This window comes from Crenobacter oryzisoli (assembly GCF_030385785.1).
GTDB lineage: Bacteria > Pseudomonadota > Gammaproteobacteria > Burkholderiales > Chromobacteriaceae > Crenobacter_A > Crenobacter_A oryzisoli.
Genome location: NZ_JAUEDK010000024.1, coordinates 1 through 57,671 on the forward strand (window position 1 = coordinate 1; position 57,671 = coordinate 57,671).

A 57,671-nucleotide genomic window follows, 5' to 3' on the forward strand; every position below is an offset into this window, starting at 1 on the left:
TTGATGGTCATCACGACGGGGGAGATGATGAAAGCGACTGAGTTTGAACGGTGGCTGAGCCATGTGTCCCGTCTGACGAGGCGTCAGCGAGAGCGGCTTGCTGATGCATTGCGGGAACACGATGACACCGAACGCTGCAGAGCCCTCATTGAGTCACGGCTAGCCGATAAGGCTTGCCCACATTGCGGGACCACCGCGGCCTACCGGCATGGAACGGCTCATGGTTTGCAGCGGTATCGCTGCCGGCGCTGCCAGAGAACTTTCAACGCGCTGACGAACACCCCACTAGCCCGGCTCCGCCGGAGGGAGAAGTGGCTCGGCTACAGCCAGGCGATGCTGGATTCGCTGACGGTGCGCCGCTCAGCCGGGATGCTGGGCCTGCATCGGAACACGACATTTCGCTGGCGTCACCGTTTCCTGGCCTGGCTGAAAGACGACCGTCCGGCCCGCCTGTTCGGCATTACCGAGGCCGACGAAACCTATCTGCTCGAATCGGAAAAAGGCGCCCACCACCTGCAGCGCTCCTCGCGTCGGCGCGGGGGCGTCGCGAGTTTGCGTGGCTTGTCCAAACAGCAAGTCTGTGTGCTGGTCGCCCGCGACCGCAGTGGGCAAACCCTCGACTTTGTGACGGGGAAAGGGCAAGTGACCAAGGCACAACTCAAAGCGGTCTTGCCGGCTGTTCTCGACAAAGACGTGCTGTTGGTGAGCGATGGGAATGCCACCTACCGGTACTTCGCCCGCGAGGCTAACATCTCGCATGAGGCGGTCAATCTCAAGGCAGGTCGCCGTGTTCGGGGGGCTTACCACGTTCAGAACGTCAATGCCTACCACAGTCGCCTACGCGCGTGGCTCAACCGCTTCCACGGCGTGGCGACTAAGTACTTACCCAACTACTTGGGCTGGCGCCGACACCTTGACGCCCACCGTATCAGCACGCCGGCAGCCCTCCTGGATGGTGCTCTTGGCAAGTTTCCACACCTAACGGTGACATAGCCTAAAAAAAAGCGGCTCTCGCCCTGGCGGTTTTCTGTTCGACTTGTCCAACTAGCCTCACCCGCTGTGAGGGCGCTTCCAGAAGTGGCGCATCACGAAGCCAGGGAACGCAAACACCAGAAACAGCGCAAACGTCGTCACGTAGAACTGCCAGTGCTGCTCATGCACCGGACCGAGCCTAGCCTCCATCAGCCGGGCCAGTCCGCCGACCAACAGGAACAGCACGACCAGCTCGAGCAGCTGCCAGCCGAAATGCTTGCGCCCTATCGTCTTGATACAGGCCAACCGGTTGCTGACGAACGGCAGATTCGCGGCCAGCACGGCCACGATCAACAGGGTAATGACGCTGACTTCCACGTTGCTTCCTCTTCCTATAGGTTTGCAGCCACCCTCATGACAGCGGCGGCTGTACCGGGAAAACCCGGTCACAGCCGCCGTCGTGAACCCACCGTCGAAACGGTTTACAGGGCGTTAAGCGACTGCTTCATCGCTTCGACACACAGCACCAGCAGGCGTTCAGGCAGCGCACCGAGCACCAGCAGGGCGATCGCGTTGACCGACAGCACCAGCTTCATGTCGCCGCGCACCACGATCGGGCTGTTGTCCTGCTTGTCGTCGAAGTACATGTACTTCACCACGCGCAGGTAATAGAACGCGCCGATCAGCGACATTACCACCGCCACGACCGCCAGCCAGATCAGGCCGATGTCGACCACCGCCTTGATCACCGCCAGCTTCGCGTAGAAGCCGACCAGCGGCGGGATACCGGCCATCGAGAACATCGCCAGCAGCATCAGGAAGGCGTACCAGCTGTTGCGCTGGTTCAGGCCCTTCAGGTCCTCCAGCGTCTCGCACTCGAAGCCGGCGCGCGACAGCGCGAGCAGGATGCCGAAGCCGACCAGCGACATCAGCACGTAGATCACGGTGTAGAACAGCGCCGCGCTATAGCCCTCCGGCGTGCCGGCGATCAAGCCCAGCAGCAGGAAGCCCATGTGCGAAACAGTCGAGTACGCCAGAAGACGCTTGACGTTGGTCTGGGCAATTGCGGTGATGTTGCCGATGGCCATCGACAGTACGGCGATGATCACCAGCATGCCCTGCCAGTCGGCGACCAGCGGCCCCAGGCCTTGCACCAGAATGCGCAGCACGAACACGAACGCGGCCAGCTTCGGCGCGGCACCGATCATCATCGCCAGCGCGGTCGAAGAGCCCTGGTACACGTCCGGCACCCACATGTGGAACGGCACGGCGCCCAGTTTGAATGCCAGGCCAGCCACGATGAATACCAGGCCGAACACCAGCAGCACATGGTTGGCCGAACCGCCGGTGATGGCTTTGGCAACATCCTGCAGGAACAGCGAACCGGTCGCGCCGTAAACCATCGACATGCCGTACAGCAAGAGGCCCGAAGCCAGCGCGCCGAGCACGAAGTACTTCATCGCCGCTTCGGTCGCCGGGATCGAGTCGCGCTGCATCGCGATCAGCGCGTAGAGCGACAGCGACAGCAGTTCCAGGCCGATATACAGCGACACGAAGTGCGTGGCGCTGACCATAAAGTTCATGCCAGACAGGGCGAACAGCGACAGAGTGAAATACTCGCCCTTGAAGATGTCACGCTCGACCACGTACTGGCGGGTATACACCAGCACCAGGAAGGTGGTGCCGTACATGGCCAGCTTGACGATGTCGCCCATCGGGTCGGCCACGAACATGTTCGAGAAGGTGTACACCGGGTACGGCGTGTAGGTATACAGCTGCACCGCGGCAGTGCCGACCAGCGTCAGCAGCGACAGCCCATAAGTGATGCCGCGTTGTTCGTCGGACAGGCACATGTCGACGAGCAGGATCAGCAGGATCGCCGAGAGCATGAACAGCTCCGGCGCCGCCGGTATCATGTTGAGATCAGCCCAATTCATTGACTATTCCTTAGAGCTTGCTTTGAGCGACGTGGGCGATCAGATCGTTGACCGCCAGGTGCATCTTGGACACGAATGCCTGCGGGAACAGACCCATGCCGAGCACGGTGATCGCCAGAATGGCCAGGATCAGGAATTCGCGCTTGTTCACGTCCTTCATCTCGGCCACATGATCGTTGCCGACGTCGCCGAAGATCACGCGCTTGTACATCCACAGCGTGTAGGCCGCACCGAAGATCAGCGTGGAGGCCGCAGCAAACGCAAACCAGAAGTTCACCTGTACCGCACCCATGATCACCATGAATTCACCGACGAAGCCAGAAGTAGCCGGCAGGCCGGAGTTGGCCATCGCGAACAGCATCATGAACGCCGCGAAGATCGGCATCTTGTTCACCACACCGCCGTAGTCGGCAATGTTGCGGCTGTGCACGCGGTCGTACATCACCCCGATGCAGAAGAACATCGCGGCCGACACGAAGCCGTGCGACACCATCTGCACCAGCGCACCTTCCACGGCCCACTGGTTCAGGTGGCTGCCGGTGAACATAAAGAGACCCAGCGTCACAAAACCCATGTGCGAGATCGACGAGTACGCCACCAGCTTCTTCATGTCGGTCTGTACCAGCGCCACCAAGCCGATGTACACCACCGCGATCAGCGACAGCGCCACAATGAACGGCGCAAGCTCGCGCGACGCATCCGGCAGAATCGGCAGCGCGAACCGCAGGAAACCGTACGCACCGATCTTCAGCGTGATCGCAGCCAGCACCATCGAACCGCCAGTCGGCGCTTCCACGTGGGCATCCGGCAGCCAGGTGTGTACCGGCCACATCGGCACCTTCACCGCGAACGACAGGAAGAAGGCGATGAACAGCAGCACCTGAGTCGACAACGCGATCTTCAGATCGTGGAAGGCCATGATGTCGAAGCTCTTGCCTGCCTGGAAGTACAGGTAGATGAACGCCACCAGCATCAGCAGCGAACCGAGCAGCGTGTACAGGAAGAACTTGATCGACGCGTACACCCGACGCGGACCACCCCACACCCCGATGATCAGATACATCGGGATCAGCATGCCCTCGAAGAACACGTAGAACAGGATCGCGTCCAGCGCGGCGAACGCGCCGTTGATCAGGCCCGACATGATCAGGAAGGCCGCCATGTACTGCGCGACGCGCTTCTCGATCACCTGCCAGCCAGCCGCCACCACCATCAGCGTGGTGAAGCTGTTGAGGATGATGAACAGCATCGAGATGCCGTCCACGCCCAGATGGTAGTGGATGTTCAGTGCGTCGATCCAAGGCTTCATCTCGACGAACTGCATGCCACCGTTCAGATTGTCAAAGCCGGTGTAAAGCGGCAGCGAAACGGCCAGACCGGCCAGCGCCCCGGCCAGCGCGATCCAGCGCGCCAGCGGCGCACGCTGGTCGCCACCGGTAGCGAGCACCAGGATGCCCGCCACGATCGGTGTCCAGACCGTCAGACTGAGTAGATTCTCGAACATGGTTTGTTGAGCCTATTGTGTTTTTCTAATCCCTTGCGCCCGCATCAACGCAGGATGAGCTGGGCGAACCAGATCGTCACCAGGGCCAGGACCCCGACGATCATGGTAGTGGCGTAGCTGTAGATGAAGCCGGTCTGCATCCGACGTACCACCTTGGAGAACGCGCCGACCAGCTTGGCCGTGCCGTTCACGATCAGGCCGTCGATCAGCAGCATGTCACCGACTTTCCAGAACAGCGTACCCAGCGCACGCGAGCCCTTGGCAAACACCGCGAAATAGATCTCGTCGAAGAAGTACTTCTTCTCGAGCAGGGTGTTGACCGGAGCGAAGGTCGATTTGATCTTCGCCGGGATCTGCGGGGCCTTCATATAGAACACCCAGGCCGTCGCCACGCCGGCGATCGCCAGCCACAGCGGCAGGCTGGTCAGCGAGTGCAGAGCCATCGCCATCGGGCCGTGGAACTCTTCGGCCAACTCGCTCATGCCCGGATGACGGGCAGCGTCGATATGGATCACGCCCTTGAAGAAGTCGCCGTATACCAGCGGCTTGATCGCGAACCAGCCCACCAGCACCGAAGGGATCGCCAACAGCGCCAGCGGCAGCGTCACCACCCACGGCGACTCGTGCGGCGTTTGATCCGGAGCCAGACCGTGATGGTGGTCGGCGGTCACTTCTTCGTCTTCGTGGTCCTCATCGTGCGCGTGATGGGAATCATGGTTCTCCATCCAGCGCTCCTTGCCATGGAACACCAGGAAGTACATCCGGAACGAGTAGAACGCAGTCACGAACACGCCGATAACCAGCGCAATGTACGCATATTGCGCTGCCGGCAGATGCGACGCATGTACCGCCTCGATGATCGAGTCCTTCGAGTAGAAACCCGAGAAGAACGGAGTACCGATCAGCGCCAGCGAGCCGATCAGCGAGGTGATCCAGGTAATCGGCATGTATTTGCGCAGACCGCCCATATTGCGCATGTCCTGATCATGGTGCATGCCAATGATCACCGAACCGGCGCCGAGGAACAGCAGTGCCTTGAAGAAGGCGTGCGTCATCACGTGGAACATGGCGACCGAGTAGGCCGAAGCGCCCAGCGCCACGGTCATGTAACCGAGCTGCGACAGCGTCGAGTACGCAACCACACGCTTGATGTCGTTCTGCACCACGCCCAGGAAGCCCATGAACAGCGCGGTGATCGAACCGGCCACCAGAATCACGTTCAGCGCGGTATCCGACATCTCGAACAGCGGGCTCATGCGCGACACCATGAAGATGCCGGCGGTCACCATGGTCGCGGCGTGGATCAGTGCCGAGATCGGAGTCGGGCCTTCCATCGAGTCCGGCAGCCACACGTGCAGCGGGAACTGGGCCGACTTACCCATCGCGCCGACGAACAGCAGGATGCAGGTCACGGTCAACAGCGACCAGTCCACACCCGGGAAGATCTGGATGGTCTTGCTAGCCAGCGCCGGCGCTGCAGCGAACACGTCGCTGTAGTTCAGCGAGCCGCCGAAGTAGGCCAGCACCAGGCCGATACCCAGCAGGAAGCCAAAGTCACCGACACGGTTGACCAGGAAGGCCTTCAGGTTGGCGAAGATCGCAGTCGGCCGCTTGAACCAGAAGCCGATCAGCAGGTACGACACCAGACCCACTGCTTCCCACCCGAAGAACAGCTGGACGAAGTTGTTGCTCATCACCAGCATCAACATCGAGAAGGTAAACAGCGAAATGTAGCTGAAGAAACGCTGGTAACCCGGGTCATCCTGCATGTAGCCGATGGTGTAGATATGCACCATCAACGACACGCTGGTCACCACTACCAGCATGATCGCGGTCAGCGAGTCGACCAGGAAGCCGACCGAGAACTCGTAGCCCCCGACCGTCAGCCAGGTGTACACCGGCGCGTTGAACACTTCCGCCTGCCCGGTCAGGAAGGCATGAAGCACCTTGAGCGAGAAGACCGCCGAAACGGCCACACCGAGGATCGTCACGACGTGTGCCGCGCGACGACCGATCGCCCATCCAAACAAGCCTGCAATGATCGACCCCACCAATGGTGAGAGCGCAATCAGCAGGTATAAGCTCATCATATCCATGCTTCTCGTGCTTTGTAGTTTGGTATCCGGTTTGCCTTAACCCTTCAGGCGGCCCAAGTCTTCCACATTGATGGTGTTCAGATTGCGGAACAGCACCACCAGGATCGCAAGGCCGATCGCCGATTCGGCGGCGGCCACGGTCAGGATGAAGAAGACGAAGATTTGGCCTGCCGTGTCGGACAGGTAGTGCGAGAACGCGATGAAGTTGAAGTTCACGGCGAGCAGCATCAGCTCGATCGCCATCAACAACACGATCACGTTCTTACGGTTCAAAAAGATGCCCAGCACGCTAATGGCAAACAGGATCGCGCCCAGCACCAGGAAGTGAGTCAACGTCAGCACGGTTACTCCCCAATCGTTATGGCCATCAGGCCTGTTGCTCGGCTGCGTCAGCGGTTTCCGGCTGGGCAGGCTTCTTCTCGGCATCCATCTTGACGAGGCGCACGCGGTCGTCGCGACGCACCTTCACCTGGAGGCCCGGATTGACGGTCTTGTTGTCCTTGCGCTTGCGCATGGTCAGCGCGATCGCGGCGACCATACCGACCAGCAGCACCACCGACGCCAGTTCAAACGGCAACAGGTAGGTGGTGTAGAGCTGGCGACCCAGTTCTTTGACGTTGCTCGCGTCGGCGGCCAGCGGAGCAGCTGCCTGGTAGTGGCTGAGCTGAGCTTCCGGGCTCATCAGGATCAGCGCCATTTCGCCGACCATGATCAGCGCCACCGTGCCGGCCAGCGGCAGGTTTCGCCAGAAGCCCTCGCGAAGCTGCTCGAAATTGACATCGAGCATCATCACCACGAACAGGAACAGCACCATCACCGCGCCGACGTACACCAGCACCAGGGTGATCGCCAGGAACTCGGCCTGCATCAGCAGCCAGTGGCCGGCGCTCGTGAAGAACGCCAGCACCAGGAACAGCGCGGCATGCACCGGGTTCTTGGCGGTGATCACGCGAAGGCTCGCGAAAATCAGGATCGCCGACAGCACGTAAAACACTACAGTTTGAAAGTTCATGGCTTCCCCTTAGCGGTACTTGGCGTCGGCCGCCTTGTTGGCAGCGATTTCCGCCTCGTACTTATCACCAATGGCCAGCAGCATCGGCTTGGTGTAGTAGAGGTCGCCACGCTTTTCGCCGTGGTATTCGAAAATATGCGTTTCGACGATGGCGTCGACCGGGCAGGCCTCTTCGCAGAAACCGCAGAAGATGCACTTGGTCAGGTCGATGTCGTACCGGGTGGTGCGGCGGGTGTTGTCCTCCCGCTGCTCCGACTCGATGGTGATCGCCAGTGCCGGGCACACCGCTTCGCACAACTTACAGGCGATGCAACGCTCTTCACCGTTGGCGTAGCGGCGCTGCGCATGCAGGCCCCGGAAACGCGGCGAAATCGGCGTCTTCTCTTCCGGGAACTGCACGGTGATCTTGCGGGCGAACATGTGCTTGCCGGTCAGTACCAGGCCCTTCACCAGTTCCACCAACAGGAAGGTTTTGAAAAAATTTCGGATCATATCGATGCTCTTCTCTCAGGCCCGGTTTAGTGCCACAGCGTCAGCGGGCTCATCATCCACGCGCCAACCACGAGCAGCCACACCAGCGTCACCGGAATGAACACTTTCCAACCCAGACGCATGATCTGGTCGTAGCGGTAACGCGGGAAGGTCGCACGGAACCACAGGAAGCAGTACAGCACGAAGGCCATCTTCACGGCCAACCAGCCAAAGCCGGACGCGCCGAGGAAGCCCCACGAAGCCGGGAACGGCGACAGCCAGCCACCCAGGAACATGATGGCGGTCATTGCGGCAACCAGAATCATGTTGGCGTATTCGGCCAGGAAGAACACCGCGAACGCCATGCCCGAGTATTCCACGTGGAAACCGGCGACGATTTCCGACTCGCCCTCGGCCACGTCGAACGGGGCACGGTTGGTTTCGGCCACGCCCGAGATCAGGTAGACGAGGAACATCGGGAACAGCGGCAGCCAGTTCCACGAGAACAGCGAGCCGCCGGCCATGCCGTGCGCCTGCTGCTGCACGATAGCAACGAGGTTCAGGCTGCCCGACACCATCAGCACGCCGACCAGCGCGCAACCCATCGCGATCTCGTACGAGACGATCTGGGCCGCAGAACGCATCGCGCCGAGGAAGGCGTACTTCGAGTTTGAGGCCCAGCCGGCCACGATCACGCCATACACGCCCATCGAGGTAATCGCCATCACGAACAGCAGCGAGGCGTCGATGTTGGAGAGCACCAGGTGGTCGGTGAACGGCACCACTGCCCAGGCCACCAGCGCCGGCATGATCGACAGCACCGGACCGATCAGGAACAAGCTCTTGTTCGACGCGGTCGGCAGAATGATCTCCTTCATCAGGAGCTTCACACCGTCGGCCAGCGGCTGCAGCAGGCCACGCGGACCGACCCGGTTCGGGCCGATACGCAGCTGGATCCAGCCGATCACTTTACGCTCGGCCAGGGTCAGATAGGCCACCGTGATCATCATCGGGGCGACGATGGCGACGATCTTCAGCACGGTCCAGACGGTCAGACCGGCCTCGAGGCCGAGAAGGTTTTGCAGCAACTCCATCGCTTACCCTCGCTTGATTTCAATCGGGTCGAACAGACCGCCGAGCGCCACGGTGGCCGGATGGGCCGCCACCAGACGCACGACACCTTGCGGCAATGCCGCGTCGGCACGGGCAATCACGCGCGCTTCGCCACTGCCCTGCTTCACCACCACGCTGTCGCCATCGGCGATGCCGGCTTCAGCCAGCGTCGCCGGATGAGCCGAAGCCTCCGGAGTCACGGCGTGACGGGTTGCCTGCAGCGATTCGGCACGACGGGTGATCGGGTCGACATGGAACATCGGCACATCGGCGACACGGGTCAGGCCGGCATCGGCGGCGATCACGTTGGCCGTAACGCTGGCCAGCTGGTTGTTCAGCGTCTCGGCGATGTCGCCGGCGGCGGTCAGCTCGCCCCGGATCTCTTCCACCGAGGTGTACTCGAAACCGGCGAGGCCGAGCAGGTTGCCCAGCACGCGCAGCACCTTCCAGCCCGGGCGGGTCTCGCCCAGCGGACGCACCACGCCATTGAACGACTGCAGCTTGCCTTCCATGTTGACGAAGGAGCCGGCGGTCTCGGTGAACGGCGCGATCGGCAGCAGCACGTCGGCGTACTCCAGCAACCCGTCGCCCTTGAACGCGGTGAACGCGATCACGGTGGCGGCCTGCTTCATCGCGGCCACGGCAGCCTGGCCGTCGTAGCTGTCGGCTTCCACCTCGGTGTTGAACAACACGTAGGCCTTGCGCGGGGCGGCGATCATCTCGGCCGCGTTGGCGCCAGCGGTCACGCTGGCACCAAAGGCGCCGCGCTTCGGCAGCACACCGACCAGCTCGGCACCGACGCTGTTGCCGGCCACGCTCAGCACGCCGAAGCTCGCGCCGGTCAGACGGGCGATCTCTTGGCTCAGCGCCACGAGGTCGGCGTAGGCCGGGTTGTGCTGGGCAGCGGCACCCAGTGCCAACGCCGCGGTTTCGCCGTTGGCGAGGCTCTGCGCGATGGCGCGTGCAGCATCGGAAACGGTCACGGCGGCCAGATCGATGGCGGTGTCGCCCCCCTTGATCTCGACCACGGCCTTCAGCACCTGGGCGACGGCGTTGGCCAGCGCGCCCGGGGCGACGATCAGCTTACCTTTGACATCGATCAGCAGATTGTCGTCGGCGCTGTGGATAATGTTGAGCTCGGCGCCCTTCTTCACCGCCTGACGCAGACGCGCGGTCAAGAGCGGCTGCTCGCTGCGCAGCGTCGATCCGATCACCAGCAGCGACTTGGCCGCGGCGAAGTCGACGATGCTGCTGCCCAGCCACTCGACGCCCTGCTTGGCGGCATCGGCGCGGAAGTCGCTGCGACGCAGGCGGTGGTCGATGTTGTGTACACCGAACTCGCGCGCCAGCTTCTGCAGCAGGAACAGTTCTTCGGTGGTCGAGTGCGCCCCGGCCAGCACGCCAACGGCGTCCTTGCCGTGGTCGGTCGACACGCCCTTCAGGCCCTTGACCACATACTCGAGCGCAGTCTGCCAGTCGGTGTCGTGCCACTTGCCGTCGAACTTGATCATCGGATTCTTCAGGCGGGCCGACGAGTTCAGCGCTTCGTACGAGAAGCGGTCACGGTCGGAGATCCAGCACTCGTTGATCGCCTCGTTCTCCAGTGGCAGCACGCGCTTGACCTCGTGGTCCTTCACCTGAACGATCAGGTTGGAGCCGAGGCCGTCGTGCGGGGCCACCGACTTGCGGCGCGACAGCTCCCACGGACGGGCGCTGTAGCGGAACGGCTTGGAGGTCAGCGCGCCGACCGGGCACAGGTCGATCACGTTGCCGGAGATTTCCGAATCCACGGTCTTGCCGAGGAACGGCATGATCTCCGAGAACTCGCCACGGTTGCCCATGCCGATTTCTTGGAAACCGCCGATCTCTTCGGTGAAGCGCACGCAGCGGGTGCAGTGGATGCAGCGGGACATTTCTTCGGCCGACACCAGCGGGCCCATGTCCTTGCCGACCACCACGCGCTTCTCTTCCTGGTAGCGCGATTCGCCGCCACCGTAGCCGACCGCGATGTCCTGCAGCTGGCATTCGCCGCCCTGGTCGCAGATCGGGCAGTCGAGCGGGTGGTTGATCAGCAGGAACTCCATCACCCCCTGCTGCGCCTTCACGGCCATGTCGGAATGGGTGTGAACCTTCATGCCGTCGGTGACCGGAGTGGCACAGGCCGGCAGCGGCTTCGGCGCCTTTTCCACTTCTACCAGGCACATGCGGCAGTTGGCCGCGATCGACAGCTTCTTGTGGTAGCAGAAGTGCGGGATGTAGGTCCCGACGGAGTGGGCGGCTTCCATCACGGTGCTGCCTTGCGGCACCGTCAGTTTCTTACCGTCAATTTCGATTTCAAGCATCGCTCAACACCATTTGTGATTCACCAGCGGCTTCTTGTGTTCGATCAGGTATTCGAACTCATTGCGGAAGTGCTTGGTGAAACTACGAACCGGGAAGACGGCGGCGTCGGCCAGCGCGCAGATCGTGCGGCCCGCCATGTTGTTGCCGACCGAGTCCAGCAATTCGAGATCGCCCGGACGGCCTTCGCCGTTGAGAATCCGGTGGATCACGCGGTACAGCCAGCCGGTACCCTCACGGCACGGCGTGCACTGGCCACACGATTCCTCGTGGTAGAAGTAGGCCAGACGCTCCAGCGCCTTGACCATGCAGACGTGCTCGTTCATCACGATCACCGCACCGGAACCTAGCATCGAGCCCGCCTTGGAGATCGAGTCATAGTCCATCGTGCATTGCATCATGATATCGGCCGGCAGCACCGGAGCGGAAGAACCGCCCGGGATCACCGCCTTGAGCTTGCCGCCCTTCATCCCGCCGGCCATTTCCAGCAGCTCGGAGAACGGGGTGCCCAGCGGAATCTCGTAGTTGCCCGGACGATTCACGTGACCGGAGATCGAGAACAGCTTAGTGCCGCCGTTGTTCGGCTTGCCCAGTTCGAGGAACTTCTGCGCGCCATCCTTGATGATGAACGGTACCGACGCGAACGATTCGGTGTTGTTGATCGTGGTCGGTTTGCCGTACAGGCCGAACGAGGCCGGGAACGGCGGCTTGAAGCGCGGCTGGCCCTTTTTGCCTTCCAGCGACTCGAGCAGCGCGGTTTCCTCGCCGCAGATGTAGGCGCCGTAGCCATGGTGAGCGAACAGGTCAAAATTGAAGCCCGAGCCGAGGATGTTCTCGCCGAGGAAGCCAGCCTTGCGGGCCTCGTCCAGCGCGGCTTCGAACAGCTCGTAAGCTTCGAAAATCTCGCCGTGGATGTAGTTGTAACCGGCCTTCGCGCCCATCGCGTACCCGGCGATGATCATGCCTTCGATCAGCGCGTGCGGGTTGAAGACGATAATGTCGCGGTCCTTGAAAGTACCCGGTTCGCCCTCATCAGTATTGCAGACGACGTATTTGTCACCCGGGAAGGAGCGCGGCATGAACGACCACTTCAGGCCGGTCGGGAAGCCTGCGCCGCCACGGCCGCGCAGGCCGGAGCCCTTCACTTCGGCGATCACGTCCTCCTGCGGCATCTTGGCCGACAGGATGGACTTGAGCGCCTGGTAGCCGCCGCGCGCCATGTAGGCGTCGAGACGCCAGCAGTTGGGATCGGACGTGTCGACCCCTTCGAAAATCACGCCATTGACGAAGATTGCCATTTATTCCAACTCCGCCAGCTTCTTGTCGATTGCTTCGGGCGTCATGAAGCTGCACATCTTATGGTTGTTCACCAGGAGCACCGGCGCGTCGCCGCAGGCACCCATGCACTCCCCTTCCAGCAGGGTGTACTTGCCGTCGGCGGTGGTCTCGCCCAGGCCGATGCCGAGTTTCTTCGACAGGTATTCGGCCGCGTTCACGCCGCCGGACAGGGCACAGGGCAGATTGGTGCAGACGGTCAGCTTGTACTTGCCGACCGGCTTCAGGTTGTACATGTTGTAGAACGAAGCCACTTCGTAGGCCGCCACCGGCGCAATGCCGATGTAGTTGGCGACGAACTCGATGGTTTCGGTGGCGAGCCACCCCTTCTCCTGCTGCGCGATGCGCAGCGCGCCCATCACGGCGGAACGGCGCTGGTCGGCAGGGTATTTGGCGAGCTCGCGGTCAATCAGCGCGAGCGATTCTGCGGACAACATCAGCGGTCAATCTCCCCAAACACGATATCCTGCGTACCGATGATCGCGACCACGTCAGCAATCATGTGACCGCGGCACATTTCGTCGAGGCCGGCCAAGTGGGCATAGCCAGGCGCGCGGATCTTCAGGCGGTACGGTTTGTTGGCGCCATCGGACACGAGATAGATGCCGAATTCGCCCTTCGGGTGTTCCACCGCTGCGTAAGCCTCGCCTTCCGGCACGTGCATGCCTTCGGTGAACAGCTTGAAGTGGTGGATCAGCTCTTCCATGTTCGACTTCATCGATTCGCGCGACGGCGGCGCCACCTTGTGGTTCTCGGAGATCACCGGACCCGGGTTGGCACGCAGCCACTGAACGCACTGCTTGATGATGCGGTTGGACTGGCGCATTTCTTCAACGCGCACCAGATAGCGGTCGTAGCAATCGCCGTTCACGCCGACCGGGATGTCGAAGTCGAGGCGGTCGTAGACGTCGTACGGCTGCTTCTTGCGCAGGTCCCACTCGATGCCCGAACCACGCAGCATCGGGCCGCTGAAGCCCAGCTGCAGCGCACGCTCCGGCGTCACCACGCCGATGCCCACGGTACGCTGCTTCCAGATCCGGTTGTCGGTCAAAAGCGTCTCGTAGTCGTCGACGCACTTCGGGAAGCGGTCAGCGAAGTCTTCGATGAAGTCGAGCATCGAACCCTGGCGGTTGGCATTGAGCTCGGCAATCGCCTTGGCATTGCGGATTTTCGATGCTTTGTATTGCGGCATCGTGTCAGGCAGGTCGCGATACACGCCACCCGGACGGAAATAAGCCGCGTGCATACGCGCGCCCGACACTGCCTCATAGCAGTCCATCAGATCTTCGCGCTCGCGGAACGCGTACAGGAACACGGTCATCGCGCCGATGTCGATCGCGTGTGCACCGATCCACAGCAGGTGGTTCAGGACACGGGTGATCTCGGCGAACATCACGCGGATGTACTGGGCGCGCAGCGGCACGTCCACGCCGGTCAGCTTTTCGATCGCCAGGCAGTAGGCATGCTCGTTGCACATCATCGACACGTAGTCGAGACGGTCCATGTACGGCAGCGACTGGATGAAGGTACGGGTTTCGGCCAACTTCTCGGTGCCGCGGTGCAGGAGGCCGATGTGCGGGTCGGCACGTTCGATCACTTCACCGTCGAGCTCCAGCACCAGGCGCAACACGCCGTGTGCGGCCGGGTGCTGCGGACCGAAGTTCAGCGTGTAGTTACGGATGTTAGCCACCGTAGTTCTCCTCGCGAATGATGCGCGGCGTGATTTCGCGCGGCTCGATGGTTACCGGCTGGTAGACCACGCGGCCCTCGGCCGGGTCGTAGCGCATCTCGACATAGCCGGAAATCGGGAAGTCCTTGCGGAACGGGTGGCCTACGAAGCCATAATCGGTCAACAAACGACGCAGGTCGGGGTGACCGTCGAACACGATGCCGTACAGATCGAACGCCTCGCGCTCAAACCAGTTGATGCCGTTCCAGACATTCACCAGCGACGGCACCACCGGGAAGTCGTCTTCCTCGGCGAAGGCGCGCAGACGCAGGCGCCAGTTGTGCTTGATCGACAGCAAGTGCAGGACGACAGCAAAGCGCGGGCCGTCCCACGGCTCATCGCGATAGCTGCTGTAGTCCATACCGCACAGGTCGGTGCATTGTTCAAAAGACAGGCCGGCATGATCGCGCAACGTGGTGGCCACGTCGGTCAGATCCGCCGCCTTGCAGACGATAGTCAGCTCATCAAGCGCAAGCGTGGCCGAAACCAGCTTGCCGCCCAGGACCTGCTCGACTACCGACTTGAGCGCTTCCAGTTTGGAGGCCATAGACGTAGTACCTTAACGGGCGATGGTATAGGTGCGTTTGATCTTGTTTTGCAGCTGGATGATGCCGTAGAGCAGCGCCTCGGCCGTCGGCGGGCAGCCCGGCACGTAGACATCCACTGGCACGATGCGATCGCAGCCTCGCACTACCGAGTAGGAATAATGGTAGTAACCACCGCCGTTGGCACAGGAGCCCATGGAGATTACCCAGCGCGGTTCGGCCATCTGGTCGTATACCTTGCGCAGGGCGGGCGCCATCTTGTTGCACAGCGTGCCTGCCACGATCATCAGGTCAGACTGACGCGGACTCGGGCGGAATACGATGCCGAAGCGGTCGAGGTCATAGCGCGATGCACCGGCATGCATCATTTCCACCGCGCAGCAGGCCAGACCGAAAGTCATCGGCCACAGCGAACCGGTACGAGTCCAGTTGATGAGCTTGTCAGCCGTCGTGGTGACGAAGCCCTTCTCGAGAATCCCTTCTACTCCCATTCCAGCGCTCCCTTTTTCCACAGATAGACAAAGCCGATCGTCAGGACGGCGATGAATTCAATCATCACGCCAAAACCGAACATGCCCAGTTCTTTGAACACAACGGCCCACGGAAACAGGAAGGCAATTTCCAGATCGAACAGGATGAAGAGAATAGCGACGAGATAATATCTCACGTCGAATTTCATGCGGGCATCTTCGAAGGCTTCGAAACCGCACTCATAAGGCGAGAGTTTCTCAGGGTCGGGTTTATTGGGAGCTAGAATCCTACCCAAAAGGATAGGACCGACGCCGACCAAGAGCCCGACGATGACAAACAACAAGATGGGAAAGTAATTTTGCAGCATTTCCCGAACACCCCTAAAAAAAGGAGGTTGTTGACCCCCTTGGCTCCAAGTAAAAAACGCCACCGGGAAGGCTCCCGGTGGCGTTTTTTGAATGATGGTGCCGACAGTGAGACTCGAACTCACACAGCCTACGGCCACTACCCCCTCAAGATAGCGTGTCTACCAATTTCACCATGTCGGCACGTACATAAACAGTTTTTACTCCGGTATTTTGCTACCGGTAGGTTTGTTGTTCGCAGCACCGCTCGGGACTTGCGGAGCTGCTTGATGTTCCACCTTGCCAGCCATTACGCCCAGATCGCTTTTTCCGCCCCCAGACAGATAAACGAGACCCAACGACGTGGCAAAAAACACAACGGCCGCAATAGCAGTCGTACGACTCAAGAAGTTGGCCGAACCCGTTGCGCCAAACAGGCTACCGGAAGAACCACCGGAACCAAATGCCGCACCCGCATCAGCGCCCTTGCCATGCTGCATCAAAACAAGGACGATGATGGTGATCGCAGAGATCAGATTAACAACCCAAATTAACGTCTTGAGAATTTCCATACTGTATCAACTTTTCGGCGGCTTCGCAAATCTTTCGGAACGCACTGGCATTAAGTGAGGCACCTCCTACCAGCGCACCGTCTACGTTCGGCGTTGACAGAACCGCGTCCGCGTTCTCTGCCTTGACGCTACCGCCGTAGAGGACGCGAATACTATCAGCCCCCTTGGCGTTTTGCAATACCCATTGTTTGATATGGGCATGCATTGCAGCGATCTGTTCGATCGTTGCGACTTTACCGGTCCCAATTGCCCACACAGGCTCGTAGGCGATCACCAGATGGCCGCTCGCACGGCCGAGCAATACCTCAAGCTGGGTTGCAATGACCGACTCTGCCTGCCCTGCCTCGCGCTCGGCCAGCGTTTCGCCGACACATAGCACCGGCACCAAGCCAGCGTTGCTCGCCGCATCGAACTTGGCGCCGAGCAGCCGGTTGTCCTCGCCAAAATACTGGCGCCGCTCCGAGTGCCCGAGCAATACATATTCGATCCCGAACTCGGCCAACATCGCGGCGGATACTTCGCCAGTGTAGGCACCGTCGTCGGCGAACTGGCTGACGTCCTGGGCTGAAAGCGTCAGGGACTGGCCGGCCAGCTGGGCCGCGACATCGGCGAGGTAAACGGCAGGCACCGCGACACTGACCCCGCGGCGGTTGCACGCGGTCTCTCCCAGCAAGGCTGCGAGCAGCGCGCCATTGGCCGAGCGGCGGCCATTCATCTTCCAGTTTCCGATGACCAGTTTGTCCATTGAATGCTTCTATAGAGAGGGAAAAATTGGCGGCATTGTATAGAAGGGGAGCCCGGAGCGTCCAACCCTCGGCCAGACGGCAATCGACTACGTGTAATATTACTGAAAAGAACAGCGACTAGGATGCGGCCATCACAACACACGCCGCTAACTTGGAGTTTGCATGAAAACCACCATTCGTTTGGCCGCATCATTTGTCCTGTCGACCGCTTTCGTCGGTTCGGCCTTCGCCGCCGACATCACCGGCGCTGGTGCCACTTTCCCGTACCCGCTGTACGCCAAGTGGGCTGAGGCCTACAAGGGCAAGACCGGCAACAACATGAACTACCAGTCGATCGGCTCGGGCGGTGGCATCAAGCAGATTCAGTCGAAGACCGTCGATTTTGGCGCGTCCGACATGCCGCTGAAGCCGGAAGACCTGGAAAAGTCCGGTCTGCTGCAGTTCCCGACCGTGATGGGCGGCGTGGTGCCGGTGGTCAACGTACCGGGCGTGGCAGCGGGCCAACTGAAAATGACCGGCCCGGTGCTGGCCGACATCTATCTGGGCAAGGTCTCTAAGTGGAACGACCCGGCCCTGGCCAAGCTGAACCCGAACGTCAAGCTGCCGGATCAGAAGATTACCGTGGTACGTCGCTCGGACGGCTCGGGCACCACCTTCCTGTTCACCAACTACCTGTCGAAGGTATCGCCGGAATGGAGCAGCAGCGTTGGCTCGAACACCGCGGTTAGCTGGAAAACCGGTGTCGGTGGCAAGGGTAACGAGGGCGTCGCCAACTACGTGACCCGCATCAAGGGTTCGATCGGCTACGTTGAGTACGCTTACGCCAAGCAGAACAAGATCGCCCACGTTTCGCTGCAGAACGCCGCCGGCAACTTCGTCCAGCCGGTCGACACCACCTTCAAGGCCGCTGCCGCCAACGCCGACTGGAAGAAGGCTCCGGGCTTCTACCTGATCCTGACCAACCAGCCTGGCAAGGACAGCTGGCCGATCACCGGCGCGACCTTTATCCTGATGCACAAGAAACAGGACAAGCCGGCGCAGGGCGAAGAGGCGCTGAAGTTCTTCGACTGGGCCTACAGCAATGGTGACGGCCTGGCTCAGCATCTCGACTATGTGCCGATGCCGGCCGCGACCAAGAGCCTGATCCGCGCCAGCTGGAAGCAGATCAGCGACGACAGCGGCAAGGCGCTTTGGAAGTAATTCGCCCCTGAGCGGGCCGCCTGCCGGCGGCTGGGCGAGAAGGCCGGGGAAGCTCTCCCCGGCTTTTTGTCTTAACTCTAAGAGCTTTGCATGGACAAGTACCCAAACGAGCAATACCTGCTGCGCCAAGAGCTGAATATGGGCAAATACCAGGACGAACAGCATCTGCGCCGGCAACTGATGCTCGACAAGCTGTTCCGGCTGGTGACCCGTGGCTTTGCCTTCCTGGTGCTGGCGCTGCTGGTCGGCATCATGCTGTCACTGCTGGTCGGTGCAATGCCCAGCATCCAGACGTATGGCTGGCACTTCCTCGCCAGCAGCGACTGGGATCCGGTGGGCGGCAAGTTCGGTGCGCTGGTTCCGATCTATGGCACGCTGGTGACCTCTTTCATCGCGCTCCTGATCGGCGTGCCGGCGAGCTTCGGCATCGCGCTGTTCCTGACCGAGCTGTGTCCAGTGTGGCTGAAACGACCACTAGGTATCGCGGTGGAACTCTTGGCCGGCATTCCGTCGATCATCTACGGCATGTGGGGCCTGTTCGTGTTCGCGCCGTTCTTCGGCGAGCATATCCAGCCATGGCTGATTGATCATGTCGGCGAGTGGCCGCTGATCGGCTTCCTGTTTCAGGGGGCGCCGATGGGCATCGGCATGTTCACCGCCGGCCTGATCCTGGCGATCATGATCATCCCGTTCATCGCCTCGGTGATGCGCGACGTGTTCGAGGTCGTGCCGACGATGCTGAAGGAGTCGGCCTACGGACTGGGCTCGACCACCTGGGAAGTCGTGCGTTACGTGGTCCTGCCTTATACCAAGACCGGCGTGGTCGGCGGCGTGATGCTCGGCCTCGGCCGCGCGCTTGGCGAGACGATGGCCGTGACCTTCGTGATCGGCAACTCGAGCAACTTCGCCACCGGTCTATTCGAACCGGGCAACTCGATCGCCTCCTCGCTGGCCAACGAGTTTGCGGAAGCAAACGGCAAGCTCTACCTGGCGTCGCTAATCGAACTGGGCCTGATCCTGTTCTTCATTACCTTTATCGTCCTTGCCTGCTCCAAGCTGCTGCTGCTGCGTCTGAAGAAGCAGGAAGGCAAACCGACCTGACGCGAGACCCCTAGAGAATGAATCCCGCCATCTATCGGCGTCGCCGACTCGTCAACGCGCTCAATATGGGTGCGTCGATGTTCGCCATGGTGTTCGGCCTGTTCTGGCTGGCCTGGATCCTGTGGACGCTGTTTGCGCACGGTTTTTCCGGCCTGCACGCCAATGTCTTTCTGAAGAGCACGCCGCCACCGGGCAGTGCCGGCGGCCTTGCCAACGCGATCTACGGCAGCTTGCTGATGACCTTGTTCGGCACGCTGATCGGCACCCCGATCGGCACCCTAGCCGGCATTTATCTGGCCGAATTCGGCCAACGCGGCTGGCTCGCTCCAGTGACCCGCTTCATCAATGACATCCTGCTGTCGGCGCCGTCGATCGTGATCGGCCTGTTTGTCTATGAAGTGTACGTGGTCTCGGTCGGCCACTTCTCCGGCTGGGCCGGCTCGTTTGCGCTGGCGCTGCTGGTGATCCCGGTGGTGGTGCGCACCACCGAGAACATGCTGCGTTTAGTGCCGAACAGCCTGCGCGAAGCGGCTGCTGCGCTGGGCGCGCCACAGTGGAAGGTGATCATGCATGTGACGCTGCGCTCGGCGAAGGCCGGCGTGATTACCGGCATTCTGCTGGCCGTGGCGCGCATCTCTGGCGAGACGGCCCCGCTGCTGTTCACCGCGCTGAACAACCAGTTCTGGAACAGCAATATGAACCAGCCGATGGCCAACCTGCCGATGGTGATCTTCCAGTTCGCGATGAGCCCGTACGAGGACTGGCACACGCTGGCCTGGGCCGGCGCCTTGCTGATCACGCTGTCGGTACTCTCCCTGAACATTCTTGCTCGCTGGCTCGGCAGCCAGAAAACCGCTTCGCATTAAGGCTTGATGGATATGACTACCCACACTCCCAAGCTCCAGGTCAACAACCTGAACTTCTATTACGGCAACTTCCACGCGCTCAAGGGCATCAATCTGCAGATCCCGGCCAAGAAGGTGACCGCCTTCATCGGCCCGTCCGGCTGCGGCAAATCGACGCTGCTGCGCACCTTCAACCGCATGTTCGAGCTGTACCCGGGGATGCGCGCCGAAGGCGAGATTATGCTCGAGGGCGACAATATCCTCAGCCATGGCGTCGACGTTAACCTGCTGCGCGCCAAGGTAGGCATGGTGTTCCAGAAGCCGACGCCGTTCCCGATGTCGATCTACGACAATGTCACCTTCGGTGTGAAGCTGTATGAGAAGCTGTCGCGCTCAGAGATGGACGACCGGGTTGAATGGGCGCTGAAGAAGGCCGCGCTATGGGAAGAGGTGAAGAACAAGCTCAAGCAGTCGGGCAACTCGCTGTCCGGCGGCCAGCAGCAGCGCTTGTGCATCGCCCGCGCCGTCGCATCGAAACCGGAAGTGCTACTGCTCGACGAACCGACTTCGGCACTCGACCCGATCTCGACCGCGCACATCGAGGAGCTGATCAACGAGCTCAAAGAGGACTACACGATCGCCATCGTGACCCACAATATGCAGCAGGCGGCCCGCGTGTCCGACTACACCGCCTACATGTACCTGGGCGAGCTGGTCGAGGTGGGCGAGACCGACCGGATTTTCACCGCGCCTAAGCAAAAGGCGACCGAAGATTACATCACCGGTAAATTCGGCTAAAAAAACCCGGCAAATGTATTGACAACCCCCGCCCGACGCGGGGGTTTTTCTTTATTTATTAGCCGCTTAGCCGACCATCCAAACGTAATATCCAGCGATCCGTCAAGAATTGCACCTAGCGGCTGTGCGATTCGCACCAACGCGGCAGCAAAGTTGACTTATCCACTTGACGCAAGCGGCCCGGCCGCCAACAATCGCGCCTTCGTTAAAACATATGTGTAACAGTCATGCTGGACCTCTTTTCAGGGTTGGACATGTATGTGGCCGTGACCCTGGTCCTGTCGCTTGGATTCGTCCTCGCCTTTGAGTTCATTAATGGCTTTCACGACACCGCCAACGCGGTTGCGACAGTCATCTACACCCAGTCGATGAAGCCCCAGTGGGCCGTGATCGGCTCCGGCATCTTCAACTTTTTCGGCGTGCTCACCGGCGGCCTGGCTGTTGCTTACGCCATCGTGCACCTGCTCCCTGTCGACCTCCTGGTGACGGTAAACACCGGCAAGGGCTTGGCGATGGTGTTCTCGCTGCTCGCGGCGGCGATCGTCTGGAACCTGGGCACCTGGTATTTCGGGCTGCCGGCGTCGAGCAGCCACACGCTGATCGGCTCCATTCTCGGCGTCGGCATTACCAACGCCGTGCTCACCCACGGCTCGGTATCCGATGGCATCAACTGGGCCAAGGCCGTTGAAGTGGGCATGTCGTTGCTGGTTTCGCCGCTGGTCGGTTTCATGATGTCTGGCATCCTGCTGGTGCTGCTGCGCCGTTTCATGCCAAGTTCGAACATGCATAAGTCGCCGTTCCAGCGCCAGCAGATCGAGGGGCGCAAGCACCCGCCATTCTGGACCCGCTTCATGCTGATCCTGTCGGCGATGGGCGTGAGCTTCGCCCACGGCTCGAACGACGGCCAGAAAGGCGTCGGCCTGATTATGCTGGTGCTGATCGGCATCGTACCGGCCAAGTTCGTCGTGAACCTGGACAGCACCCCGTACCAGATCGAACGCACCCGCGACGCGGCAGTGCATCTGCAGAACTTCTACGCCCACAATCAGGCGTTGATCGCTTCAACCTTTCCGGCCAAGCCGGTAAGCAGCACCGACGACCATGCCGATCACTGCCGTCCGGACGATACTAACGCACGAGCCAACGCCGTTCGCTCGCTGATCGGCGACGCGCCGACGAGCTACCGGAATCTGACTCCGGCGCAGCGCTGGCAAGTGCGCACCGACCTGCTGTGCCTGGACGAGTCGGCCAAGCTCGCCGCTAAGCTGCCGGGGCTGACGGCTGCGGACAAGCAGCATCTCGCCGAGCTGCGCAAGGACTTGTCGGTCACCACCGAGTATGCGCCGCTGTGGGTGATCCTGGCGGTGGCAGCAGCGCTCGGCGTCGGTACGATGATCGGCTGGAAGCGCGTGGTACTGACGGTCGGCGAGAAGATCGGCAAGAAGGACATGACTTATGCGCAAGGGGTTTGTGCGCAGCTGACCGCGGCGGTGTCAATCGGCCTAGCCAATCTGTTCGGCATGCCGGTATCGACCACGCACGTCCTGTCGAGCGGCGTAGCCGGCACGATGGTGGCCGAACGCGCCGGCCTGCAATGGTCGACGATTCGCAACATCCTGCTCGCGTGGCTGTTTACGCTGCCGGCCGCGATGGCGTTGGCTGCCGCCCTGTACTACGGTTCTACGCTGATCATCCACTGAAAACCGATCATCGTGTGACCAGAAAAAAGCCACCGCGGTGGCTTTTTTCATGGGCCGGCCTAATTTGATGCAGGTCAAATAGCGCTTTGCGAACGATTGATCGTCATTTTCTGAAAAACTATCATCTTTATGCTTCTCATCGTGGCTTCTCCTTGTTATTTGCCGCACCCCTTTTCGCCCCGCCTCCCCTGACGGGGCTATTTTTTTTCAGCCGGGACGGAACAGCTGTCGACACTTATCTTTTCATTGAAATTCTTCTTAAATTAATTCTTGAAGTAAAGATAAATTACTTCTACCATGAAACCTCATTCATCATGGTTTCTCCTTTTTGTTGCTTACCACAACAAAGCCGCCCCGTCTGATTCGTACCAGACCGGGGCTTTTTTTTTGGGCTCCAGGGAAGGCTCAGGCCTTGAGGAATTGCTCGCGGCCGGCCAGCCAGCGCGCCAGGTGCGACTCGGCTTCGCTCGGCCAACGCTTAAGCATTTCCGGCGCCAGCTGGCGAGCCGCCTCCAAGAGCTCCAGGTCTTCTTCCAGATTGGCGAAGCGCAACATCGGCAGACCGCTCTGCCGCGCCCCCAGGAACTCTCCTGGGCCACGGATCTGCAGGTCCTGACGGGCAATCTCGAAACCGTCGGTGTTTTCGTAGATCACCTTCAGCCGCGCCTTCGCGAGCTCGGACAGCGGTGTCTCGAACAGCAACACGCAGACACTCTTGGCGCTGCCTCGTCCGACCCGGCCGCGCAACTGGTGCAACTGCGCCAACCCCATCCGCTCGGCGTGCTCGATCACCATCAGGCTGGCATTGGGCACATCGACCCCGACCTCGATCACTGTCGTCGCCACCAGCACCTGCAACTCGTTACCCGAGAACTGCCCCATCACCTCGGCCTTCTCACTCGACTTCATTCGGCCGTGCACCAAGCCCACCGATAGTGGCGCCAAATCCTCAGTCAACTGCTGGTGGGTGTCGACAGCAGTTTGTAGTTGCAGCGCCTCCGACTCCTCGATCAAGGGGCAGACCCAGTACGCTTGGCCGCCGCCGGCGCAGGTGCGGCGCACGTAGTCGACCACCTCGTCTCGGCGCGCCGAACCGACCAGCTTGGTGACGATAGGGGTACGGCCGGGTGGCAGCTCGTCGATCACCGATACGTCGAGGTCGGCGTAGAAGCTCATCGCCAGCGTGCGCGGGATCGGTGTCGCCGACATCATCAGCTGGTGCGGCTCGCCACCCTTGTCCTTCAGCGCCAGGCGCTGGCCGACACCGAAGCGGTGCTGCTCGTCGACGATGGACAGACCGAGGTTCTGGAACACCACGTCTCCCTGGAACAGTGCATGGGTGCCGACCGCCAGCCGGGCGCGGCCGTCGGCCACGGCGGCAAGCGACTCGGTCTTCTGCTTCTTCTTCAGACTGCCGGACAGCCAGGCCACTTCGATGCCGAGCGGCGCGAGCCAGGCGGACAACTTTATGTAGTGCTGTTCGGCAAGGATCTCGGTCGGCGCCATCAGCGCGACCTGGAAGCCGGCCTCGATCGCCGCCAGCGCCGCCATCGCCGAGACGATGGTCTTGCCGCTGCCGACGTCACCCTGCAACAGCCGGTGCATCGGGTGCGGCTTATCGAGGTCCTGGAGGATTTCGCCGACCACACGCTGCTGCGCGCCGGTCAGCGCGAACGGCAGGCTGGCCGAGAGTCGGCCGCGCAGCTCGCCCTGGTCGACGATCTGCGGCGCGCGCCCCTGGCGTCTGGCGCGGTAGGCGAGGCGCATCGATAGCTGCTGGGCGAGCAGCTCGTCAAACTTCAGCCGCTGCCAGGCCGGCAGCTTGGGATCGGTCAGCGTCTTGGCCGAGTAGTCCGGGGTCGGCGAATGCAGCAGCCGCACCGCATCGGCGAACGGCACCAGGTCCAGATCCTGACGCACCATCTCGGGCAGCGTATCGGCCAGCGACTGCGCCTTTAGCTCGCTCTGCACCATGCGGCGCAACACCGGTTGGGTCAGGCCGTTGACGGTCGGATAGATCGGCGTCAGCCGCTCGGCGAGTGGCGCGCCCTCCTCCACTTCGCGCAGCTTGGGGTGGACCATCTCGTCGCCGTGGAAGCCGCGGCGGATCTCGCCAAGCGCGCGGACGCGCTTGCCCTTGGCGAGCTGCCGCTGCTGCGACGGGTAGAAATGGATGAAGCGCAGCACCAGCGTGCCGCTTGTGTCCTCGATCTGTACCACCAGCTGACGGCGCGGCTTGAACTGCACCTCGGCAGCAATCACCTCGCCCTCGACTAGCACTGACGAACCGTACGGTGCGTCGGCGATGCGGAACAGGTGAGTCTCATCCTCGTAGCGCAGCGGCAGGTGCAGCACGAGGTCGAAGCGAGTGCGCAGGCCGAGCTTCTCGAGCTTCTTGGCGGTGGCCGGGGCGGCCAGCACCGGCTGGCGGGCTAGGTCGATGGCGTTCATGAGAGAGATTGTAAGGGATTCGCGCCCGGGCAGCGCCCGCCACAGCCGTCAAAACAAAAACGGACGCATCCCGCGTCCGTTTTTGCGCAGTGCGGCGGGCTGGCCGCCCGCGCTTACTGGCGTTCCCACACCTGGGTGCGACCCAGCAGCGACACGCCGAGGAAGCCGCGCACTTCCAGCTTCTTGCCGCCGTCGATCAGCTTCATCTTGGCGCTGTAGACCTTGCCCGATTTCGGATCGAGGATCTTGCCACCTTCCCAGCCCTCGCCGTCCTTCTTCAGCCCCCACAGGATATTCATGCCGTTGACCGGCTTGTCCTTTCGCTCTCCGTCGCACTTGCTACACAGCACGTCCGGATTGACGAACAGCTTGACGATCCTGCCCGTCAGCTCGCCGCTGCCATTTTCGCTGATCTGCACCAGCGCCTTGGGCTGATGGGTCTCGTCGTCGATGGTCTTCCAAGTGCCGGCGGCGGCGGTGTCGGCGAAGGCGTGGGCGGCAAAACCGGCCAGCAAGGTGGCGGCAGCGAGCATCTTCAGCTTCATGGACAAACTCCTCGTATGTGGAACGTATGTTTTAAGTAGCAGCTCTAGACAGCTCACGCAAGCATGCAAGCAAGCGTCGACAGCGTCAATAGCGCGAAGGCGCTCAGGCGAAGCCGCTGGCCAGCCAGCTCGCCCAGTCGGCGCTGTCGTTGGCGAGCGCACACTTGGCCGCGGCGTGCCAGTCGTACGCGACCCGGTGCAAGGCCACGTTCCAGCCGTGCGTGCCGCGCTCGCACACCGCATAGCTGGCATGGGGGCAGCCCGTCTCCGAGCGGTGAAAGCCGCCGTTCTCATCGTCATACGCGGGAAGCCCGACGCTGCCTGGGTTGACAATCAGCAGCCCGTCGTCGAGCACCAGTGCGCGCGGCTGATGACTGTGACCACAGAGCAACAGCGTGGCGTGCGGGTCGCGACCGCCGAGCCGGGTCTCCACTCTGTCGGGGTGGGTCAGCACCAGCCGCTCGGCGACGATCTCGTCGAGCAGATACGTCATGTCGTCGCCGGGAATGCCGTGGCTCAGCTGCACGTCGCCGAGCATCAGCCCGACCGGCAGCCCCGCAAGCCAGGCCCGCTGCTCCGGCGTGATGGCCTCGTAGGCGAACTGATCAGCCGCACCGCCCGGCTCGTCGGCGCAGGCGAGCAGCTGGCGCTCATGGTTGCCGCGTATTGTCGGCAGCTGGAGCGGCATCAGCCGTTCGGCGGTTTCGCGCGGCTTCAACGGCCCGGACAGGATGTCGCCCAGATTGACGATGTCGGTGATGCCCTGCGCCGCCACGTCGGCCAGCACCGCGTCGAGCGCCCACAGATTGCCGTGGATGTCGGACAGCACGGCAAAACGATCCAGCACCATCATTACCTCCTCATGCTTAGCCGGGCAGATGGAACTGCCCGTCGGCGACGTCGATCACCCGGCCGCCGACACCGATACGCCCCTCCGCATCGACGGTGAGATACAGCACGTTCGGCCGGTCTATCGCCTCGCCCTGTTCGATGCGCCATGCGAGCGGCGCCAGGCCAGCCAGCACGCACCAGCCGCCCAGGTTGGCGCAGGCCGAGCCGGTGCCCGGGTCTTCGATCACTTCACCGTGCCGCTCGGTGAACATCCGTACCGTGGCGACGTCGTTTTCCACGTACCAGATATAGGCCACGCTGCGCCCTGGGCGTAGCAGCGCGTCTCGTTTGAAGCACACCGGCTCCGGCTGTGCGGCCAGCACCGCGGTGCGGCTGGCCAGGCGGATCAGCAATTGCTCGGAGCCGGTGTCGATCCATGCCGGGTCGTCAGCAATATCGGTCTCGGCCAAGCCCAGCATCGCGTCGGCGTCGGCTCGGCTCAGGTCTGCCGCGTGGCGCTTGGGCGGGTTGGCCGACAGAGTGTAGACGCCGTCGGCCTGCGTGACCGGGATCACGCCGGCACGGATCTCCAGTGCGAAACGGTCAGCGAGGCCTCGTTCGTCGCGCAGCGCCGCGGCACTGCCAAGCGTGGGGTGGCCGGCGAACGGCAGCACGAACACGGTCTCGGACAGGTTGAACTGGCGCGCGATCAGCTGCATCGTCGCGTCGTCGAGGCCACGTGCGTCGGGAAACACCGCGAGCGGGTTGCCGCCGAACGGCTGCTCGGCGAATACATTGACGATGCGGTAACGCTAGGAAGGCAAGCAGACTCCGGAAACAGTCGCGGCACGCCGTTCGCGTGCCGCCGATATGTATGGGAGAGGACTCAGCCGGGAAGGTGGAATTCGCCGTCCGCGACATCTATCACCCGGCCGCCGACACGGATCTGGCCGGCCTTATCGACCGACAGATATAGCACGTTCGGCCGGTCGATCACCTCTCCCTGTTCGACACGCCACACGAGTGGTGCCAGGCCGTTCAACACGCACCAGCCGCCCAGGTTGGCGCAGGCCGAACCGGTGCCCGGGTCTTCGATCACCGCGCCGAGCTGTTCGAAGAACAGCCGCACGGTGGCGACGTTGCCCTCCACATGCCAGACGTAGGCGACGCTGCGACCCGGACGCAGCGTGGCGCGCTGCTTGAACAGCACTGGGTCGGGGCGTGCCGCCAGCACGGCGGCACGGTTGCTCAAGCGGATCAGCAACTGTTCCGAACCGGCGTTCACCCATTCCGGATCGTGCGCGATGTCGGACGCCTCCAGGCCCAGCATCTCGGCGGCGGCAGCGCGACTGAGGTCGGCCGAACGGCTGGTCGCGACATTGGCGGACAGGGTGTAGACACCGTCGACGTGTTCGAGCGGGATCACCCCGGCATGGGTCTCCAGCGCGAAACGATCGTCGAGGCGCCGTTCCTGGTGCAGCACATAGGCACTGCCGAGCGTCGGGTGGCCGGCGAACGGCAGCTCATAGCTCGGCGTAAAGATGCGCAGCGCCGCGTCGGCGTGTTCGCTCGGGAACACGAACACGGTCTCGGACAGGTTGAACTGGCGCGCGATCAGTTGCATCGTCGCGTCGTCGAGGCCGTGCGCATTGGGAAACACCGCGAGCGGGTTGCCGCCGAACGGCTGTTCGGCGAACACGTTAACGAGGCGGTAGCGGTAGGTGGTCATCGGGTTTCCTTGTGAGAGTAGCCGAGCCGCCGACAGAGTTTTGTCGGTGGCGATTAGGCGCAGCCGGCATCGGCCAGCTGCTGCTGCATTCTGCGCTGGGCGGTGTCGAGTCGGCGGCGTTTCGTCGCCCTCACCGCCACCCCCTGTTGTACCGTCAGGTCGGCGAGCCTGCGCTGCAGGCGGCGGCAATGCGTCGCCTGCTTGCTCGCATCGTCGGCGGCCTGGCGCTCGCGCGCGGCACGCTGCCGGGCTTGCTGTTTCTGCGCGGTGGCCGCGTCGCGGCGGTAGTCGGCCAGCGCTGCATCGCGCCCCGCGCCGGGATCGACCACGCTGAACGCGCCGGAAGAGCGTGTCTCGGCACGGCTACCGGCCGGGCAGTAGTCGGCGACGTAGCTGACCGCGCCGTGCGCGTCGACGCAGCGTTGCACCTCGGCGTCGGCTACCCCGTTTGCCAACAGCAACGTCAGCCCCAGCAGTACCGTCCTTGTCATAGCCCGCTCCCTTGGCTCAATCGGTTCGTTATGAAATTACCATAAAAAATACCCAGACCGAGACGTTGCGGGAGCGGCCGGATCACGGCGTGGCGCGGAAACCGGTGTCCTGATAGATCTGCTGCAGGAGGTCGCGGCCGATGCGATCTGCCATCCGGGCATGCACCGGCAGCAGTGCCTGCTTGAAGGCGGCGCGCTCGGCCGGGGTCGGCTGGTAGACGGTGGTGGTGCCGGCGGCGCGCACCGCGGCCAGCGCGGCGTCGTTCTGCTGGCGGGCGATGTGGTTCTCGTAGACGGTGGCGTCGCGCAGCGCGCCTTCCAGGATGCTGCGCACGTCGGAGGGCAGATCGTCCCAGAACGCCTTGTTAACGATCACCGCATAACCCAGATACTCGTGACCGGTCAGCGTCAGGTTCTTCTGCACCCGGTAGGCCTGCCCGGTATAGAAGTTAGACGGATCAAGCTCGGTGCCGTCGATCACACCCGCCTGCAGCGCCGGATAGACGTCGGCGAAGGCCAGCACCTGCGGCACAGCGCCGAGTGCGTACATTTCTTCGGCGGCCACGCGAGACGATTGGATGCGAATGCGCAGCCCTTGCAGGTCGGCCGGGACGTGGATCGGCCGGTTGGCCGAAAAGTGCTTGAAGCCGTTGTCCCAGTAAGCCAGCCCCTTGATACCCTTAGCTTCCAGCCGGCTGAACAACAGCTTGCCGACCCGCCCCTGGGTGACGCGATGCACCGCGTCGTAGTCGTCGAACAGATAGGGCAAGGCAAACGCCTCGAACTCCTTCACCCCCAGCGGCGAAAGCTTGGCGAGGCTGGGCGCCAGCATCTGCACCGAACCGAGCTGCAGCGCCTCCAGCTCCTCCTTGTCCTTGTAGAGCTGGCTGTTCGGGTACACCAGCACCCGCACCCGGCCGTGGCTGCGTTGTTCAGCCAACTGTTTGAAATACTCGACCGCCCGGCCCTTCGGCGTGTCCGGCGCCACCACGTGGCTGAACTTGATCACGATGGGCGAGCGCTCGGCGTGCGCGGACAGCCAGGCCCAGCCGCCGGCCACTAACAACAGGACGGTCACGAGGCTCGCCCACAGGATATGCTTGCGCGGCATGGCCGCCTCTCCTTCAATTCAGTAACGGGCCGCGAAGGGTCCCGGGCCCGACCCAGAGGGATCGTAACCATCCAATCACGCCGGCCTGCGCGCCGTCATTCGGGTTTTCCCTAATGCAGACCGCCGGTCGGCCATGCATGATACCGGCCATTCCTCTATTCCATGTCCGAGATGCCGCCACCGACCTCTTCCAGCACCAGCACGCCACGCCAGAGCCGGCTGTGGTGGCTGGCCGCGCTCGCGCTGGCCGGCCTGCTGGCCGCGCTGATGCAGCTGGCCAGCCTGGTCTGGCAGGACTCCAAGAACAGCCAGCGCGACACGCTGGTGCAGGACGTGCTGTGGTCCGAGCAGGCGCTGCGCCTGCATTTCTCCTCGCTGCAGGAATGGGGCACCCAGCTGCTGAGCGAGATCCAGCAGCACCGCCTCGACGCCGAATCGTTCCGCCGCCGCGCCGCCTTCCTGATGCGCGAGAACCGCGACGTGATGCAGGTGGAGTGGCTCGGCGCCGACGATCAGCGGCTGTGGCAGGTGGGCGAGCGCCTGGATCCCAATCCCGCCCTGCTCGACACCGCCCGGCGCCTGGGCACGCCGCGCTACGGCACCGTGTACCGCCACGGCCACGAGCGCTTCGTCGACCTGGCGCTGCCGGCGATCGCCGCCGACGGCACCCCGCGCGGCACCCTCTTGCTGTCCATCGAGCTGCACGCGCTGCTACAGAGCCAGATCCCGTGGTGGATCGCCGAGAAATACCAGTTGAGCCTGGTCGACCTGGGCGACAACGTGATCGCCAGCCGCTCGGCCCTGGCCGAACCGGTCGGCACGCTCAGCCACGAGATCGAGCTGACTCCGCCCGGCGGCGGCATGCGGCTGCGCGCCACCTCCTACATCACCAGCCTGGGCGTGGCGCTGCCGCTGCTGGCGGTGCTCAGCACCCTGCTGACCGTGCTGCTGTTGGTCAGTCTGTGGAAGATCCGCCAGCACATGCGCCACCGCCACCAGAGCGAGGACGCGCTGCGCGCCGAGGTGACCTTCCGCGCCCAGATCGAGGATTCGATGCGCAACGGCCTGTTCGTGCTGGCGCCGGACGGCACCATCGAACGCGCCAACCGCGCCTTCTGCACCATGACCGGTCTGAGCGAAACTGACCTGCTCGGCCAGGTGCCGCCCTACCGCTTCTGGCCGGACGGCCAGCCCGAGCAGTTGGCCGCGCTGCGCGACGGCGCGCTGCCGGCCGACGGCTTCGAACTGACCTGGCGCCACGCCGACGGCACACCGTTCGACGTACGGCTGTTCGTCGCCCCGCTGGCCGGCAGCACCGGCGGCTGGCTCGCCACCTGCTACGACCGCACCGAGATGAACCGGCGCCGCCAGGCCATCATCGACACCGAGCTGCGCTTCCGCACCGTGCTGGACGGCCTGGACGCCCCGGTGGGCGTGGCCGCCGCCGACGGCCAGGCGCTGGTGTTCGCCAACCGCGCGCTGCTGGAGCTGCTGCCCGACCTGCACCCGGACGTGTCCGAGCCGTTCTGCCTGGTGATCCCCGGCCTCGACCGGCTGTGCGACACCCCGGCCAGCGAACACGACATCCAGTTCCACGGTAGCCCCCGCCTCTACCACCTGCACCGCCGCCGCATCGCCTGGGTGGACGGCGAACCGGCCTGGCTGAGCATCTTCACCGACGTCACCGAGAGCCGCCGCTTGGCCGAACGCGAGCGCGAGCACAGCGAGCGGGTGCAAGCTACCTCGCGACTGCTGACGATGGGCGAGCTCGCGTCGACGCTGGCGCACGAGATCAACCAGCCCCTGGCGGCGATCTCCAGCTTCGCGTCCGGCTCGGTGCGCAAGCTGGAAAACGACGAGCTGAGCCTCGCGCAAGCCGGCCAGGTCATGGGCCGCATCGCCGACCAGGCGCGCCGCGCCGGCAAGGTGATCCAGGGCATCCGCAGCTTTGTTCGCCAGCGCGAACCGGCACTGGCGCCGACCTTGCCACAGACGCTGCTCGACTCGGTGCTGACGCTGGTCGGGCCGCGGCTGCGCCAGCAACAGATCGCGGTGACGCGGCGCGTGTCGGCCAATCTGCCGCTCGACATCGACGCGGTGCTGATCGAGCAGGTACTCCTGAACCTGCTCAACAACGCCGCCGACGCGCTGCAAGAGACCTCCGGGCGCGGCTGGATCGAGATCCGCGTCGATGCCGAGAACGACGGCCAGCGACTACGCTTCGAGGTAATCGACAACGGCCCGGGCCTGCCCGACGGCCTGCTCGGCCAGCTGTCCACCCCGTTCTACACCACCAAGATCGACGGCATGGGCATCGGCCTGAACATCTGCCGCTCGATCGTCGAATACCACCGCGGCGCCTTCGGCTACCGCCCGGCCGACAGCGGCGGCAGCTGCTTCTGGTTCGTGCTGCCCTTGAGCGCCGCCCACGACAAGGAACCCATCGATGACTGAGCGACTGCCGGTGATCATCGTCGACGACGACGATGCGGTACGCGAGGCGCTGCTATGGCTGTGCGAAGCTCAGGGTCTCGTCGCCGAGGGCTTCGCCTCGGGCGAGGCACTGCTATCTTCCGGTCGCGCCGCCGGCGCGGCCTGCCTGGTGCTCGACATGCGCCTGTCCGGCATCAGCGGGCTGATGCTGTTCGAGCAACTGAAAGCGGCCGGCCGCTACTGTCCGCCAGTGATTTTCCTGACCGGCCACGCCGACGTGCCACTGGCAGTGGCGGCGCTGAAGCTCGGCGCGGTCGATTTCCTGGAGAAGCCGTTCGACGACGAGGCGCTACTGGCGCGGATCGAGCAGTGTCTCGCCAACGACGCGACGCAGCGCCAGCAGTATCAGCAGCAGCAGCGGGTACGCCAGTCGCTTGCACAACTGACCGAGCGTGAGCGCCAGGTAATGGAGCTGGTGCTGAAGGGGCAGCTGAACAAGCAGATCGCCGATCAACTGGCGATCAGCATGAAGACGGTGGAGGTGCACCGGGCGCGGGCACTGGAGAAGATGGGGGTGAAGTCGGCGGTGGAGTTGGCTAGTTTGTTGCGGGATGCGTGAGGGGTACTGGGTTAGCTTGTTTGGCCAACGTTAGCGAGACCTGCAGCCTTGTCGGTCTCGCCCGACCGGCGAGGTACTTTCTTTGCTTCGTCAAAGAAAGTACCCAAAGAAAGACGACCCCACCGCGCTGGCCTACGGCTTCCCTCGCGCCTGCCAAGCGGCCAGGCGCCGCCAAACTCGCGGGCGGCTAACGTCCGCCCACTCGAACATGCGGCGGCTTAAAACCTGGCCGCTTGACAATCGCTCGGCAGCGCAGAAGGGGATGGGCTGGTCGACTGCGGCGATAGCGACTGAGAGCCAATCACCGTTCCGGCACCTGGCGTGGGCCGAACAACAGTAGGATTCCTTAATCCAGTTCAGGGTCGGGAGTGAAATCGTACTCTTTCGATCAACCTTGCTTATCCACAACAAAGCCTCCGACTCGGATTTTATCCACAGCCACACGACACCAACCTGCCGACGAGGCAAAAGCTTTCAAACCAAGCCATTTCACGTCGGCCACAGACCATCACCCACCCCCTTCGACGCCGCCGAGGACGGCGCGGTCAACGGGTGTCGTCGGCGAGCACTGTCCGAGTGCCGACGTAGTCGGCACGAGTTGCGCAGCCGCCCGTTGGCCGTGACGCCCACAGGGTAGCCCGCGCAGCGGGCCGGCGTCGCGGGGTCGCCTTTTCTTTGGTTCCTTTCTTTTGGCGAGGCAAAAGAAAGGAACTCGCCTGTCGGGCGAGACCGACAAAGCGTCAATACACACTTACGCGGGCCGGAGAGCCGCAGGACACTCCCCTCACCTCCCCAACATCGGATAACTGAACAGCCCGAAATGCACCAGGTTCAGCCCGAAGTGCGCCAACACCGCCGCCGGCAAGCCCCCTTCCCGATACGCCAGCCCATAGCCCACCCCCGCCAGCGTCGCCAACGCCAACCACGTCGCCCCGCCGGGCAGGTGTGCCAACCCGAACAGCAGCGCGCTCACGCCTAGCGCCGCCGCGCCACCGAAACGTCGCCCGTCCCAGGCCCGTTCCAACGCGGCCTGCAGATAGCCACGGAACAGCGTTTCTTCAGCGACACACACCAGCAGCAGATTGTTAAGTGCCCACAGCCAGCCCTGCGCCGGCCATTTCGGCTCCCAGCCGACCACTCCAAGCAACAACGCAAGGCCCAGGCAGGCGAGGGTCGCCACCCCGCCGTAACCAAGCGCCGCCACCAGCGTCCGCTCCGGTGTCTCGCGCCGCTGCGCTCCGCGCCACACCAGCAGCAGCCAGACACCGATCAACGGCTTGTCGAGGTTCAGATACATCGAGAACGGCACAGCGCCGGGGCTGAAGCGGACTGCGTCGTAAACCGGCGGGTTGTGAAAGCCCGGCCACCCGTGCAGCGCTAGACCAAACGCGACGGCGACAAATAGCGCATGCCCGGAGGCGCACTGCCAGCGTGGCCGGCGCTCCCCCACCAGCCAGGTGGCCGCACCGAGCACCATTAAGCTTGCCAGCGCCCGCAAGTCGAGCAGACCGACCACCAATGCCGCCGCATAGCCGAGGCCGAGCAGACTCAGCGCGACACGACGCCAGTCGGGGCGCATCAGCAGCAGCGCGACGGCGGGAAAGATGGCCAACCAGGGCCAGGCGGTGACGGGCACGGCGTCTCCTGTGTTCGTTGCAGACAAAAAAAGCGCCCTACTGGGCGCGTCGGATCAGGGTTCGGCCAACGCTGGCCGCACGGCTCAGGCGCGGGCCGGCTGATGCACGCCGAACGGCTTGGCCAGCATATGGTAGAGCACGAAGGCGGCCACGAGCGACGGCAGCGAGGCACCGAGGGTCGGTGCGCTGTGGCTGACCCACTGGTAGAGGCCGATGCCGGCGAACCAGGCCAGCGCCCCCGGCCAGGAAATCGCCGGCAGCTTGCCGAAATCGACCTTCGGGGTCTTGCCGTGGTAGGCGATCACCACGCCGAACAGCGGCACGAACACCGAGCCGAGCAGGTAGAGGAAGTCCTGGTAATGCTGGATCGGCACCGACAGCGCGATCACGGTAGCCAACACTGCCAACAGCGGGCCGAGCACGCGCACACTCAGGCGCGGTACCAGGCTATGACCGGACACCGAGGCGGAATACAGGTCGCTGTAACCGTTGTCGACCTCGTCGACCAGCACCAGGCCCAGCGCCAGCGCGCCGCCGCCGGCCAGCAGCAGCGTGCCCATCAGCTCGCCGCCCGGGTGCAGGGCGATGATCAGCGTGCCGAGCGCGAAGCACCAGGCGTTGGCGATGCCGTAGCCGAGCAGCGTGCCGCCGAAGGCCTGCTTGGCGCTGCGGCTGTAGCGGGTGTAGTCGGCGATCAGTGGCAGCCAGGAGATCGGCATCACGATGGCGAGGTCGATGGCGGCACCGAAGCCCATGCCACCCGTACCCGGACGCGCCCACAGCTTGTCCCAGCCGGCCGCGGCCGCCTCGCCTGTGTAGCGCCAAGTGAGGAAGCCGAGCGCGCCGAGCATCAGCCACAGGCCGACGCGGCGGATCAGCTTACGCACGATGCCGACCATCGACAGGCTGAGCAGACCGACCAGCAGCAGGCCAACCAGCACGGTCAGCAGCACCGGCGACACAGGGCCGTACAGGTGCTTGGCGATGGCGCCCAGGCCGTCGCGCAGCACCACGATCTCGAACACCGACCAGCCGATCAGCTGCAGCACGTTCAGGCCGATCGGCAGCATGGCGAAACGGCGGCCGAGCGCCGACCAGATCAGGCCCGCGCTGGCGACGCCGCTCTCGGCGCCGAGCCGGCCGACCCAGGCGAGCAGCAAGGTACCGATCAGCGTGCCGATGGCGATGGCGCCGAGCGCGTGGCCGAGGCTCAATGCCGGCACCAGGAAGGAGCCGGCCTGGATCACCAGGAGGCCGACGCCGAGGCTGCCCCACAGCGCGATGTGGTCGGACAGGCCGAGCGCGCGCTCGCCGGGCGGGATAGGTCGTAAGGAGGTATTCAGAGGATTGCTGGACATGGCCGCTTCCTGGACGAAATGAAAAAACGCGGACCACGGCAAGCGACAAGACAACGGCGCTTCCCTACGCTGGTATGGCCCAGATCAGGTTCAACGGGTCGGCTGTGACAGCCTCTCAGCGCCTAAGCGCTCCCCGAGCGCGGGCAAGCATGCGACGAGGTTTGCTGCACGTCAAGCGATGTCGGCATCGCTATGGGTGAAAAATTGCGTTCAACCAAGTCTTTTCCGCCCGGCACGCCACAATTCACCCGCAAACCCATTTGACATTTCAAATCGCCATGAAAAAACGCGCCCATCAGAGGCGCGTCGTGTGGAGGGCGGGAGCGATTACTCGCCGAGCACCAGCACCGCTTCGGCTTCCACCTGCACACCCTTCGGCAGGCTGGCCACGCCGACGGCAGCACGCGCCGGGTACGGCTGGGTGAAGTACTGGCCCATGATCTCGTTGAAGGTGGCGAAGTTGCCGAGATCGGTCAGGTAAGCGTTGAGCTTGACGATCTGGTCCAGCGTGCCGCCGGCGGCTTCCACCACCGCCTTCAGGTTCTTGAACACCTGGTGGGTTTCGGCGGCGAAACCGCCTTCGACCACGGTCATGGTAGCCGGGTCGAGCGGGATCTGGCCCGACAGGTAGACGGTGTTGCCGGCCTTCACGGCCTGCGAGTAGGCGCCGATGGCGGCCGGGGCATTGTCAGTATGGATGATGGTCTTAGCCATTTTGTGGGTCACTCCTTGAGGAACAAGGTCAGTAAATCGTTGAGGAAGCGCTGGCCCTGCAGCGTGGGCCGGATACAGGTCAGATCGCGCTCGATCAGCCCCTGCGCCTCGGCCTCGCGCAGCGCCGGTTCGATCAACACTAGCGGTAAACCGGTGCGCTCGGCAAACAGCCGCGCCTCGAACCCGCCGGTCAGGCGCAGCAGGTTCATCATGAATTCGAACGGCAGGCCGGCGCGGGCGACCTTGCTGCGGCTCTGCGCTGGCGCCCCTTCGGCCACCGCCTTCAGGTAAGCGGTCGGCTGCTTGAAGCGCATGGTGCGCTCGATACGGTCCGGATAGCTGATCTTGCCGTGCGCACCGGCACCGATGCCGAGATAGTCACCGAACTGCCAGTAGTTGAGGTTGTGGCGGCTCTGCTTGCCCGGCATGCAGAACGCCGAGGTTTCGTAGTGCTCGAAGCCCGCTTCGGTCAGGCGCTGCTCGATCGCCTCCTGCATGTCCGCCGACAGCTCGTCGTCCGGTAGGTTGGCCGGCGGCTGCACCGCGAACAGCGTGTTCGGCTCCAGTGTCAGGTGGTAGGCCGACAGGTGGGTGATGCCGTAGGACAAGGCGGTATCGAGGTCCGCCAGCGCCTGCACCAACGTCTGGTGCGGCAGTGCGTACATCAGGTCGAGGTTGACGTTGTCGAAGTGCGTCAGCGCGATCTCCACCGCGCGGCGCGCCTCGTCGCCGTTATGGATGCGGCCCAGGCTGGCCAGCTTGGCCGGCTCGAAGCTCTGGATGCCGATTGACAGCCGGTTCACCCCGGCATCGCGGAAACCCTTGAACTTGTCCGACTCGAAGGTGCCCGGATTCGCCTCCAGCGTGATCTCGGCATCCGGGTCGATGCGTAAGCGAGCGCGCAACCCCTGGATCAGCGTCTCCATCGCGCCGGCCGACATCAGGCTCGGCGTGCCGCCGCCGATAAACACGGTGCGCACCGGCCGGCCCCACACATTCGGCAGCTCGGTCTCCAGATCCGCGAACAGCGCCTGCACATAGCCGTCCTCGTCGAAGCCACCTTTCACCTCATGCGAATTGAAGTCGCAATACGGACACTTGCGCACGCACCACGGCACGTGCACGTACAGCGACAGCGGCGGCAGCTCCCGCAATCCCCCCAGCATCGGGGTCAGCGCGATGGTGCTCATGCGAACGCTTCGAGCTTCTTCAGCAGCGCCGCGAGCGCCTGGCCGCGGTGGCTGATGCGGTTCTTGAGCTGCGGGTCGAGCTGGGCGACGGTGGTGCCGTGTTCGGCCAGCCAGAAGTACGGGTCGTAGCCGAAGCCGTGCTCGCCCTGCGGGGTGTCGACCACCTCGCCCATCCAGATGCCGTCGGCGATGATCGGCTGCGGGTCGTCGGCATGGCGCACCAGCACCAGCACGCAGGTGTACCAGGCGCGGCGGTTGGACTCATTGGCCAGCTTCTCGACCAAGAGCGCATTGTTGGCCGCGTCCGATTTCGGCTCGCCGGCGAAACGCGCCGACAGCACGCCCGGCGCGCCGCCGAGCGCCTCGACGCAGATGCCCGAATCGTCGGCCAGCGCCGGCAGGCCAGTCAGGCGGCTGGCGTGGCGGGCCTTCTCGAGCGCATTCTCGACAAAGGTGAAGTACGGCTCCTCGGCCTCCGGCACGTTCAGCTCGCCCTGCGGCACCAGCGTGATGCCAAGCGGTGCGAACAGCGCGGAGAATTCCTTCAGTTTGCCGGGGTTGTTGCTGGCGAGGACCAGACGATCGAACATGACGGGCTCCAGATATACAGGGGCCAACGGCGATTCACGCCGCAGGCCGGATAAACGAGATTCTACCAGAGCGGCCGGCTCAACCGCCGACCTTCACCTCGACCCACTGCTGGGTGAGCGGGCGACGCTCCTCCGGCGTCAGCTCGCGCAGCACCGCTCACTTGCCGGTGACCGCAGGGCTCGAATCGATCTCCGCGTTGGCTTTCGGATCGGTATGGACGAACGGCTTGGCCGCCACCACAGGTTGCAGGATGTCGAGATGGAAGAAATGGAAAGGCGAAGCCCGTGGGCCTCGCTTCGACAATCAGGTCAGATGACTAGCTGATCTCGTCAGATCAACGCTTTTCGCCGTGAACCGCCGCCCGGGCCGCCAGCAGCAACTCCGGCCCGGCATCCTTCAGCAGGCTGGCGTCGGACAGCATCCGCCGCCACTGGCGCGCCCCCGGCACCCCCTGGTACAGGCCGAGGATATGGCGGGCGATGTGGCGCAGCTGGGTGCCGCGCCCTGCCGACAGCTCGCGCTCCACATAGGGCAGCAATGCCTCGACCACCTCGTCGCGGCTCGGCACCGGATGCTCGTCGCCGTAGTAGCGCGCATCGAAATCGGCCATCAGGTAGGGGTTGTGGTAAGCCTCGCGGCCGATCATTACCCCGTCGATCTCGTCGAGGTGCTCATCAGTCTCGGCCAAGGTCTTGATGCCACCGTTGATCAGGATCTCCAGCTCAGGGCGCTCCTGCTTCAGCCGGTACACATAGTGGTAGCGCAGTGGAGGTATCTCGCGGTTCTCCTTCGGCGACAGGCCCTTCAGGATCGCGTTGCGGGCGTGCACGATGAAGGTGGTGCAGCCGGCCGCCGCCACCGTGTCGACGAACCCCTGAACGAAGTCATAGTCCTCGACGCTGTCGATGCCGATGCGGTGCTTCACCGTCACGTCGATGCCGCAGGCGTCACGCATCGCCTTCACGCAATCGGCGACCAACTGCGGCTCGGCCATCAGGCAGGCGCCGAACGCCCCCTTCTGCACCCGTTCGGACGGACAACCCACGTTCAGGTTCACCTCGTCGTAACCCCACTGTTCGGCCAGCTTGGCGCAGCGCGCCAGGTCCTCCGGTTCCGAACCGCCCAGCTGCAGTGCAAGCGGATGCTCGGCCTCGTCAAAGCGCAAGAAGCGGTCCGCATCGCCGTGCAAGATCGCCCCGGTGGTGACCATCTCGGAATAGAGCCAAGTGTGACGGCTGATCAGGCGGGCAAAGTAACGGTAGTGGCGGTCGGTCCAGTCCAGCATCGGAGCAACCGAAAGCCGCCTGGCGGGGCGTGTAGCTTGACTCATGAGACGGCTGGAGCGATCTGCCCCGTTAGCAGGTGTTTCGTTTCTGTTCATTCAGGCCGATTCTTGACCATTTGTGCCTTGCCGGTGCTACGCGACGAATCACCATCATGGAGCAACCTGCAAGCTGGCCAAGCAATTGAAAATCTTCGAATTATCCCGTGACAAACAAGCCAGGGTCAAGGCATGGGTCGTTTAGCGACGGCTAGCCTAAAAATGCCTTCATCATACCCCTTCACCTTCCCGCTCCACCGTACAGGGTTACACCGCCAGCGCCCTGCCCCCTCTGTAGCCACGTGGCCCATGTGAGCCCCCCCATCCCATACCTGACGGCGGTCTAACTTCCCAGCTGCGTCGTCATGCAATCGACATAACCAATCAAAAACAACCTACAATACTCGATTGTCATTGACTGGCCGCACATCACCGTATGCTCCTCCCCGACCTGCTCGCCAGCTTCGCCGCCGCCTTCAGCCAGGACCAGCGCCTCCTCACCCTGCAACTGGGCGACGGCCGCCGCTGGGCCGACGCCCTGCTGCCGCAGCAGCTCGACGGCGAGGAAGCGCTGTCCGACGCCTACCGCTACCAGCTCACCTGCCTGTCGCCCGACACCGACCTGGCGCTCAAGGACCTGCTCGGCCAGCCGGTGCGGCTGACGGTGCAGGATGCCGACGGTGCCGCGGTGGTGCGCTGCGGCGTGGTGTCGTCCGCCCAGGCGCTCGGCAGCGACGGTGGCTTCGCCCGCTACGGCCTGACCATCGAGCCGCCGCTGGCGCTGCTGCGCCACCGTCGCACCAGCCGGGTGTTCCAGGACCTGTCCGTCCCCGACATCGTTACGCAGGTGTTGGCCGAACACCGGGCCGCCAATCCCGGTTTCGCCCAGGTGCAGCACTGGCAGTTCCCGCTGTCCGGCGAGGCGTCGCTGCGCAGCTACTGCCTGCAGTACCGCGAATCCGACTACGACTTTATCGTCCGGCTGCTGCATGAAGAGGGCTATCACTGGCACTTCGTGCATGATGGCAACGAAGGCGTGACCGAGCGAGGTAGCGCAGCGTCGCGAGGGAAGATGCCGCAAGTGACGCTGGTTGTCAGCGACGACCCGTACCGGCTGCCGGCGGCGCCGCTCACCCGGGTGCGCTTCCACCGCAGCGATGCCACCGAGGCCGAGGACGGCCTGACCGCCTGGACCGGCAGCCGCCAGATCGTGCCGGGCCGGGTGAGTCTGGCCAGCTACGACTACCAGCCGGTCCTCACCCAGCACAGCGGTGATGCCTCGTGCGTCGAGCAGGGCGATGGCGGCAGCGCCTTGCAGGCCAGCCTGGAAGACTACGACCCGCAGGGGCTCTACTACGCCGCCGACACCGAGCAGCTCGGCCGCTACGCCCAGCTGCGCCAGCAGGCGCACGACGCCCAGGCCAAGTCGTTCGACGGCACCGGCAGCGTGCGCAACCTGCTCGCCGGTGCCTGGTTCCGCCTCGACGACCACCCGGCCTACGACGCCGACCCGGCCGAACAGCGCGAATTCGTCGTCACCCGGCAGAGCTTCACCGCCCGCAACAACCTGCCGCGGGACTTGACGCAACAACTGCGCACCACCGCGCCCGGGCTGTTCGCTCAAGACAGCAAGCAAGGACAAAACGGCGAGCTCGCCGCACCGTTCCAGACCCGCTTCCAGGCGCAGCGGCGCGGCCTGCCGCTGCCGCCGGCCTACGCCCACTCCACCCAGGCCCGCCCGACCAGCCGCGGCGTGCAGACCGCCACCGTGGTCGGCCCGCGAGGCCGCGATGCCGGATCAGAACAAGCCGCGGAGGTGCACACCGACGCCCACGGCCGCATCAAGGTGCAGTTCCACTGGCAGCGCCCTGACGAACACCCCACCCTCGGCGCCGGGATGGACGACAAGTCGTCCTGCTGGCTACGCGTCGCGATGCCCAGCGCCGGCGCCGGCTGGGGCCACCAGTTCATCCCGCGCATCGGCCAGGAAGTGCTGGTCGACTTCATCGAGGGCGACATCGACCGCCCGGTGATCACCGGCGTGCTGTACAACGGCAGCCACCCCACCCCCGCCTTCAGCGGCGCCGGCAGCCTGCCGGCCAATAAGACCCTGTCCGGCATCAAGAGCAAGGAACACCAGGGCGGCCAGTACAACGAGCTGCTGTTCGACGACACCCCCGGCGAAGTCCGCGCCAAGCTGTCCAGCGAAGCCGGCAAGACCCAGCTCAACCAGGGCTATCTGATCCACCCGAGGAGCGACGGCAAGGGCCAGTCGCGCGGCGACGGCTTCGAGCTCAGGACCGACCGGCACGGTGCGATCCGCGCCGCCCATGGCCTGCTGCTCAGTACTGAAGCGCAGCACGGCGCAGCCGGCAAACAACTGGCGCGCGAGCACGCCCAGAGCCAGCTCGATGCCGCGCTGAGCCTCAGCCAGAGCCTGGCCGACACCGCCACCGGCCAGCTGGCCGACCGCATGGAGACCGGCCCGGACGAGATCGGCGCCGACGGCAACAAAGCCGGCAAGAAAACCGATGGCCACCTGCAGCACCACGCCGAAGCCCTCAAAGCCTGGGAGGCCGGCAGCAACACCGACAAAGACGGCAAAGCAGCGAAAGACCAGGCCGGCCAGCAGCCGCTGCTGATCCTCAGCGCCCCAGCCGGCCTGGCTGCCAGCACCGACAACTCCTTAACGTTGGCCGCAGGCACGAATATCGACCAGGTCGCACAGCGCGACCTCAACCAGACCTCGGGCAGAAGGTGGCTACATAACGTCGGTCAGCACATCAGCCTGTTCGTGGCCGGGGTGAAGGATGCGGTGAGCCTGAAGTTGATTGCCGCTAAGGGCAAGGTACAGCTGCAGGCGCAAAGCGACGCCATGGAGCTGACGGCGGATAAGGACATCACCATCACATCCTGCAAGGGCAAGGTGCTGATCAGCGCCAAGCAGGACATCCTGCTCACCAGCGGCGGCGGCTACATAAAGCTGTCCGGCGGCAACATCGACATCCACTGCCCTAGCACGGTGAGCGTGAAGGGGGCGGAGCATGCGTTGAGCGGGCCGACGAGAATGGACTGGGCGCTACCGCAATACAAGAAAATCACCTGCACAGAACAGATCGATGCCCAATTACTCACTGAGTCACATCCCGAATTCTGCGGTAAGAAATACGTCTATTACTGTTCCGACACAGGAAAAAAACTCGCGTCCGGCACTCTTGATGCCAGCGGCCACACCGACCGCATACACCTGCCAGGCATCAACAATATCAAGGCCCTGATCGGGTCAGGTGAATGGGAAATTCTATGATGAACCATCCGCACACTTTTATTCTCATCAGCATATTTGCGCTAGCTACCACCCGAGCCAGCGCAGCCAACCAGCCGGAAGATACTTCAGTGGAGCTGAGCTGGAATACGCTGAAAGTTCACGCCAACCAGACTCTGGCCAGTTCGATACCCGGCCAGTATTCTGTTAAAAACCTCTTCGACCCGGATACAGCCAAGGCCTGGGTGTTCCACGCAGAAGAACAGTACCGCCAAGCAGAAGAAATCAAGAACCCCGCCATATTGACATTGACGCTGGCCAAACCGAGCACACTATTCGCCATCGCGCTGTCTCCCGGATACGCCAAGTCAGCGGCAACCCAGTTCCAGAACGCTTCACCTAAGAATGTCACCGTCAGTCTGTACCGACTTAATGATGATAGGCCTTTTGAAACCCACCGTTTCACCCTCAGCTACCATGCGCGCGAATACTCGCTACCACAGCTAAAAAAAGAGCTGAAGACCATAGCATTCACTGATCAGACCGGTGAGCGAATCACCGGCAAGTCAGACAACCCACTGAATTCAACTGAGCGCATGCTACTGATCAATCCTGGCAGCGCTCAAATCGCCAAAGTCGAGCTGAGAATCGCCACTATGGAGCACGGAGCCAAGTTCACCGATCTCGCCATCAGCAAACTCAGACTGCTTGACCAAGAGGCAGATCAGAAAACCGCAGAGTACCGACTGGCCCAGTTCATCTCCCACGACTTGGACAGCGCCGCGCGAAAATTGAACGACACGCCTCGCTGCATCACCTACACCGACAAAAACACTTGGCCGCTGCTGAGCAACCGTTCATGCACTGGACCCGCGCCACAATTGCAGCAAGGCCAAGCAGAACAAGGGATAGACGATGTCATCCTCACGCACAAAGATCCCGCTACTCAACAATACCAGGTTCCCTTTTCCATCGCGCTGCGCGATGCCCAGTCCAGCATTTCCGCTGGCAAGAAAAACCTGCGCGTGTCCAGCACCGACGTAGCAAACAACGAACTGGTCCTCAGCAAAGATCCCCACGGCCAACTGCGAGCACTGTCCGGCCTGACGCTAACCCAAGCCTTTCAAGCCAATCGTGCCGAGGGTTTCAACAAAGCCTATCTGCAGCCACAGGATAATCCCTACTTCTTCTTCGCCTACTCTCGCCTGCAGTTCGTCCCGACCAACGGCGGCTATCAACTGGACGTCTATGGCCCCGCTGGCAGCCAGGAGGCGCAATGGGCAACCAGGTAGAGAAATACAAGGACTTCGACTTCGGCAAATACAGCGAGGGGCAAAAGTACGACATCCTGAAAAAACTATTCGAGCATCACGCTGCTGCCAACGGCAAGAACAATATCGCCGGCTTCGCGTTTGAAACCGACAACGGCCGGGTCAACCTGATCGGTGCGCGCGGCCTCGCCAAAGGCAAGGTGGTGAAAGACAGCAACAAGGTGTTCGACGACACCCTGTTCGTGGTCTACAAGGATGCGTCCGGCCAGAAAAAGGTATCGGAGTTCGAGTTCAACACCGAACCATACAGCAAGCAGAACGGTAAGCTAGCCGGTCGGGTGCTGATCAACGGCCTGTACCAGTACCGGCTGGGCAACCACAAGATATCGTCCTATCACGCACATGCCAGCTTGGCGGAAATGGAGAGGACCCACCGCTTCGCCCAGCGTCACAACTACCGCGCCCTGAGAATCGTCAAGGGTCTAGCCTTCCGCGCCCAGAACACCGGCAGCGCCAAGGCCCCGGAATACGAATTCAGCCCGGACAAACCGGATGCGCCGTCGACGACCAACGAGCACAACATCCACTACGGCGGCGAAGGTCCGAACAATAGCACCCGCAACTGGAGTGAAGGCTGTCAGACAGTCAAGGGACTGGACAACTACATCCGGCTGTTGAAAACCCTGGAGCAGGACTACAGCCTAGCCGGCACCATCAATAACGAACTGGTCGCCAAACCGGCAACAGACGGCAATCGCGCCCTAGTTTATGCGCTGCTAGACGGCCATCAGATCGCCGACGAGACCAAGATCCAGGTCAAGTTCCTGGATCGCATCCTGCAACCGATGGTTGATGTCTGGTATGAGATCCGCCATGGCAATCAGACCATCACTGGTAAGACTGATCACGATGGCGATACTGGTGCTCTGTTCGGCCACGACCCCAAGGACAAGATCAGCGTAAAAGTGAAGGGGCCAGTGGGCGATGCCAAGAAACTGCCGCCGGTGCAGGCGGAGGAAAGCGTCTTTCACAAATACCTGTGCGTGATCAGTCCCAAAGTGTTGTGCGACGGCATGTCGCGACCTGACGCGGACCATAAAGAACCCGATATCGACAAGACCCAGTCCAAGACCCACAAGCACCACAACAAGGAACGCAAGCCGGTCTCCAAGATGGAAGTGCCCAAGGATCGCAATCCGCTGGAAAAGCCGATTCCGGACGACGAGTTCGAGGACTGCAACGCGCTGAGCCAAGAACAGATCAGCAGCATTCTCAAGGCCAACAATCCGGTACTGGTCGATACCTACAAGGCCGACGAGCTGGTCTACAAAGCGGCGCAGAACTACAAGCTGAATCCCAAGGTGCTGCTGGCCACGATGAAGCAAGAACAGGGCTGGGCCAAGAACGGCCGTTACAACAAGCTGATGGGCGTCGGCCCCGGTGGCCAGCCGACGGCAATGGGGGTGGAAACCTCGATCAACAAATCGGCGCAGATCTACCGCAAGCAATTCGACGACGGCAAGAACAAGCTCACCTCATTCAGGATCAATTTCGACCCCAACTCCCACGAAGTCGCGGCGGTGGGCAGTGGTGGCGGCGCCGTCAGCGAAGACGAGGCCAAGGTGATGAAGGAAGGCTATTTATATACGCCGCGCACCGCCTCCGAGTACGCCAAGCTGCACTACACGCCGTGGACCTACTTTCCTCCGCAGCGCAGCCGCCCCTACGATACTTGGGTGAAAACCTTCCGGAGCTTCTGAATGAAAATCAAATTCCTACTCAGTATCGGTGCTCTGCTGCTAGCGCAGCAGGCACTGGCCGCCTGCGACAAGGACGGCTGGCGACAACTGCTGCGCCATGCCGATGCCCCCGCCGTTGTCACCTACGTCAAGAACCAGCACTGCGACCTTAACCAATCGCTAGACGACGTTTCCAAGACACCACTGGTTTACGCGATCGATGGTCGTAACCGTGCCGCTGTGCAGGCGCTGCTGCAGTCCGGCGCCAATCCCAATGCCGATGGTTACGATGGCAACACGCCGCTATTCTATGCAGTAGCGGCCAAGGATCTTGGCATCGTAGAGGATCTGATTGCGAGGGGAGCCGACGTCAATGCATCTACTCGCACGAGCGAGATCACCGTGTTGATGGCAGCAGTACTTGACTCCACACCTGCCATCGTTGCCTATCTAGTGGCTCATGGAGCCTCACTGGATGACACCGATAAATACGGCCACAAGGCCATCAACTACGTCGACAAGCTACCAACCAAGCGACAAGCTGCGATACGTGCCGCACTAAAAAAGCGTTGATTGAGCGCACCGCCTTCCGTGGGTCATTTGGAATATCACTCTGACATTCAGAAATAAAAAAAGCCGACCTGCATCATGGGGCGGCTTTTCATTTGGTGCATCGCAAAGTGCTACAGCACAAAAGCAATACCGCCAAGATTTTAATATATAACCCACTTTTCTGATCAATTGCGCCTATCCAGCATCGGAGCGACCAAACCGACACACGCCAAGCGGGCCTCTCCAAGCGCTTCTGAGCAGCCGCTACAGCCTCCACCGGCACCCTAGCGGTTCTGTTTTGTCCATTTCCGCCCATTCCCGACCTTTCAGGCAGCAAACCGTGCGATTGCACCGCGCCCAACAGTCACGCTAAGCAATTGAAAAATATCGTGATTATCCAGAAAAAAACCGCTCAGCTCATCAACCGTTATGGCTATTCGCTAAAAACCCATTCCATGGCCCTCTCCTTTTGCCACGTCACGCCGAGGCTGGTTCGCTAGTGCCAAGTAAGAACGAATTTTTGTGCGATCAGGATTTCGGACACCAGCTCTCTAGACTCGCTCCTTGAGCGGCTGAGGGGTCGCCTCCCATGCCTCCCGGGGACATCCACACAAAGCCAGGAATTTCTGAACAGACTGTCTGGCAATGAACGACATAACACCAGAGGCGATGGAGGAGCACCAACCAACACTGAGCCGCACGGCTTTTGCAAGACTGTAGGACGAAGATTGTCAAACTGTATGACGCATGTAGCGATGCGCCATACCAGCAGCAGATCAAAGAAAGCCATCCCTGGGATGGCCTGTGGCGATCTGGCTATCGACCGGTTCTGTTATCTAACACCGCCACGTAATGCCTATAGCATAAAAAATGAACAGTGGATTGGACTCGATTAGGGATGGCATAATCCGCGCCGGCTTATAAGTGCTGTAACAAAACAATGATAAATAAATTAGTCAACTTATAAAAATTCATAACCAATAACCTAGCCCACGTGTATCGCTACTGCATGACAAATCTGCCAGTCCGACAGCCTGATGCCTGTCAAACGCCCCCTGCCCCGTTCCCTCTGACCGAACTGCAGCACGCCTACTGGCTTGGCGAACAGCCGGCCTACCGCCTGCACACGCCAGCGTTTCTGCACCGCTGCTTTTTCGCCGACACGCTGGATGTGCCGCGGCTGGAGTCGGCCATCCTTGCCGTGGTGCAGTCGCAGCCTTCGCTGACGGTCGAGATTCTTCCCGACGGCACCCAGCGCCCGCTGCCGCCGCCGGCGCAGCTTGCGCTGCCGGTAAAGGACTACGGCCATGTCACCGCGGACCTGGCCAAGGCCTATCTGGCCGAGCGCAAGACCACCCTGGAGTCCGAGCTGCCGCCGTTCGGGCGCGGCCTGCAGTTTGCCTGCCTCGTCGACCGGGTGGCCGATGGCTATTACGTGCACTTCCTGTTCCGCCTGATCGCCTTCGATGCGATGTCGATGTGGCTGTTCCTGAACGATATGTGCAGCGTCTATCTCGGCCGGAGCGCCCCGCAGCCGCAGGCAGCCAAGTTCGCCGACTTCGTGCAGCAGCGCCACGAGCTGATGCGCAGCGAGGGCTACCAGCGTTCGCTGGAATACTGGCAGGAGCGCGTCAAGGAACTGCCCAACGCACCGGAGCTGCCGCTGGTCGATCACGATGCCATTCCGGAGAGGTCGACGTTCCGCCGCATCCGCATCAGCCTGAATGCCCGACAGGTCGAGGCGCTGCATGCACAGGCCCGTCGTTGCGGGGTCAGCATCAACAGCCTGCTGTGCACGATGTACGCCGACGTGCTGCGGCTGTGGTCGAAGAACACCTCGTTCATCATCAATATGCTGGTGAGCCATCGGCCGAACGACGACGACCGTTTCGCCCACGTGTTCGGCAACTTCGGCAGCACCATGCCGGTCGAGGCCGTGGACGTGGAGGGCGGCCTGCGCGAGCGGGCCCGCGCGCTGCAGCGCAAGATGTTCCGCGACCTGAAGCACCTGCAGGTGGCCGGCGTCGAGGTGATCCGCGCCATGGGGCGCAGCGGCAGCATCGTGCCGGCCATGCCGGTGGTGTTCGCCAGCTCCCTGGGCCTGCCGATGGGCGAGCTGTTGAGCCCGGTCGATCTGGGCTGGGAACTCCGCGCCGGCGGCCTGCAGACCCCGCAGGTACTGCTCGACTGCCAGGTCTACATGGACGGCGAGCAGCTGACGCTAAACTGGGACTACGTGGTCGAGGCCTTCCAGCCGGGCGTGATCGAGGACATGTTCAAGTCCTTCGGCGATCAGCTGATGGGCCTGATCGACGACACCACGCTGGACACCCCGCAATTGCCGTTCGTACCGGCGCGTAACCTCGCCGCGCGCCAGGCGGCCAACGCCTCGGAAAAACCGCTGCCGACCGGCCTGCTGCACGACTTCTTCGCCGCAGCCTGTCGCCAGCACGCTGAGCGCCCGGCCATCATCAGCGATGCCCGCACCCTGTCTTACGACGCGCTGTGGTGTCTGACCACCCGCCTGGCCGCCCAGCTGCGCGAGCACGCAGTGGGCCGAAACGACCTGGTGGCCATCGTGGCCCGGCGTGGCTGGCGCCAAGTATCAGCGGCGATGGCGACGGTGCAGGCCGGCGGCGCCTACCTGCCGGTGTCCAGCGAACTGCCGGCCGAGCGCAAGGCCTGGCTGATCGGCCAGGAGGGCGTGAAAGTGGCGCTGGTCGAGCGCGCCCTGGCCGACGGTTTCGAGCTGCCGGCCGGCGTCACCATGCTGATCCTGGAAGACGTGCTGCCCGACGGCGAGCCCGGCGAGGCGGTTGAGCTGCCGTCGGTGCAAGGCGAGCTGGACCTGGCCTACGTGATCTTCACCTCCGGTTCCACCGGCCAGCCCAAGGGGGTGATGATCGACCACCGCGGCGCGGTCAACACCATCCAGGACATCATCGACCGCTTCGGGTTGACGCCGGAAGACCGCGTGATCGGCATCTCGGCGTTCAACTTCGACCTGTCGGTGTACGACATCTTCGGCAGCCTGGGCACCGGCGCCGCGCTGGTGTTGCCGCCGTACAGCGAAACCCCGTCGCCGGACGACTGGGCGCGCATGGTGCGCGAACACGAGGTGTCGGTATGGAACACCGTGCCGGCGCTGCTGGAGATGCAGATCGAGTACCTCGGCGCGCGCGCGGCCAGCGATCTGGCTTCGCTGCGTCTGGTGATGCTCAGCGGCGACTGGATTCCAGTCAGCCTGCCGGGCCGTCTGGCCGCCCAGCTGCCGGACACCGTGCTGATCGGCATGGGCGGCGCCACCGAGGCGTCGATCTGGTCCAACTACTTCGTGGTCGACCGCGTCGACCCGAGCTGGAAGAGCATTCCCTATGGCTGGCCGCTGGCCAACCAAAGCTTCCACGTGCTGACCCGCGACCTGCGCCACGCGCCGACCGGCGTGCCGGGCGAGCTGTACATCGGCGGCATCGGCGTGGCCAAGGGTTACTACAACGACCCGGAACGCACCGCCGCCAGCTTCATCACCCATCCACAAACCGGCGAGCGGCTGTACCGCACCGGCGACATGGGGCGCTACCACGAAAGCGGCTACCTCGAGTTCCTCGGCCGCAACGACGACCAGGTGAAGATCCGCGGCTTCCGCATCGAGCTGGGCGAAATCGACGCCGTGCTCGACCGCTGTCCGGGCGTGCGCAGCGCCGCCACCATCGTGCGCCAAGGCCACAGCCAGGACCGCCAGCTGGTGACGCTGTACGTGCCGGAACACGACGAGGTCGGCGAGACGGCGCTGCGCGAGCATCTGGCGCGCACGCTGCCCGACTATATGGTGCCGGCGCAGTTCATCGCGCTGGAGCAGCTCCCGGTCACCGCCAACGGCAAGGTCAACCGCAAGGCGCTGGCCGACATCGCCGCCGCGCTGCCGCCGGCCGAACGCGCCAAGCGCGCGCCGCGCAACGCCGACGAACAGCGTCTGGCCGACATCTGGCAGGCGCTGCTCAACATCGATGCGCCGGGCATCGACGACAACTTCTTCGAGCAGGGCGGCACCTCGCTCTTGGCGGTGCGCCTGCTCAACGCGATCGCCGGCGAATTCGGCCACAGCCTGCCGCTGGCGTCCTTGCTGCGCCACGGCACCATCGCTGCCCAGGCCGCGCTGTTGGCCGACAGCGGCGCCCAGCCGGCCAGCCGCAGTCCGCTGGTGACGCTGCGCGACGGCCCACTTGATCACCAGGGCAGCGCGCTGGTGGTGGTGCATCCAGTGGGCGGCAACGTGCTGTGCTACCGCGAGCTGACCGGCTTGGTGCCGGACGGCATGGCGGTGCTGGCGCTGCAGTCGCCGGGCGACGGTTCTGCCCGCGAGGTCGACGAGCTGGCCGCGCGCTACATCGAGGCGCTGTCCAGCCAACTGACCGGGCGGCCCCTGCACCTGCTCGGCTGGTCGATGGGCGGCGTGATCGCCCAGGAGATGACCCGCCAGCTGGAAGCCGCGGGCATCGCTCCGGTCGGCCTGACCCTGATCGACAGCTGGCAGTCGGCCGAGAGCCGCACGGCAGTCCGGCTCGAAGGCTATGCGGCGCTGCATAACTTCGTGCGCGACCTGTTGGGTAGCACGCCGATGCCGGATGCGTTCGCCGCCATCGAGGCGCTGGACGCGAACCGGCAGCCGGAGGCCGCGCTGGCCGTGCTGCGCGAGGCGGGCGTCGCCGGCGGGCAGATGTCGGCGCAGGAGTTCGTCGCGCTGCTGGCCGAATACCAGGCCAACTACAACGCCCTGGTGCGTCATGCGCCACAGCCGGTCAGCACGCCGACGCGCCTGTTCCGCGCCACCCGCAGCCAGCGCTTCCCGCTGCTCGCCGGCTTTGCCGTGCCGGACGGCGGCCATGTCGAGCAGGTGGCAATGGACGAGGATCACTTCTCGATCTTCCAGGGCGAGGCGCTGCGCAGCATCGTCGCGCAGGCGCTGCGGCAGGACGCCGAGGCGGAACACGCCCTGGCCGACGCCCCGGCACGCTGAGCCGGCTTTCTCCCTGCGACCGCTCGACCCGGGGCCCGCCACGGCGGCCCCGGGTTTCCCGCGTCAGAAACCGCCACCCGCGCCCCGCGCGGGCGGCACACCGGATATTTCACGGAGCCGTTGAATGAACAAACCTGAGCTCGTGCCCACCGACACCGCGCCGCCGGGCCACGCCAAGCCCGCCCCCGGCGGCCCCGCCAGCCGCAAGCGCCGCCTGATTCTCGCCGTCATCCTGCTGACGACGCTGGCCGTGGCAGGTCGCATGGCGTGGCGCAGCCATAATTTCGAAGAAACCGACAATGCCTACCTGGCGGCCCATGTCAGCGTGATCTCGCCTCGCATTGCCGGCGTGGTGCACAAGGTGCTGGTGGCCGACAACCAGCTGGTGCGCGCCGGCGATCCGCTCGTCGAGCTGGACGCCGCCGACCAGCAAGTAAAAATCGCCCAGATCAAGGCGCAGATTGCCCAGACCGACGAGCAGATCCGCCAGATGGGCGAAGAGCTCAAGCAGGCCGATGCCGAAGCGCAGGCTGCCCAGGCGCTGGTGGCCCGGGCCCGGGCGCAGTGGGTGCGCAACGACGCCGAGGCCCGCCGGGTCACCTCGCTGCACGACGTGCAGCTGAAGTCGGTGTCGACGTCGGAGCTGGACAGCGCGGTGGCCGCTCGCGCGAGCGCCACGGCCGAGGTACAGGCGCAGCAGTTCCAAGCCAAGGCCGCCAGCGCCAAGAGCGGCGCGGTCGATGCCGCGCGCGCCGCCGTGCTGGCGCAGAAAAAGGTGCTCGCCGCCCAGTTGCAGGACGCCGAACTGCAGCTCGGCTACACCCGCATCGTCGCGCCGGTCGACGGCCGGATCGGCAAGAAAAGCATCGAGGTCGGCGCGCGGGTCCAGACCGGCCAACAGCTCCTGGCGATCGTCCAGGACGGGGTCTGGGTGACGGCCAATTTCAAGGAGACCCAACTTGCCGGCCTGTTCGCCGGCCAGCAGGCCAAGGTGAAGATCGACGCCTTCCCGGGACAGGAGTTCACCGGCAAGGTCGACAGCTTCTCGCCGGCCTCGGGTGCGCAGTTCTCGCTGCTGCCGCCGGATAACGCGACCGGCAACTTCACCAAGATCGTGCAGCGTATTCCGGTGAAAGTGCTGCTCGACCCGAAGGCGGTCAAAGCGATGAACGACCGTCTGGCGCCCGGCATGTCGGCGGTCGTCGAGGTCGATCTGCGCCAGGGCAAGCCCGCCGCCGGGGCGGCACGCTGATGGCGGCCGAAGCGAGTCGGGCGGCCGGTGCGCTGAAGCCGCCAACGGCCCCCGCCGCCGCGCCGCCGGCGCCCGAGCCGGCGGTCGACACGCGCACCTGGATCGCCATTTTCGCCGCCATTCTCGGGGTGTTCATGGCGATTCTGGACATCCAGGTCACCAATGCCTCGTTGCGCGAGATCCGCGGCTCGCTGTCGGCCACGGTGGAGGAAGGCTCGTGGATGACCACTTCCTACCTGGCGGCCGAGGTGGTGGTGATTCCGCTGACCGCCTTCTTCGTGCGGGTGTTCAGCGCGCGGGTCTACATGCTCGGCAATGTCGCGCTGTTCCTGGTGTTTTCCACGCTGTGCGGCTACGCCTGGAACCTGCCGTCGATGATCGTTTTCCGCGCGCTGCAGGGCTTTACCGGCGGGGCGCTGATCCCGACGGCGATGACGCTGATCCTGACCCGGCTGCCGCCGTCCAAGCGCACCATCGGTCTGGCCTGGCTGATGCTGTCGAGCACCATGGCGCCGGCCTTCGGCCCGACGCTGGGCGGCATCCTGACCAACCTCTACGGCTGGCCGTCGATCTTCTTCATCAACTGGGCGCCGGGCATGCTGATGCTGGCCGGACTGGCCTATGGCCTCGGCCGCGAACCGCTGCAGCTCAAGCTCTTGCGCGAGGCCGACTGGCCGGCGATCGCGTCGATGGCCATCGGGCTGGGCTCGCTGATCGTGTTCCTGGAGGAAGGCAACAGCAAGGACTGGTTCGCTTCCGACCTGATCCGCGGCTGCGCGCTGGCAGCCCTGCTTGGCATCGTCGCCTGGGTGGCGATTTTGCAGACCCGCGACAAGCCCTTCGTCAACCTCTCGCTGTTCGCGCGTCGCACCTTCGGCGTGTCGTCGCTGGTCGGCGCGGCGGCGGGCATGGGGCTGTACGGCTCGACCTTCGTGCTGCCGTTGTTCCTGTCCGAGATCGCCGGCTACAACTCGTTGCGCATCGGCGAGGTGATCATGTGGATGGGGCTGCCGCAGATCGTGATGATGCCGCTGGCCGCCGCGTTCGCGAAGCGCTTCGACAACCGCGTGCTCTGCTCGATCGGGCTGCTGCTGTTCGCCGGCTCCTGCTTCATGAATTCCACCATGGACGCCACCACCGGCTACGACCAGCTGGTGTTCTCGCAGGTGCTGCGCGCGCTCGGCCAACCGTTGATCGTGCTGACGCTGTCTAACTTCGCGATTCACCGCGTCGAGCTGACCAATCTGTCGTCGGCCTCCGGCCTGTACAACATGGCGCGCATTCTGGGCGGCGCGGTCGGGACGGCAATCCTGGCCACCACCATCACCCTGCGCGAGCACTTTCACTCGGCCCGGCTCGGCGAGTCGGTCTCGCTGTTTTCCGGCGCGGTGCAAGAGCGGCTGGAGCAACTGACCGGCCGCTTCGTGGCGCAGGGCAGCGACCCGGTCAGCGCCGGGCAGCAGGCGATGGTCGCGCTCGACCATCTCGTCCGCCGCGAGTCCTACGTCATGGCCTACAACGACTGCTTTTTCATCCTCGGTTGCGTGCTGACGGGCTCGATTGCCGTGATGTGGCTGGCCGACCGGGTGATCGCCGGCGGCAAGTAAGCTCCGGTGCAAGGATTTAAGACAATGACCCTGTTGAAACAAACCGTGATCTGTTCCGCGCTGGCCTCGCTGCTGGCCGGCTGCGCCACCCCGGCGCTGACCCCACCGGCACCGACTGAGCTCGTGCCCCCCAGCTACCAGCATGCCAGCGCCGCGTCCGAGAACAATGTGCCGCGCCAGTGGTGGCGGCTGTACCACGACGCCACGCTGAACAAGCTGGTGGAAACCACGCTGCGCGACAACCCCTACACCCAGGTGGCGCACCTGCGCCAGATCGCCGCCGAGGCGCAGACCCGGCTGGCCAACGCCGACCGGCTGCCGCAGCTGAACGCCGGCGTTGGCTTCAGCAACTCGCGCACATCGACCAATACCGCACTGGGCCAGATCCTGGGCCACCAGACCATCAGCGGCGACAAGTTCACCGCCGGATTCGACGCCGCGTGGCAGGTCGATGTCTGGAACCGGGTCGGCTACGCGGTGGCAGCGGCCAAGGCCGGCGAAGAGGCCGAGCAAGCCTACGCCCGCATGATCGAACAGACGCTCAGCTGGGAGGTGGCGGTCAGCTACTGGCAGTACCGGTTGGCCGAGTCCGACCTCGCGCTGCTCACCGACATCCGCCAGCAGCGCACCGAGGCCGAGAGCGTGCTGGCCGGACGCTTCGAGGCAGGCCTGATCGGAGAGCTGGACCTGGCACGCGCGCGGCTCGAATCGCGCAACGCTGAGGCCGACATCGAAGACGCGAAGAAGCGCATGAGCTTTGCCGAGCACGAGTTGGCGACGCTGACGGTCAGGCCGGTGGCGCAGTTCAGCGTGCCGCGCGATGCGGCTTATCGGCTGCCGGAGGTGCCGGAGATCAGCCCCGGCCTGCCGGCCTCCATCCTACGCCACCGCCCGGATTTGGCGCAGTCGGCCCAGAACATCCGCGCCTTGCTGGCGCAGAAGGAAATCGCCGACACCGCCTTTTACCCATCGATCAGCCTGACCGGCAATTTCGGCTTCGCCTCGATGGATCTGAGGAACCTGACGAATAGCGATTCGCGCCAGTTCTCGCTCGGGCCGATCGCCATTTCGCTGCCCATCCTCGACGGCGGACGAATCCGCGCCAACCAGACCATCGCCGACGCGCGCTACCAGGAGGCGCTCAACGTCCACAAGGTCCAGCTCCTGATCGCGCTGCGCGAAGTGGACGATGCGCTGACCGAGGCCGAATCCTGCCGCAACCAGGCCGCGCTGCTGCAAGCGGCGCGCGACTCGGCGCAGCGCGTGTCCCGCCTGGCCCATGCGCGCTACGACAAGGGCGCGGTGAATTATCTGGACGTCGCCCAGGCCGATCGCGACCTGGCCGCCGCCGAGCTCAAGCTTCAGCGCAACCACCTGAAGGGGCTGCTGGCCTCGACCCAACTGGTGTATGTGCTGGGCGGCGGCTGGCACGAAGACGCCGCAGCGACGCCCCGCTAAGCCCCCTTAACTCCCTTAACCCCCGTCCAACCTCACTTTTACACGGTACACAACATGTTCTATCAGAAAAACCTTCCGCGCTGGGAGCGAGTGCTGCGCGTCCTCGCCGGCCTGCTCGTCATCATCGTGGCCCTGTCGCTGCCGCTGGCAGGCTGGATTCGCGGGCTGATCGTGGTCAGCGCCGCCGCCTTCCTGTTCTTCGGACTGATCGGTTTCTGCCCGGCCTGTGCCATGGTCGGCAGGAAACTGGACGCCAAGAGCAAGCAGTAGCCGCCACCGCCCGGGCCGACAGGCCCTTCACCCCATGCAGCGCGACATACCATGATTCAATCCATCGACACCCTCATCATCGGCGGCGGACAGGGCGGCCTGGCCACCAGTTATTACCTGAAGCAGCAAGGCCGCGAGCACCTGATCCTCGAACAGTCCGACCAGGCCGGTTCGGCCTGGCGCGACGGCCGCTGGGACTCCTTCACCCTGGTCACGCCGAACTGGGCGTTCCGGCTGCCCGGCGCCGAGTACGCCGGGGACGACCCGGCCGGCTTCCTCGACCGCGACCAGGTGGTCGAAATCTTCGCCGGCTATGCCGACAAGTTCGGCCTGCCGCTGCGCACCCGTACCCGGGTCAGCGCGGTCGAGGCCAGCCCGGAGGGGGGCTTCCTGGTGCATACCCAGGACACCACCTACCAGGCACGCAACGTGGTCGTGGCCACCGGCCTGTTCCAAGCGCCGCGGATTCCGGTGTTCGCCGAGCGCCTGCCGGCCGACGTCGTCCAGCTGCATTCGGGCGACTATCGCAACCCAGACCAGCTGCCCGAGGGGGGCGTCCTCGTGGTCGGCAGCTCGCAGTCGGGCTGCCAGATCGCGCAGGAGCTGCACCAGAGCGGCCGCCCCGTCTACCTGTGCACCAGCGGGGCGGGACGCATTCCGCGTACTTATCGCGGCCGCGACATCTTCGCTTGGGCGGCACTGATGGGCTTTTCCGACCGCACTGTCGACCAGTTGCCGAGCCCCAGGGCCAAGTTCGCCGCCAACCCGCACATGGCAGGAAAGAGCGACGGCGGCAGCCTCAACCTGCACCAGTTCGCGCGCGACGGCATCCGGCTCTTGGGCCGCCTGCAGAATGTAGAGGACGGCAAGCTGCGGCTAGCGGGCGATCTGCACGACAACCTGGCCAAGGCCGACAAGTTCGAAGCCGACATGCTGCAGGGCATCGACGCCTACATCGCCCAGGCCGGCATCGACGCGCCGCTCGAAGCCTTGCCGCAATGGCAGGATGGCTATGCGCAGACGGCCATCGACGAACTCGACCTCGCCGCCAGCGGCATCCGGACCGTCATCTGGGCGATCGGCTACGACTTCGACTTCGGCATGGTCAAGTTCCCGATCTTCGACGAGGACGGCTACCCGATCCAGCAGCGCGGTGCCACCGCGCAGCCGGGCCTGTACTTCGTCGGCCTGCCCTGGCTCCACAAGCAGAAATCCGGGCTGCTGGCCGGGGTGGCCGAGGACGCGGCCCATATCGCCCAACGCATCTGCGCCGAACAGACCTGCGCCGCCTAATGCACCGGTCATTTGCCGGACGGCGGGGTCTGGGCAAATGACCGATGTGGCACGCGACAGCAAGGCGGTCAAAGGATGACGCCGAGCGACGTCCC

General features: G+C 63.6%; 49 protein-coding genes, 1 tRNA gene and 1 riboswitch. Of the genes, 18 read left to right on the top strand and 32 right to left on the bottom strand.

Annotated features, from left to right (window positions below):
* Positions 1 to 27: 27 nt before the first annotated feature.
* Positions 28 to 993 (top strand): IS1595 family transposase, encoded by a 966-nt coding sequence (locus tag QU481_RS13705; RefSeq protein ID WP_289830262.1) that lies wholly within the window; start codon positions 28 to 30, stop codon positions 991 to 993.
* Positions 994 to 1,050: 57 nt separating this feature from the next.
* On the opposite strand, the gene QU481_RS13710 is transcribed toward QU481_RS13705, so the two are convergent.
* From QU481_RS13710 to tpiA, 18 genes are all read right to left on the bottom strand, one after another.
* Entirely contained in the window at positions 1,051 to 1,350 is a 300-nt protein-coding gene (locus QU481_RS13710) for a DUF2818 family protein (RefSeq protein WP_289830591.1), read from the bottom strand.
* A gap of 104 nt (positions 1,351 to 1,454) precedes the next feature.
* On the bottom strand, positions 1,455 to 2,909 hold the full coding sequence (gene nuoN, locus QU481_RS13715) for an NADH-quinone oxidoreductase subunit NuoN (RefSeq protein WP_289830592.1): 1,455 nt from the start codon (positions 2,907 to 2,909) through the stop codon (positions 1,455 to 1,457).
* Positions 2,910 to 2,919: 10 nt separating this feature from the next.
* Positions 2,920 to 4,413: an NADH-quinone oxidoreductase subunit M gene (locus QU481_RS13720; protein WP_289830593.1), complete on the bottom strand. Its 1,494-nt coding sequence runs from the start codon at positions 4,411 to 4,413 to the stop codon at positions 2,920 to 2,922.
* Positions 4,414 to 4,457: 44 nt separating this feature from the next.
* A complete protein-coding gene (gene nuoL, locus QU481_RS13725) occupies positions 4,458 to 6,509 on the bottom strand; it encodes an NADH-quinone oxidoreductase subunit L (protein WP_289830594.1) in 2,052 nt (683 codons plus the stop codon).
* Positions 6,510 to 6,545: 36 nt separating this feature from the next.
* Positions 6,546 to 6,851 carry an NADH-quinone oxidoreductase subunit NuoK gene (gene nuoK / locus QU481_RS13730; protein ID WP_289830595.1) on the bottom strand — a complete coding sequence of 102 codons (306 nt, stop codon included), beginning with the start codon at positions 6,849 to 6,851 and terminating at the stop codon, positions 6,546 to 6,548.
* Between the two features lie 25 nt (positions 6,852 to 6,876).
* On the bottom strand, positions 6,877 to 7,521 hold the full coding sequence (locus QU481_RS13735) for an NADH-quinone oxidoreductase subunit J (RefSeq protein WP_289830596.1): 645 nt from the start codon (positions 7,519 to 7,521) through the stop codon (positions 6,877 to 6,879).
* 9 nt (positions 7,522 to 7,530) lie between these two features.
* Complete coding sequence (nuoI, locus tag QU481_RS13740) at positions 7,531 to 8,010, bottom strand: NADH-quinone oxidoreductase subunit NuoI (protein ID WP_289830655.1); 480 nt, start codon at positions 8,008 to 8,010, stop codon at positions 7,531 to 7,533.
* A gap of 29 nt (positions 8,011 to 8,039) precedes the next feature.
* The gene (nuoH, locus tag QU481_RS13745) at positions 8,040 to 9,086 is read right to left on the bottom strand and encodes an NADH-quinone oxidoreductase subunit NuoH (protein WP_289830597.1); all 1,047 of its coding nucleotides are present in this window, start codon (positions 9,084 to 9,086) and stop codon (positions 8,040 to 8,042) included.
* 3 nt (positions 9,087 to 9,089) lie between these two features.
* Complete coding sequence (gene nuoG, locus QU481_RS13750; RefSeq protein ID WP_289830598.1) at positions 9,090 to 11,447, bottom strand: NADH-quinone oxidoreductase subunit NuoG; 2,358 nt, start codon at positions 11,445 to 11,447, stop codon at positions 9,090 to 9,092.
* 3 nt (positions 11,448 to 11,450) lie between these two features.
* Positions 11,451 to 12,743 (bottom strand): NADH-quinone oxidoreductase subunit NuoF, encoded by a 1,293-nt coding sequence (gene nuoF, locus QU481_RS13755; protein WP_289830599.1) that lies wholly within the window; start codon positions 12,741 to 12,743, stop codon positions 11,451 to 11,453.
* Positions 12,744 to 13,217: an NADH-quinone oxidoreductase subunit NuoE gene (gene nuoE / locus QU481_RS13760; RefSeq protein WP_289830600.1), complete on the bottom strand. Its 474-nt coding sequence runs from the start codon at positions 13,215 to 13,217 to the stop codon at positions 12,744 to 12,746. It lies immediately after the preceding gene.
* Positions 13,217 to 14,470: an NADH-quinone oxidoreductase subunit D gene (locus QU481_RS13765; RefSeq protein WP_289830601.1), complete on the bottom strand. Its 1,254-nt coding sequence runs from the start codon at positions 14,468 to 14,470 to the stop codon at positions 13,217 to 13,219. Before QU481_RS13765 ends, nuoE begins: the two co-directional genes overlap by 1 nt.
* Positions 14,463 to 15,056, bottom strand: a complete 594-nt coding sequence (locus QU481_RS13770) for an NADH-quinone oxidoreductase subunit C (protein WP_289830602.1) — start codon at positions 15,054 to 15,056, stop codon at positions 14,463 to 14,465. Before QU481_RS13770 ends, QU481_RS13765 begins: the two co-directional genes overlap by 8 nt.
* 12 nt (positions 15,057 to 15,068) lie before the next feature.
* Positions 15,069 to 15,545, bottom strand: a complete 477-nt coding sequence (locus QU481_RS13775) for a NuoB/complex I 20 kDa subunit family protein (RefSeq protein WP_289830603.1) — start codon at positions 15,543 to 15,545, stop codon at positions 15,069 to 15,071.
* Positions 15,536 to 15,892, bottom strand: a complete 357-nt coding sequence (locus tag QU481_RS13780) for an NADH-quinone oxidoreductase subunit A (protein ID WP_289830656.1) — start codon at positions 15,890 to 15,892, stop codon at positions 15,536 to 15,538. The genes QU481_RS13775 and QU481_RS13780 overlap by 10 nt, the downstream gene beginning before the upstream one ends.
* A gap of 95 nt (positions 15,893 to 15,987) precedes the next feature.
* A tRNA-Leu gene (locus tag QU481_RS13785) sits at positions 15,988 to 16,073 on the bottom strand.
* A 17-nt stretch (positions 16,074 to 16,090) separates the two neighbouring features.
* The gene (gene secG, locus QU481_RS13790) at positions 16,091 to 16,441 is read right to left on the bottom strand and encodes a preprotein translocase subunit SecG (protein WP_289830604.1); all 351 of its coding nucleotides are present in this window, start codon (positions 16,439 to 16,441) and stop codon (positions 16,091 to 16,093) included.
* Complete coding sequence (tpiA, locus tag QU481_RS13795; protein ID WP_289830605.1) at positions 16,407 to 17,186, bottom strand: triose-phosphate isomerase; 780 nt, start codon at positions 17,184 to 17,186, stop codon at positions 16,407 to 16,409. The genes secG and tpiA overlap by 35 nt, the downstream gene beginning before the upstream one ends.
* 163 nt (positions 17,187 to 17,349) lie before the next feature.
* On the opposite strand from tpiA, the gene pstS reads away from it, so the two are divergent.
* From pstS to QU481_RS13820, 5 genes are all read left to right on the top strand, one after another.
* Positions 17,350 to 18,387, top strand: a complete 1,038-nt coding sequence (gene pstS / locus QU481_RS13800; protein ID WP_289830606.1) for a phosphate ABC transporter substrate-binding protein PstS — start codon at positions 17,350 to 17,352, stop codon at positions 18,385 to 18,387.
* Positions 18,388 to 18,525: 138 nt separating this feature from the next.
* Positions 18,526 to 19,488, top strand: coding sequence for a phosphate ABC transporter permease subunit PstC (pstC, locus tag QU481_RS13805; protein WP_289830657.1), 963 nt, complete (start codon positions 18,526 to 18,528; stop codon positions 19,486 to 19,488).
* Positions 19,489 to 19,505: 17 nt separating this feature from the next.
* Positions 19,506 to 20,354, top strand: coding sequence for a phosphate ABC transporter permease PstA (gene pstA, locus QU481_RS13810; protein WP_289830607.1), 849 nt, complete (start codon positions 19,506 to 19,508; stop codon positions 20,352 to 20,354).
* A 12-nt stretch (positions 20,355 to 20,366) separates the two neighbouring features.
* The gene (gene pstB, locus QU481_RS13815) at positions 20,367 to 21,131 is read left to right on the top strand and encodes a phosphate ABC transporter ATP-binding protein PstB (RefSeq protein WP_289830608.1); all 765 of its coding nucleotides are present in this window, start codon (positions 20,367 to 20,369) and stop codon (positions 21,129 to 21,131) included.
* Between the two features lie 227 nt (positions 21,132 to 21,358).
* The gene (locus QU481_RS13820; RefSeq protein ID WP_289830609.1) at positions 21,359 to 22,831 is read left to right on the top strand and encodes an inorganic phosphate transporter; all 1,473 of its coding nucleotides are present in this window, start codon (positions 21,359 to 21,361) and stop codon (positions 22,829 to 22,831) included.
* A gap of 405 nt (positions 22,832 to 23,236) precedes the next feature.
* On the opposite strand, the gene recG is transcribed toward QU481_RS13820, so the two are convergent.
* From recG to QU481_RS13855, 7 genes are all read right to left on the bottom strand, one after another.
* The gene (gene recG, locus QU481_RS13825; protein WP_289830610.1) at positions 23,237 to 25,282 is read right to left on the bottom strand and encodes an ATP-dependent DNA helicase RecG; all 2,046 of its coding nucleotides are present in this window, start codon (positions 25,280 to 25,282) and stop codon (positions 23,237 to 23,239) included.
* Positions 25,283 to 25,395: 113 nt separating this feature from the next.
* Positions 25,396 to 25,827, bottom strand: a complete 432-nt coding sequence (locus QU481_RS13830; protein WP_289830611.1) for a DUF2147 domain-containing protein — start codon at positions 25,825 to 25,827, stop codon at positions 25,396 to 25,398.
* 103 nt (positions 25,828 to 25,930) lie between these two features.
* Positions 25,931 to 26,680, bottom strand: coding sequence for a metallophosphoesterase family protein (locus QU481_RS13835; protein WP_289830612.1), 750 nt, complete (start codon positions 26,678 to 26,680; stop codon positions 25,931 to 25,933).
* 13 nt (positions 26,681 to 26,693) lie between these two features.
* Positions 26,694 to 27,461: a PhzF family phenazine biosynthesis protein gene (locus QU481_RS13840; RefSeq protein WP_289830658.1), complete on the bottom strand. Its 768-nt coding sequence runs from the start codon at positions 27,459 to 27,461 to the stop codon at positions 26,694 to 26,696.
* An 83-nt stretch (positions 27,462 to 27,544) separates the two neighbouring features.
* Positions 27,545 to 28,387: a PhzF family phenazine biosynthesis protein gene (locus tag QU481_RS13845; protein WP_289830613.1), complete on the bottom strand. Its 843-nt coding sequence runs from the start codon at positions 28,385 to 28,387 to the stop codon at positions 27,545 to 27,547.
* Positions 28,388 to 28,440: 53 nt separating this feature from the next.
* Complete coding sequence (locus QU481_RS13850; protein ID WP_289830614.1) at positions 28,441 to 28,878, bottom strand: DUF4124 domain-containing protein; 438 nt, start codon at positions 28,876 to 28,878, stop codon at positions 28,441 to 28,443.
* Positions 28,879 to 28,960: 82 nt separating this feature from the next.
* On the bottom strand, positions 28,961 to 29,989 hold the full coding sequence (locus QU481_RS13855) for a TRAP transporter substrate-binding protein (protein ID WP_289830615.1): 1,029 nt from the start codon (positions 29,987 to 29,989) through the stop codon (positions 28,961 to 28,963).
* 162 nt (positions 29,990 to 30,151) lie between these two features.
* Between QU481_RS13855 and QU481_RS13860 the strand changes: the two genes are divergently transcribed.
* Positions 30,152 to 32,443 (top strand): PAS domain-containing sensor histidine kinase, encoded by a 2,292-nt coding sequence (locus QU481_RS13860; protein ID WP_289830616.1) that lies wholly within the window; start codon positions 30,152 to 30,154, stop codon positions 32,441 to 32,443.
* Positions 32,436 to 33,041 (top strand): response regulator transcription factor, encoded by a 606-nt coding sequence (locus QU481_RS13865; protein ID WP_289830617.1) that lies wholly within the window; start codon positions 32,436 to 32,438, stop codon positions 33,039 to 33,041. Before QU481_RS13860 ends, QU481_RS13865 begins: the two co-directional genes overlap by 8 nt.
* A 784-nt stretch (positions 33,042 to 33,825) precedes the next feature.
* Here QU481_RS13865 and QU481_RS13870 read toward each other — a convergent pair.
* From QU481_RS13870 to dusA, 7 genes are all read right to left on the bottom strand, one after another.
* The gene (locus QU481_RS13870; RefSeq protein WP_289830618.1) at positions 33,826 to 34,677 is read right to left on the bottom strand and encodes a CPBP family intramembrane glutamic endopeptidase; all 852 of its coding nucleotides are present in this window, start codon (positions 34,675 to 34,677) and stop codon (positions 33,826 to 33,828) included.
* A gap of 84 nt (positions 34,678 to 34,761) precedes the next feature.
* Positions 34,762 to 36,036, bottom strand: coding sequence for a cytosine permease (locus QU481_RS13875; RefSeq protein WP_289830619.1), 1,275 nt, complete (start codon positions 36,034 to 36,036; stop codon positions 34,762 to 34,764).
* A gap of 44 nt (positions 36,037 to 36,080) precedes the next feature.
* A riboswitch (TPP riboswitch) is annotated at positions 36,081 to 36,182 on the bottom strand.
* 181 nt (positions 36,183 to 36,363) lie between these two features.
* Positions 36,364 to 36,750 (bottom strand): RidA family protein, encoded by a 387-nt coding sequence (locus QU481_RS13880; RefSeq protein WP_289830620.1) that lies wholly within the window; start codon positions 36,748 to 36,750, stop codon positions 36,364 to 36,366.
* Positions 36,751 to 36,758: 8 nt separating this feature from the next.
* A complete protein-coding gene (hemW, locus tag QU481_RS13885) occupies positions 36,759 to 37,940 on the bottom strand; it encodes a radical SAM family heme chaperone HemW (protein WP_289830621.1) in 1,182 nt (393 codons plus the stop codon).
* The gene (gene rdgB, locus QU481_RS13890; RefSeq protein ID WP_289830622.1) at positions 37,937 to 38,530 is read right to left on the bottom strand and encodes an RdgB/HAM1 family non-canonical purine NTP pyrophosphatase; all 594 of its coding nucleotides are present in this window, start codon (positions 38,528 to 38,530) and stop codon (positions 37,937 to 37,939) included. The genes hemW and rdgB overlap by 4 nt, the downstream gene beginning before the upstream one ends.
* Before the next feature lie 157 nt (positions 38,531 to 38,687).
* Positions 38,688 to 38,834 (bottom strand): hypothetical protein, encoded by a 147-nt coding sequence (locus QU481_RS13895; RefSeq protein ID WP_289830623.1) that lies wholly within the window; start codon positions 38,832 to 38,834, stop codon positions 38,688 to 38,690.
* A gap of 31 nt (positions 38,835 to 38,865) precedes the next feature.
* Positions 38,866 to 39,861 carry a tRNA dihydrouridine(20/20a) synthase DusA gene (gene dusA, locus QU481_RS13900; protein WP_289830624.1) on the bottom strand — a complete coding sequence of 332 codons (996 nt, stop codon included), beginning with the start codon at positions 39,859 to 39,861 and terminating at the stop codon, positions 38,866 to 38,868.
* 427 nt (positions 39,862 to 40,288) lie between these two features.
* Between dusA and QU481_RS13905 the strand changes: the two genes are divergently transcribed.
* From QU481_RS13905 to QU481_RS13950, 10 genes are all read left to right on the top strand, one after another.
* Positions 40,289 to 43,159 (top strand): type VI secretion system Vgr family protein, encoded by a 2,871-nt coding sequence (locus QU481_RS13905; RefSeq protein ID WP_289830625.1) that lies wholly within the window; start codon positions 40,289 to 40,291, stop codon positions 43,157 to 43,159.
* Positions 43,156 to 44,409: a hypothetical protein gene (locus QU481_RS13910; RefSeq protein ID WP_289830626.1), complete on the top strand. Its 1,254-nt coding sequence runs from the start codon at positions 43,156 to 43,158 to the stop codon at positions 44,407 to 44,409. The genes QU481_RS13905 and QU481_RS13910 overlap by 4 nt, the downstream gene beginning before the upstream one ends.
* The gene (locus QU481_RS13915; RefSeq protein ID WP_289830627.1) at positions 44,394 to 46,148 is read left to right on the top strand and encodes a LasA N-terminal domain-containing protein; all 1,755 of its coding nucleotides are present in this window, start codon (positions 44,394 to 44,396) and stop codon (positions 46,146 to 46,148) included. The genes QU481_RS13910 and QU481_RS13915 overlap by 16 nt, the downstream gene beginning before the upstream one ends.
* A complete protein-coding gene (locus QU481_RS13920) occupies positions 46,149 to 46,700 on the top strand; it encodes an ankyrin repeat domain-containing protein (RefSeq protein WP_289830628.1) in 552 nt (183 codons plus the stop codon). It begins immediately after the preceding gene.
* Between the two features lie 988 nt (positions 46,701 to 47,688).
* A complete protein-coding gene (locus tag QU481_RS13925) occupies positions 47,689 to 51,696 on the top strand; it encodes a non-ribosomal peptide synthetase (protein ID WP_289830629.1) in 4,008 nt (1,335 codons plus the stop codon).
* A gap of 124 nt (positions 51,697 to 51,820) precedes the next feature.
* Positions 51,821 to 52,948 (top strand): HlyD family secretion protein, encoded by a 1,128-nt coding sequence (locus QU481_RS13930; protein WP_289830630.1) that lies wholly within the window; start codon positions 51,821 to 51,823, stop codon positions 52,946 to 52,948.
* Positions 52,948 to 54,555, top strand: a complete 1,608-nt coding sequence (locus QU481_RS13935) for a DHA2 family efflux MFS transporter permease subunit (RefSeq protein ID WP_289830631.1) — start codon at positions 52,948 to 52,950, stop codon at positions 54,553 to 54,555. Before QU481_RS13930 ends, QU481_RS13935 begins: the two co-directional genes overlap by 1 nt.
* Before the next feature lie 24 nt (positions 54,556 to 54,579).
* On the top strand, positions 54,580 to 56,013 hold the full coding sequence (locus QU481_RS13940; RefSeq protein WP_289830632.1) for an efflux transporter outer membrane subunit: 1,434 nt from the start codon (positions 54,580 to 54,582) through the stop codon (positions 56,011 to 56,013).
* Between the two features lie 54 nt (positions 56,014 to 56,067).
* Positions 56,068 to 56,283: a YgaP family membrane protein gene (locus QU481_RS13945; RefSeq protein ID WP_289830634.1), complete on the top strand. Its 216-nt coding sequence runs from the start codon at positions 56,068 to 56,070 to the stop codon at positions 56,281 to 56,283.
* Between the two features lie 51 nt (positions 56,284 to 56,334).
* Positions 56,335 to 57,576, top strand: a complete 1,242-nt coding sequence (locus QU481_RS13950; protein ID WP_289830635.1) for an NAD(P)-binding domain-containing protein — start codon at positions 56,335 to 56,337, stop codon at positions 57,574 to 57,576.
* Positions 57,577 to 57,671: the final 95 nt, after the last annotated feature.

Bases quoted from the DNA above. Each gene is read 5' to 3' on its own strand.
- QU481_RS13705 (WP_289830262.1), top strand. From the start codon at position 28: ATGAAAGCGACTGAGTTTGAACGGTGGCTGAGCCATGTGTCCCGTCTG.
- nuoN (WP_289830592.1), bottom strand. From the start codon at position 2,909: ATGAATTGGGCTGATCTCAACATGATACCGGCGGCGCCGGAGCTGTTC.
- QU481_RS13720 (WP_289830593.1), bottom strand. From the start codon at position 4,413: ATGTTCGAGAATCTACTCAGTCTGACGGTCTGGACACCGATCGTGGCG.
- nuoL (WP_289830594.1), bottom strand. From the start codon at position 6,509: ATGGATATGATGAGCTTATACCTGCTGATTGCGCTCTCACCATTGGTG.
- QU481_RS13735 (WP_289830596.1), bottom strand. From the start codon at position 7,521: ATGAACTTTCAAACTGTAGTGTTTTACGTGCTGTCGGCGATCCTGATT.
- nuoH (WP_289830597.1), bottom strand. From the start codon at position 9,086: ATGGAGTTGCTGCAAAACCTTCTCGGCCTCGAGGCCGGTCTGACCGTC.
- nuoG (WP_289830598.1), bottom strand. From the start codon at position 11,447: ATGCTTGAAATCGAAATTGACGGTAAGAAACTGACGGTGCCGCAAGGC.
- nuoF (WP_289830599.1), bottom strand. From the start codon at position 12,743: ATGGCAATCTTCGTCAATGGCGTGATTTTCGAAGGGGTCGACACGTCC.
- nuoE (WP_289830600.1), bottom strand. From the start codon at position 13,217: ATGTTGTCCGCAGAATCGCTCGCGCTGATTGACCGCGAGCTCGCCAAA.
- QU481_RS13770 (WP_289830602.1), bottom strand. From the start codon at position 15,056: ATGGCCTCCAAACTGGAAGCGCTCAAGTCGGTAGTCGAGCAGGTCCTG.
- QU481_RS13775 (WP_289830603.1), bottom strand. From the start codon at position 15,545: ATGGGAGTAGAAGGGATTCTCGAGAAGGGCTTCGTCACCACGACGGCT.
- QU481_RS13780 (WP_289830656.1), bottom strand. From the start codon at position 15,892: ATGCTGCAAAATTACTTTCCCATCTTGTTGTTTGTCATCGTCGGGCTC.
- secG (WP_289830604.1), bottom strand. From the start codon at position 16,441: ATGGAAATTCTCAAGACGTTAATTTGGGTTGTTAATCTGATCTCTGCG.
- tpiA (WP_289830605.1), bottom strand. From the start codon at position 17,186: ATGGACAAACTGGTCATCGGAAACTGGAAGATGAATGGCCGCCGCTCG.
- pstS (WP_289830606.1), top strand. From the start codon at position 17,350: ATGAAAACCACCATTCGTTTGGCCGCATCATTTGTCCTGTCGACCGCT.
- pstC (WP_289830657.1), top strand. From the start codon at position 18,526: ATGGGCAAATACCAGGACGAACAGCATCTGCGCCGGCAACTGATGCTC.
- pstA (WP_289830607.1), top strand. From the start codon at position 19,506: ATGAATCCCGCCATCTATCGGCGTCGCCGACTCGTCAACGCGCTCAAT.
- pstB (WP_289830608.1), top strand. From the start codon at position 20,367: ATGACTACCCACACTCCCAAGCTCCAGGTCAACAACCTGAACTTCTAT.
- QU481_RS13820 (WP_289830609.1), top strand. From the start codon at position 21,359: ATGCTGGACCTCTTTTCAGGGTTGGACATGTATGTGGCCGTGACCCTG.
- recG (WP_289830610.1), bottom strand. From the start codon at position 25,282: ATGAACGCCATCGACCTAGCCCGCCAGCCGGTGCTGGCCGCCCCGGCC.
- QU481_RS13830 (WP_289830611.1), bottom strand. From the start codon at position 25,827: ATGAAGCTGAAGATGCTCGCTGCCGCCACCTTGCTGGCCGGTTTTGCC.
- QU481_RS13835 (WP_289830612.1), bottom strand. From the start codon at position 26,680: ATGATGGTGCTGGATCGTTTTGCCGTGCTGTCCGACATCCACGGCAAT.
- QU481_RS13845 (WP_289830613.1), bottom strand. From the start codon at position 28,387: ATGACCACCTACCGCTACCGCCTCGTTAACGTGTTCGCCGAACAGCCG.
- QU481_RS13850 (WP_289830614.1), bottom strand. From the start codon at position 28,878: ATGACAAGGACGGTACTGCTGGGGCTGACGTTGCTGTTGGCAAACGGG.
- QU481_RS13855 (WP_289830615.1), bottom strand. From the start codon at position 29,989: ATGCCGCGCAAGCATATCCTGTGGGCGAGCCTCGTGACCGTCCTGTTG.
- QU481_RS13860 (WP_289830616.1), top strand. From the start codon at position 30,152: ATGTCCGAGATGCCGCCACCGACCTCTTCCAGCACCAGCACGCCACGC.
- QU481_RS13865 (WP_289830617.1), top strand. From the start codon at position 32,436: ATGACTGAGCGACTGCCGGTGATCATCGTCGACGACGACGATGCGGTA.
- QU481_RS13875 (WP_289830619.1), bottom strand. From the start codon at position 36,036: ATGTCCAGCAATCCTCTGAATACCTCCTTACGACCTATCCCGCCCGGC.
- QU481_RS13880 (WP_289830620.1), bottom strand. From the start codon at position 36,750: ATGGCTAAGACCATCATCCATACTGACAATGCCCCGGCCGCCATCGGC.
- hemW (WP_289830621.1), bottom strand. From the start codon at position 37,940: ATGAGCACCATCGCGCTGACCCCGATGCTGGGGGGATTGCGGGAGCTG.
- rdgB (WP_289830622.1), bottom strand. From the start codon at position 38,530: ATGTTCGATCGTCTGGTCCTCGCCAGCAACAACCCCGGCAAACTGAAG.
- dusA (WP_289830624.1), bottom strand. From the start codon at position 39,861: ATGAGTCAAGCTACACGCCCCGCCAGGCGGCTTTCGGTTGCTCCGATG.
- QU481_RS13905 (WP_289830625.1), top strand. From the start codon at position 40,289: ATGCTCCTCCCCGACCTGCTCGCCAGCTTCGCCGCCGCCTTCAGCCAG.
- QU481_RS13910 (WP_289830626.1), top strand. From the start codon at position 43,156: ATGATGAACCATCCGCACACTTTTATTCTCATCAGCATATTTGCGCTA.
- QU481_RS13915 (WP_289830627.1), top strand. From the start codon at position 44,394: ATGGGCAACCAGGTAGAGAAATACAAGGACTTCGACTTCGGCAAATAC.
- QU481_RS13920 (WP_289830628.1), top strand. From the start codon at position 46,149: ATGAAAATCAAATTCCTACTCAGTATCGGTGCTCTGCTGCTAGCGCAG.
- QU481_RS13925 (WP_289830629.1), top strand. From the start codon at position 47,689: ATGACAAATCTGCCAGTCCGACAGCCTGATGCCTGTCAAACGCCCCCT.
- QU481_RS13930 (WP_289830630.1), top strand. From the start codon at position 51,821: ATGAACAAACCTGAGCTCGTGCCCACCGACACCGCGCCGCCGGGCCAC.
- QU481_RS13935 (WP_289830631.1), top strand. From the start codon at position 52,948: ATGGCGGCCGAAGCGAGTCGGGCGGCCGGTGCGCTGAAGCCGCCAACG.
- QU481_RS13940 (WP_289830632.1), top strand. From the start codon at position 54,580: ATGACCCTGTTGAAACAAACCGTGATCTGTTCCGCGCTGGCCTCGCTG.
- QU481_RS13945 (WP_289830634.1), top strand. From the start codon at position 56,068: ATGTTCTATCAGAAAAACCTTCCGCGCTGGGAGCGAGTGCTGCGCGTC.
- QU481_RS13950 (WP_289830635.1), top strand. From the start codon at position 56,335: ATGATTCAATCCATCGACACCCTCATCATCGGCGGCGGACAGGGCGGC.